Genomic DNA, 56023 nt, shown 5'->3' on the forward strand with positions numbered 1-56023 from the left:
GGTGTGGCGTCCGGCCGAGGGCACGCTGCACCAGTTCCCGGCGCCGCGCGGCTGGCTGGCGGGGTCCGGCTTCTGGTCGCGGTCGGGCGATCTCGCGCTCCCCTACGCCACCGCCGACGTGCCCTGCGGTCTCGCCCGGCTGCCCGCGCCGCAGCCCGCGGCGCCGAGGGAGGAGGCGCCGGTGGAGCCGCCCGCGCCCGCCGCGCCGCGTCCGGTGCCGTTGGCGCAGGCGCCTCTCGGCGGGCGCAAAGCCGGAGGTTAGACTCCCCCGGCGCAACTGAACGATCTTGTACGGGTACGGCTTCACGGGGAGAGTTTTCCGATGGCGGAAAGCAACGGCATAGACGCGGGTACGGACGGTCCGGAGGCGGAGGTCTCCGCGGAGCGGGCCGGGCACGGGCGGCACCGGGGCGCGGTCATCTCCGCGCCCGCCGCGCAGGACACGCAGCTTGAACCGCGCGGGCGGCACCGCGGGCCCCGCGCCGAGGAGACGCAGGCGTAGGTCAGTCCCGCTTCAGGGCCAGCACCTCCGTCGCCGCGAACGTCTCCGTCGGCGGGCGCTCCTTGTAGTGCGGGGTGAGCAGCGCGTCCAGCTCCTCGTAGGTGAACACCTCCTTGACGGTGTCGAACTTGGCCCGCACGCGCGGCCGGTCGACGATCGCGACCATGCCGCCGTGCACGACGAGGAGCTGGCCGTTGACGTTCGCGGCGGCGGGTGAGGCGAGGTAGCCGACGAGCGGGGCCACGTGCTCCGGGGCCAGCGGGTCGAGCCCGCCGTCGGGTTCGGCGAACCCAGCGAAGACGTCCTCGGTCATCCTGGTGCGGGCCCGGGGGCAGATGACGTTGGCGGTGACGCCGTACTTGGCGAGGGCCAGCGCCGTCGACGTGGTCAGTCCGACGATGCCGCCCTTCGCCGCCGCGTAGTTCGGCTGTCCCGCCGAGCCCGCGAGGAACGCCTCCGAGGACGTGTTGATGATCCGTCCGAAGACCGGGGCGCCGCTCGCCTTGGCGCGCTCGCGCCAGTGGCGGGCCGCGAAGTGGGTCGTGTTGTAGTGGCCCTTGAGGTGGACTCGTATGACGGAGTCCCACTCGTCCTCCGTCATCGAGAAGATCATGCGGTCGCGGAGGATGCCGGCGTTGTTGACCAGGATGTCCAGGCGGCCGTACGTGTCTGTCGCTGCCTGGATCAGCGTGGCCGCCTGTTGATGGTCGGCCACGTCGCCCGTGTGGGCGGTGGCTGTGCCGCCCTGCGCGCGGATCTCTTCGGCCACCTGGTGAGCGGGGCTCGCGTCCGCGCTCCCTGTGCCGTCCCGGCTGGGCTGGCCGTAGTCGTTGACGACCACGTTCGCGCCCAGGCGGGCCAGTTCCAGGGCTTCGGCACGGCCCAGGCCGCGCCCGGCGCCTGTGACTATTGCCGTGCGACCTTTGAGCGGCGTTGGCATATGCGCGGTCCTCTTTTCTTCAAGCCCCTGCGGCGATTGAGCAGCGGGGTCCGGGGCAGAGCCCCGTGGCCTCAGCGACATTGCCGGGTGCGGCGCCTTCGTGGCTGGTCGCGCAGTTCCCCGCGCCCCTGGCGGGGTTACAGCTCGATGCACGTCCTCAGGGCGGAGCCCGTGCGCATCTGGTCCAGGGCCTCGTTGATCTCTGTCAGCGGGACCCTGTGCGTGATCAGGGACTGGAGGTCTATGCGGCCCGCGCGCCACAGGGCGATGGCTCGTTCGTAGGAGCGCAGGACGTCTCCGCCTCCGTACATCGAGGGCAGGATGCGTTTCTCGTCGAAGAAGAGCTCGAACATGTTGAGCTGGAGGACGTCGTCCATCGCGCCCGCGCCGACGACGACCAGGGTGCCGCCGCGCCGGGTGGTCTCGTACGCGGTGCGGGCCGTGGCCGACTTCCCGACGACCTCGAAGACGTAGTCGAAGCCCTCGCCCTCGGTGAGGTGCTGCTTGGCGTCGGCGAGTGCGTCGGGGGCGACCGCCTCCGTCGCGCCGAAGTGCAGAGCCGCTTCGCGCCGGGACGTCACCGGGTCCACGGCGACGATCTGCGCGGCGCCCTTGAGCCGGGCGCCCTGGATCGCGGAGATGCCGACGCCGCCGCAGCCGATGACCGCGACCGACGAACCCGCCTGTACGTCGGCCGTGTTGATGGCCGCGCCGAGCCCGGTGGTGACGCCGCAGCCGATGAGCGCGGCGATGTCGAAGGGGACGTCGTCGGGGATCGGCACGGCGCAGCCCGCGTCGACCACGACCTCCTCGGCGAAGGTACCGGTGCCGGCGAAGCCGAACACGTCGCCGCCCGGGCGCTTGAAGTTGGGCGTGCCCGCGTTCATGAACCCGGCGAGGCAGAGCTGGGTCTGGCCGCGCTTGCAGGCGGGACAGGCGCCGCAGGCGGGCAGCCAGCAGACGAGGACGCGCTGGCCGGGGGCGAGGCCGGTCACTCCCTCACCCACGTCGACGATCTCGCCCGCGCCCTCGTGCCCGGGGACGAAGGGGGCGGGCTGCGGCAGGACGCCGGTCATGGCGGAGATGTCGGAGTGGCACAGGCCCGTCGCCCGTACGCGGATGCGCACCTTGCCGGGGCCGAAGCCGACCGCCTCGACGTCGTCGAGGACCTCGAGTTTGTCCTGGCCTGTCTCGTGCAGAACAGCTGCTCGCATGGGGTGCGGCTCCTTCGCGTGAGGTGCGGGTGGTCAGGAGTGGTCGATGACGGTGTCCGCGAGGACCGGGGCCTCGTCGCGCTCCGGGGCCGCCACCGCGACCCGGATCCGGCCGGGCTCCCGCCACATGCGGACGCGCAGCGTCTCGCCGGGGAAGACGACGCCGGCGAACCGGGCGGCGTAGCGGGTGACGCGGGAGACGTTGCCGTCGAGGAGGGTGTCGACGACCGCCTTGAGCGTCATGCCGTACGAGCACAGGCCGTGCAGGATCGGCCGGTCGAACCCGGCGAGCTTGGCGAACTCGGGGTCGGCGTGGAGCGGGTTCCAGTCGCCGGAGAGGCGGTAGAGGAGGGCCTGGTCCTCGCGGATCGGGCGGTCGACGGTGTGGTCGGGCTCGCGGGCGGGGTCCGGGAGGCGCTCGGAGGGGCCGCGTTCGCCGCCGAAGCCGCCCTCGCCGCGGATGAAGACCTGGGCGTCGCTGGTCCACAACGGGCCGTCCGCGTCGGTCACTTCGGTGCGCAGGACGACGACGGCGGCCTTGGTCTTGTCGTACACCGCTGCCACGCGGGCACGCGTGCGCGCGGCGCCCCGCACCGGGATCGGGCGGTGCAGCTCGACGGTCTGGCCGCCGTGCAGGACGTGGGCGAGGTTGACGTCGATGCCGGGTGCCGCGAGGCCGCCCATCATGGCCATCCCGGTGCCCGCGACGGTCGCGAAGCTCGGCAGGACCTGGAGCTTCGACTCCAGCGTGTAGCGCAGCTCGTCGGGGTCGGTGGCGGGGATGCCCGCGCCGATGCCCAGGTGGTAGAGCTGGACGTCCTTGTGGTCCCAGGTGATCTCGGCGGTACGTGGCTCGGCGGCGATGGCTTTGGCGGCGTCGATGGGCATAAGGGCGGGCGCTCCTCCCAGAGCTGCTCAAGACCTCGGTGCGGCCGTCCGCACCGTCGGCCGCACCGAGGTCGTCGCGGGCCGGTTCTAGAACCTGTTTCATTCCGTCCGGCGACCTCCTGTATAGCCGTGAGGGGGTGGGTTGGGAAGGGCGCGGCCGTTCCTTTCTGACGTGGTGTCAGGTGACATTTGTACTGCCGAGGTCCGGACATGCGCATCTGCCGGTGACCCGGCCCCCGTCCGTAGCGTCGTACCCATGACGACGAGGACAACAGAGGCAGCCGCGTCCTTCACGGGGGCCGTCAGGACGTTCGGGGACGTGCGCGCGGTCGACGGGCTCGATCTGGAGATCGGGGCCGGTGAGACGGTGGCGCTGCTCGGCCGCAACGGCGCGGGCAAGTCCACCGCCCTCTCCCTCCTTCTCGGCCTGGACGACCCGGAGGAGGGCCGCGTCGAACTCTTCGGCGCCGCGCCGCAGGACTCCGTACGCGCCGGGCGGGTCGGCGCCATGCTCCAGGAGGGCCGGGCGGTGCCCCGGGTCACCGTCGCGGAACTCGTCGGCTTCGTCGCAGGGCGGTACCCGGCGCCGATGGCCGTGGACGAGGCGCTGCGGCTCGCCGGCATCCCGGAGCTGGCGGACCGGCGCGTCGACAAGCTGTCGGGCGGCCAGACGCAGCGGGTGCGGTTCGCCGTGGCGCTCGCCGGCAACCCCTCCCTGATCGTGCTCGACGAGCCGACCGCCGCCCTCGATGTCGAGGCGCGGCACGCCTTCTGGGCGTCGATGCGGGCCTTCACGCGACGCGGGCACACGGTCCTGTTCTCCACGCACTACCTGGAGGAGGCCGACGCCAACGCCGACCGGATCGTCGTCATCGACCGCGGCCGGGTCGTCGCCGACGGCAGCGGCGAGGAGCTGCGCCGGGCGGGCGGCGGCAGCCTCGTCTCCTTCGACCTCGCGGGCCGCGGCTCGGAGGGGCTCTCCCTGCTGCCGGGCGTGCTCTCCGTGGAGATCCGCGGCGACCGGGCGCGCCTGCGCACCGACGACTCGGACGCGACCGTCATGGCGCTGGCCGGCCTGGACGCCGTACGGAACCTGGAGGTCGCCCCGGCCTCCCTCGACGACGCCTTCATGGCGCTGACCGCGGACCCCCGCGACCTGGAGCGTGTGTGATGTGGGACTACCTGCGGCTCGAAGTACGGCGCACGCTGCGCGACGGGAAGTTCGTGATCGGCACGGTCGCGATGCCCGTGATGATGTACCTCCTGTTCACCAACCTCGGCCCTCAGGCCACCGGCTGGAAGACGGCCTCGATGGTCGGCATGGCGGCCTACGGAGCGCTCGGCGCCGCCCTCAACACGGGCGCCGGGGTCGCCGAGGACAAGGCGATCGGCTGGCTGCGGCAACTGCGGATCACCCCGATGACCCCGCGCCAGGGTGTGACCGGCCGGGCCCTGACCGGCGCGGTGACCGTGCTGCCGGCGATCTCCGCGGTGCTTCTCGCGGGCGCCCTCGTCAACGGCGTACGGATGGACGCGTGGAAGTGGCCGGCCGTCGCGCTGCTGCTGTGGGCGGGCTCGCTGCCCTTCACCCTGCTGGGCCTCGGCAACGGCTACCGCCTCACCTCGCAGGCCATGGGCGGCATCAACATGCTCTGCTACCTCGGCCTCGCCGTCCTCGGCGGCCTGTGGTTCCCGGTGGAGCTGTTCCCGGACTGGCTCCAGCACGTCTCCTCCTTCACCCCGACCAACCGCTTCGCGCAGCTCGGCCGGGCGGTCGCCGACGGCCATCTCCCCTCCCTCGCCGCGCTCGCCGTGCTCCTCGGCTGGCTGCTGGCGTTCGGTTCGTACGCTGTGGTGTCGTACCGCCGGTCGGCCCGGACCGTCTGAGCGGGCGCGCGGGGAACGCTGGGAGCACGGGGAAAAGACGGAGAGTGACGCGGATGTCCTGGTGGTCCAAGGTCAACGGGCAGTTCCATGAGCTGCGCGCGACGCAGGCCGAGTGGAAGGCCGAGAACGCGCGCGTGAAGGCGAAGCGCCGGGCGCGCGGTGAACACGGCAGGCCGCCCGAGGAGCTGGGCCCGCCGCCGACCGGCTTCGCGCTCCTCCCGTGGCTGCTCCTCGGCCTCGGCGCGTTCTCCAACATCGTCCAGGGCAGGACCGGCAACCCGTGGCTCGGCGGCCTCGGCCTGCTGACCTTCAACTCCCTGTACGTGTACGTCGTCTTCCGCGCGTTCCACACGAAGACCCGCACGGCGGTCTCCACGCGGGTGGCGCTCGGCCTGATGACCGTGCTGACCTGCGCACTCGTCCTCGGCTTCGGCGGCAACTGGCTGGCGTTCTTCCCGCTGCTCGGGCTCGCGGCGGGCGCGATCCTGCGCGGGCCGCACATCGGCAGGGCCGGCCTCGCTCTGAGCGCGCTGGCCGGGGCCGTCTCCGGCGTCAAGGAGGGCTGGGACGCGCTCGGCATCGTCTACGGCACGTTCCTCTCCATGATGGTGACCGCGGCGATCCTCTCCCTGTCCGAAGCCGTACGGGAACTGCGCGCGGCCCGCGAGGAGTTGGCGCGGCGCGCCGTCGAGAAGGAACGGCTGCGCTTCTCCCGCGACCTGCACGATCTGCTCGGGCACACCCTGTCGGTGATCGTCGTGAAGTCGGAGGCGGCGCGGCGGCTCGCGCCGCGCAGCATCGACGCGGCCCTGGAGCAGGTCTCCGACATCGAGGCGGTCGGCCGCCAGGCGCTCACCGAGATCCGCGAGGCCGTCACCGGGTACCGCGAGGGCAGCCTCGCCACCGAACTGGACCGGGCGCGCTCCGCGCTGACCGCGGCCGGCATCGAGCCGGTCGTCCGCCAGTCGGGCCCGCCGCTGTCCGCGCAGACGGAGGCGCTGCTCGGCTGGGTCGTGCGCGAGGCCGTCACCAACGCGGTCCGCCACAGCTCGGCCACGCTCTGCACGATCTCGGTCGAGGGGACGGCGGAGCGGGTGCGGTTGCGGGTCGTCGACGACGGGGTGGGGGTCGGCGGGGCTGAGGTTGGCGGGGCCGGGTTCGGCGGGGCCGAGGTCGGCGGGGCCGGGTTCGGCGGGGCCGAGGTCGGCGGGGCCGGGTTCGGCGGGGCCGAGGTCGGCGGAGCCGGGATCGGCGGGACCAAGGTCGGCGGAGCCGGGATCGGCGGGGCCAAGGTCGGCGGGCCCGTGATCGGCGGGGCCGGGGGCGGCGGGGCCGGGGGCGGTGTGTCCGGGGTCCGCGGGCCCGTGATCGGCGGGCCGGAAGTCGGCGGGCCCGAAGTCGGCGGGCCCGGGATCGGCCGGGCCAGGGTCGGTGGTACCGGGATCAAAGGGCTTGGCGAGCGGCTTGCCGCGGCGGGTGGGGTCCTTGAGGCGGAGGACGGTGCGCGTGGCGGATTCGAGGTGCGGGCCGAACTGCCCACCGGTGGGGGCGAGTCGGCGCCGGGCGCCGTGCCGGCCGAGTCCGTCCGGGCCGCCGGGCGCGGTCCGGCCACGTAACCTTCCCCCGTGACAGAGATGCCGCGGGACCACCGGCCGGCCAAGAGCGTGCGGCTGCTCCTCGCCGAGGACCAGGGGATGATGCGGGGCGCTCTCGCGCTGCTGCTCGGCCTCGAACCGGACATGGAGGTCGTCGCGCAGGTCGCGGCCGGTGACCTCATCGTCGACAAAGCCCTCGAATGCCGGCCCGACGTGGCCCTGCTCGACATCGAACTGCCCGGGCGCAGCGGGCTCGACGCGGCGGCCGAGCTCCGCGAGGAGGTGCCCGATTGCCGGGTGCTGATCCTCACGACGTTCGGGCGGCCCGGGTATCTGCGGCGGGCGATGGAGGCGGGGGCCTCCGGGTTCCTGGTCAAGGACGGGCCCGTGGAGGAGCTGGCGGAGTCGATCCGCGCGGTGCTGCGGGGGGAGACCGTGGTGGATCCTGCGCTCGCGGCGGCGGCGCTCAGCGCTGGGCCGAATCCGTTGACCGCTCGGGAGGCGGATGTGCTGCGGGCGTCTGCCGACGGGGCGACCGTCTCCGACGTGGCCGGGGTGCTGCATCTCTCCGAGTCGACGGTGCGGAACTATCTGTCCTCGGCGATCGGGAAGACGGGTACCCGGAACCGGATGGAGGCGCTTCGGGAGGCGCGGCAGCAGGGCTGGGTGTAGCGCCGCGACGCTGCGCGTGCGTTGCCGAGTGCGACTCTCGTCGTGGCTGGTCGCGCCGTTCCCCGCGCCCCCGGAATGCGCACTGCGTGCGCCATTCCCCGCCCTATGGGGCTGCGGCGGAGCCGCATGCTCCAGGGGCGCGGGGAACTGCGCGACCAGCCGCGACGGCGGTGCACCCGGCAATGTCGCCTATTCGGCGACGGCGCGGTCCCGTGGCATCCACGCCACCAGCAGTACGACCGCGACCACCAAGATCCCCGCCCCGCAGAGGAACGCCCCCGCATAGCCCCGGGTCAGCGCAGAAGGATCCGCAGAACCCGCGGAGCGACTCGTCGCGACCGTGGAGAGGATCGCAAGACCCAGCGCCCCGCCCAGCGTGCGGCTCGTGTTGATGAGCCCGGAGACGAGGCCCGCGTCGCCCGGCGCCGCCCCCGACGTCGCCAGTGAGGCCAGCGGCGTCATCGCGAAACCGGCGCCGGCCATCATCACGATCCCGGGCAGCATGATCGTCAGGACGTACGTGCCGTCCGCGCTCATCGTCGACTGCCAGCCGAACCCGGCAGCCGTGACGAGGACACCCGCGACGGCGACATTCCGCGCGCCGAACCTCGGCATCAGGCGGGGCGCGATCTTCGACCCCGCGACGACCGCCAGCGAGCTGGGCACAAGGGCGAGGCCCGCCTCGATGGGCGTGTAGCCGAGGACGTTCTGGGCGTAGAGCGTCATGAAGAACCACATGGCGAAGCTGCCCATGCCGCACACGAACATCGCCGCGTTGGCGGCGGCCACGGACCGCACCCGGAACAGTCCGAGCGGCATCAACGGCAGCCTCGTACGCGCTTCGACCAGCAGGAAGGCACCGATCAGCGCGAGTCCCACGCCGAGCGGCACCAGCGTGGACGCCGCGCCCCAGCCCTCCGCCTCCGTCTGCACGATGCCGTACGCGAGGACGGCCGTGCCCGCGGTGACGAGGACGGCGCCGGGCAGGTCGAGGCGGCGTTCGCCACCGGCCTTGGACTCGCGGATCCAGCGGGCGGCGGCCGTGAGGACGACGGCGCCGAGCGGCACGTTGATGAGGAGCACCCAGCGCCAGTTCAGGCCCTCGGTGAGGACACCGCCGACGAGGCCGCCCGCCGCGCCGCCCCCCGCGCCGACGGCGGTCCACGTCGCGATGGCGCGGGCCCGCGCGGCGCCCTCGGGGACGGCGGAGGTGAGGATCGTCAGGGTGGACGGGGCGAGCACCGCCGCGCCGAGTCCCTGTACGGCGCGCGCCGCGAGGAGCTGCCAGTCGTCCTGGGCGAGGCCGCCCGCGAGCGAGGCGAGGGTGAACAGGCCGAGCCCGACCAGGAACATCCGCTTGCGCCCGAAGAGGTCGCCCGCGCGTCCGCCGAGCAGCATGAACCCGGCGAACGCGATGGAGTACGCGTTCACCACCCATTGCAGCCCGCCCGCGCTCATCCCGAGGTCGGTGCGCATGGACGGCAGGGCGACGTTGACGACGGACACGTCGAGGACGACGAGGAACTGCCCGGCACACGCCACGGCGACGACGAGCCAGGCGGGCGGGGCGGGTCTGCGGGCGGATATGTCGGCGCCGGTGTCGGCTCGCACGTCGGGGGAGGTCTGCGGCATAGGTGTCATGGTCGCAGGCGGACCGGGCCCCGTACATCCGGATTGAGGTGCAGCCCGCATGGGCCGGAGGTCATACGTCCCGGGACGTAGGCCGTAAAGGGCTTGCCGAGCCCGGCGGCCCCTGCCGCAGACTGCCCTGATGACCACACCCCCGGCCGCCACAAACCACGGCCACCCACCGACCCCGGCCGCCACAAACCACGGCCACCCCCCGACCCCCTTCTCCCACAAGCCCGTCCTCACCGGTGACCGGACCGTCCTGCGCCCCTTCACCGAGGACGACGCGGACGTCATGGCCGGGATCCTCGACGACCCGGAGCTGCTGTACTTCACGGGCGGCGACCCGGCCCCGTTCAGCCGTGCGCACCTGCGCTCCTGGTACGGGTCGCGCGCGGCACAGCCCGACCGGCTCGACCTGGCCGTCACCGACCGGGTCACCGGCGAGCTGGTCGGCGAGGTCGTGCTGAACGAGTGGGTGCCGGAGCACCGCCGCTGCACGTTCCGCACACTGATCGGCCCGCGCGGGCGCGGCCGCGGCCTCGGCACGGAGGCGGTCCGGCTCATCGTCGGCCACGGCTTCGAGGCGCTCGGCATGCACCGCATCGAACTGGCGGCCTACGCGGACAACGACAGGGCGCTGCACGTGTACGAGAAGGCCGGCTTCGTACGGGAGGGCCTGCGCCGCCACGTCGAGCTGCGGGACGGCGCCTGGCGCGACGAGGTGATCATGGCGATCCTCGCCGACGAGTGGCTTCCGGGAGGCAGCGGCTAGCGGAAGGCCGCGAGCCCCGTCAGTGCCTGGCCCAGCGCGAGCGTGTGCATCTCGCTCGTGCCCTCGTAGGTGAGGACCGATTCGAGGTTGTTGGCGTGGCGGATCACCGGATACTCGAGCGAGATGCCGTTGGCGCCGAGGATCGTGCGGGCGGTGCGGCAGATCTCGATGGCCTCGCGCACGTTGTTCAGCTTGCCGAAGCTGATCTGGGCGGGGTGGACTCCGGCGGGCGAGTCCTTGAGGGCCGAGAGGTGGAGCGCGGTCAGGGTCGCCTTGTGCAGTTCGAGCGCCATGTCGACGAGCTTCTGCTGGGTGAGCTGGAAGCCCGCGATCGGCTTGCCGAACTGCTCGCGCTGGAGCGCGTAGTCGCGGGCCGCCTGCCAGGCCGAGCGGGCGGCGCCGGTCACGCCCCAGACGATGCCGTAGCGGGCCTCGTTCAGGCAGGTCAGCGGGGCGCCGACGCCGCGTGCCCCGGGGAGCAGGGCCGAGGCGGGCAGGCGGACACCGTCCAGGACCAGCTCGCTCGTCACGGACGCGCGCAGCGACATCTTGTGCTTGATGAGCGGCGCCGAGAAGCCGGGGGTGTCGGTGGGGACGACGAAGCCGCGTACGCCGTCCTCGGTCTGCGCCCAGACGACGGCGACGGCCGCCACCGAGCCGTTCGTGATCCACATCTTGCGGCCGTCGAGCACCCAGTCCTCGCCGTCGCGGCGGGCCCGCGTCGTCATGGACGCCGGGTCGGAGCCGTGGTCGGGTTCGGTCAGGCCGAAGCAGCCGATGGCCTCCCCGGCCGCCATCCTCGGCAACCACTCCTGCTTCTGCTCCTCCGAGCCGAAGCGGTGGAGGGCGAACATGGCGAGGGAGCCCTGCACGGAGACGAAGGAGCGCAGCCCGGAGTCGGTGGCCTCCAGCTCGCGGCAGGCGACGCCGTAGGCGCGGGCCGACATCCCGGCACAGCCGTAGCCCTCCAGGTGCATGCCGAGCAGGCCCATCTCGCCGAACTCGCGGGCGAGCCCCGGCAGGTCCGGGAGTTCGCCGGACTCGAACCAGTCGGCGATGTGCGGCTCGACCTTGTCGTCGAGGAACTGGCGCACGGTGTCGCGCACGGCCCGCTCCTCGTCGGTCAGGAGGGCTTCGAGGTTCAGCGGGTCGACGGGGTCGAGAGCGGGGAACGGCATGGGGCTCGGGCTCCTCAGCGACGGTGGTGACGGTGACGACTGGCCTGACCCGTCCACCTTCCGTCAGCGGGGCGGAGTGGTCCAGGGTGAGACGGCATACCGACCGGGTGGTCAGTATCACGCTGCCCATCGGCGCGTGACGGGGTATGGGCCGCCCGGCCGATCGCCTGGCCCTGCGTTCTAGTCCCGCGGCAGACCCAGGATGCGTTCCGCCACCACGTTGAGCTGCACCTGGGTCGTCCCGCCCGCGATCGTCAGGCAGCGGGAGAGCAGGAAGCCGTGCAGGGCGCGTTCGCCGGGGCCCTCGCGCACGGCGCCCGCCGGGCCGAGCAGCTCCAGGGCGAGTTCGGCGACTTTTTGCTGGTGCGGGGTCTGGATGAGCTTCCTGACCGAGGCTCCGGCGCCGGGCTCGTCGCCCGCGATCTGCCGCAGGGTCGTGCGCAGGCCGATGGCGCCGAGGGCGTGGGCCTCCGCCGCGAGCGCGCCGATCCGCGCCCGGCAGGCGTCGTCCAGGCCGCCCGCGCGGGCGAGCAGCGCTTCCAGGCCGGTGTCGAAGGTCAGCTGGTCGGCCATGTGGACGCGTTCGTTGCCGAGGGTGTGCCGGGCGACGCGCCACCCGTCGTTGACCTCCCCCACCACGGCGTCGGCGGGGAGCAGGACGTCGTCGAAGTACACCTCGTTGAAGAGGGAGTCGCCGGTGATCTCGCGCAGCGGGCGGATGTCGATACCGGCCGTGTGCTTCATGTCGACGAGGAAGTAGGTCAGCCCCTTGTGCTTGGGGGCCGCCGGGTCGGTGCGGGCGAGCAGGATGCCGTGGTCGGCCCATTGCGCGGCGCTCGTCCACACCTTCTGGCCGTTGATCCGCCAGCGCCCGTCCTCGGCGCGTTCGGCGCGGGTGCGCAGCGAGGCGAGGTCGGAGCCCGCGCCGGGTTCGGAGAAGAGCTGGCACCACAGGACGTCGCCGCGCAGGGTGGGCGGGAGGTGGCGGTCGCGCTGCGCCTCGGTGCCGTAGGTGAGGAGGGAGGGGACGACCCAGGTCGCGATCCCGAGGTCGGACACCTTCACCCCGGCCGCGCGCAGCTCCTCCTGCACGGCGAGCTGCTGGACCGGGCCCGCGCCGAGCCCGTACGGCGGAGGCAGGTGCGGTGCCGCGTAGCCGGTGGGGGCGAGGGTGCGGCGCGCGGCGGCGGGGTCGAGGCCGCGGGCCCGTGCGACGACCGCGCGGGCCGCCTCCCGGTACACGTCGGCCTCGGCGGGCAGCGCGCAGCGCAGGGCGCGGCGGGCCCCGGACTCGGCGAGGCGGACGGCGCGCAGCCGGTGGGCGTCGCCCGTGCCGAGGAGCTGGCGGGCGACGACGGCCCGGCGCAGATACAGGTGGGCGTCGTGCTCCCAGGTGAAGCCGGTGCCGCCGAGGATCTGCACGCAGTCCTTGGCGCAGCCGTACGCGGCGTCGAGGGCGGTCGCGGCGGCGAGCGCGGCGACGAGGCCGCGGACGTCGGATGCGGGTTCGTCGTCGAGGGCCCGCGCCGCGTCCCAGACCAGGGCGCGGGCCTGCTCGACGCGGACGAGCATGTCGGCGCAGAGGTGCTTGACGCCCTGGAACTGCCCGATGGGGCGCCCGAACTGCTGCCGCACCTTGGCGTGCTCGGCGGCGGTGTGCAGGGCCCAGGCAGCGGTGCCGCAGGCGTCGGCGGCGAGGAGGACGGAGGCCAGGTCGCGGACGAGGGTGCCGTCCACCGCGAGGACCCGGTCGGCGGGGACGACGACGCCGGACGCGGTGACCTCGGCGGTGGGCCGGGTCGGGTCGGCGCTCTCGTGCTGCCGCACGGTGAGCCCGGGAGTGTCGGCGTCGACGGCGAACCAGACGACGCCGTCGCTCCGCGCACCATCCGCGCCCACGAAGCCATCGGAGCTCTCGCCGCTCCGGGCACCATCAGCGCCCGCGGAGTCCCCCGCGCACACGGCCGCCAGCAGGAGCAGATCCGCGTCGGCGCCCGTCAGCATCGGAGGCGCGGTCCCGTCGAGGCCCCAGCCCTCGGGCCCGGCGACGGCCACCATCCCGCCCGGCCCGAACGCGGCGGCGCCGATCCGCTCCCCGCGCGCCAGTTCCCCGGCGAGACCGGCCGGTCCGGGGCGCTCCGCGCGCCGCAGCACCTCGGCGGCGAGCACGTTGCCGACGTACGGTCCGGGCAGCGCGGCCCGGCCCGCCTCCTCGACCACCACCGCGAGGTCGAGCAGGGTCCCGCCCCCGCCGCCGTACGCCTCCGGCAGGTGCACGCCGAGGAGGCCCTGGGCGGCGAGCCCGTCCCAGTGGGGCGGGCGGTGGCCGGGGGCGGCCGGGGCGTCGAGCAGCTTGCGCACCTCGTCGGGCGGGACGGCGCGCGCGAGCCAGCCGCGCACGGAGTCCGCGAGCTCCCGCTGTTCCTGCGTGATGGCGATGCCCATGCCGGGCACGGTAGAACACGTTGCAGAAAAGCGAAAGGCGATACCTAACGGCAAGTCAGTTGTGCGTGACGGGGCGTCAGATGGTCCGGCGGATGAACAGTCGGGCCGCACATGTAAACAAAAGGTCAAGGTTCGCCCTCGTACGACGATCATCGGAATAGTCGCCCGAGGAAACAGGTTCGACCTACACGCACACCCCGGCCGCCCGCCCGCTGTCGGCTGTCCGCGACCCCCGCAACACTGCCTCCGGAGGCCCCCTTAATGTCCCAGCCGACGACCGCACCACGCCGAACCGGCGGAGTCGTCCCCGTCCTCGCCTTCTCCGGCATCGTCGTCGCCGTCATGCAGACGCTGCTCGTGCCGGTGATCAAGGACCTGCCCGAGCTGCTGAGCACCGCCCCCTCCAACGCCACCTGGGTCATGACCGCGACCCTCCTCGCCGGCGCCGTCTCCACCCCGATCATGGGCCGCCTCGGCGACCTCGCGGGCAAGCGCAGGATGCTGCTCTCCAGCCTCGCCGTCATGGTGGTCGGCTCGCTGATCTGCGGTTTCACCGACCAGCTCGTGGTGATGATCGCCGGCCGCGCCCTCCAGGGCTTCGCCATGGGCGCCATCCCGCTCGGCATCGGCCTGATGCGGGACATGCTGCCGCCGGAGAAGCTCGGCTCGGCCATGGCGCTGATGTCGTCCTCCATCGGCGTCGGCGGCGGCCTCGCGCTGCCGCTCGCCGCGCTCGTCGCGCAGCACGCCGACTGGCACGCGCTGTTCTTCCTCGCGGCGGGCCTCGGCGTCGTCGCGATCGTCCTGACGCTGCTCCTCGTCCCGGAGAGCCCGCTGCGCGCACAGGGGACCTTCGACATAGCGGGTGCGCTCGGCCTCTCCCTCGGCCTGGTCCTGTTCCTCCTCCCGATCACCAAGGGCAGCGACTGGGGCTGGTCCAGCGGCCTGACCCTCGGCCTGTTCGCCGCCGCGCTCGTCGTGCTCCTCGCCTGGGGCGCGATGGAGCTGCGCTTGAAGGCGCCGCTGGTCGACCTGCGCACCACGGCCCGCCGCGAGGTGCTCCTCACCAACCTGGCCTCGATCATGGTCGGCGTCGCCTTCTACGCGATCTCCCTGGTCCTCCCCCAGCTGCTCCAGCTCCCCTCCGCCACCGGGTACGGTCTCGGCCAGTCGATGGTCGTCGCGGGCCTGTGCGTGGCGCCGCTGGGCCTGACCATGATGTTCACGGCCCCGGTCTACGCCCGCCTCTCCGCGCGCTTCGGCCCGAAGGTCACCCTCATCCTCGGCATGCTGATCATCGCGATCGGCTACGGGGCCGGGCTCGGCCTCATGAGCGCCGCCTGGCAGACCATCGTCATCTCGGTCGTCGTCGGCGCGGGCATCGGCCTCGCCTACTCGTCGCTGCCCGCGCTGATCATCGGCGCCGTGGACGCGTCGGAGACGGGCGCGGCGAACGGCCTGAACACCCTCATGCGCTCCATCGGTACGTCGGTGTCCTCGGCCGTGATCGGCATGGTCCTCGCCAACACGGCGCACCACGTCGGCGGCGCGGCTGTCCCGACGATGCACGGCTTCCGGATCTCGTTCCTGATCGCCACGGGCGCGGTCGCGGTCGGCGTCCTGCTGGCCCTCTTCCTCCCCGGGCGCCGCGCGGCCGTCGTCCGCCAGGGCGGGCAGCTCCGCGCGAGCAGCGAGGAGGACGCGAACCTGGCCCGTGCCGAGCAGGCGACCCTCGCTCACTTCCGTGGGCAGGTCCTCGACCCGGCCGGCCTCCCCGTCGCCCACGCCAAGGTCACCCTGATCGACCGCCGGGGCCGCCAGGCGGGCGCGGCCCTGACCGACGCGGAGGGGCACTACGCCCTCGACGTGCCCGAGGGCGGTTCGTACGTCCTCGCGGTCACGGCCCACGGCCACGCGCCCCGCGCATCGTCGGCGACGCACCACGGCGAGAACCGGGCGGTGCGGGTGGACCTGGCGCTGGACGCAGTGGCCGAGCAGGTCTGAGCCGGGCCCGCACCGAAGACGCGCCGCGCTTTCGCGCGGCGCGTCTTGGTACATCCCCGCGCGCGGGCCTCTAGGCGCGGCGGCGGGACCTTCGTACCGCCACCACACCTGCCGCAAGCAGCGCCGCCGCCGCGCCCGTCGCGGCCAGCGCGCTCGTGCCGGTGGAGGCGAGGCTGCCGCCGGTCGTTCCGGTGGCACCGCCGGTGGTGGAGCCGGTGGAGCCGGTGGTGCCGGCCGCGACCGGGTCCGTCGTCGGGGCGGAGGACGGGGGCGCCTCGTCGCCGCCACCGCCCACGCCGCCCGCGTCACCGGCCCCGGGGTCGTCCGGACCCGGTGAACCGTCCGGCTCGCCCGGCGAAGGCGAGGGGCTCTGCTCCGAACCCGGGCCCGTGCCCGGGTCCGTGCCCGGGTCCGTGTCCGGGTCCTCGACCGTCAAGGTCACCGCATCCGTACGCGCGACCCCCGCCTCGTTCGTGAACTCGGCGCGGAAGCGCACACCGTCCTGGTCGGCCGCCGCCGTGAACGCGTACGTGGAGGCGTGCGCGCCCTCCCCCTCCACGTCCTGCCAGGTCTCGCCCTCGTCCGTGCTGGACTGCCACCGGACGCTCGGCGTCGGGCTGCCCTCCGCCTCGGCGGTCAGCTTGGCCTCGGCCCCCTCCTCCACCGCGAGGTCCGTCGGCTGCCGCGTCACCTTCGGCGACACCTGGCGGACCAGTTTCACGACGCCGGAGGCGTCCGGGTGCGGGTTGGAGACGAAGACCTCGCCGCCGCCCGGCGTCACCGCGACCGCCGAACTGCCGTACTGCGAGGTGCTGTTGCGCAGCGCGACCGGCGCCGCCGCCTCCGTCAGCGTCTTCGTGTCGTAGACGCTGAGGGAGCCGATGCCGTTGCCGTCCGAGCCGGGCGCGCCCGGTGACTCGCTGTCCTGGCGGACGAGGAACGCACGTGCGGACTCCGCGTCGAAGGCGACGCCGCCCGCGTAGTCCGTGCCGGTCAGGGTCGCGCGCCGGGTGCCGTCGGCCGCGTAGACCGCGACGGTGTCGCCGTGGCCGACCCAGACCGAGCCGTCGGCGGGGTCGACCTCGATGAAGGGCGCGGCGTTCCCCTGGAAGGCGGGGAGTTCGTAGGAGCCGGTGACGGTCAGGCCCGCCGTCTCGACGTGGCGCAGCAGGCCCGCCGAGGTGTCGAGGTACCAGACAGCACCCCGCCGCACGTCGACCGCGAACGGCCCCGTGCCACCCGGTTCCGCCGAGCGCAGCACCGTCCCCGTGGCCCGTTCGACCTCGGAGAGTTTCGTGCCCTGGGCGACGAAGGACGTGGTGTCGCGGGTGCCGGGGCCGAGGTCGGAGACCGTCGAACCGGTCAGCCAGACGCCGGACGCCTGCGGGTCACCGTCCGCAGCCCAACCGATGCCGCGCAATGGGTAGTTGAAGACGACGCCGTCCGCCGCGCCGGGCAGCGGGCCCGCCATCCGGCGCACGGCGGCGGTGGCGAGCGTGCCGGCCGAGTTCGGCGCCTGGGTCACCTTGCTGAGCATGCCGCCGGTGGCGGGGTCGAGGACGTACAGGCCACGCTCGTCGACGTCGGCGGTGGCGGCGAGGTTGTCGGCGCCGACGTACAGCTTGCCGGAGGTGGGGTGGAGGAGCAGGTCGAGGGGTTTGCCGACGCCTTTCAACTCGGCCTGTTGTACGTACAGTTCGGTGCCGGGCGGCGTGGGTTCGTCCGCCGCCACGGCGGGCGCGGCGGCGGACCCGAGCACGACAGCGGCGGCGGCCGCCACCCGCGCCGCCCGTCTTCGGCCGCGTACGGAGTCATGCATGACGCGGCCTCTACTGGAAGTCGATCGGGGCGTGGACGTCATAGGCGCGGTTCGCGGTGCCCGTGTGGTCGGCGCGGGTCACGACGGCGCATTCGACGGTCGAGCCGCAGACGTTGCCGCCGCCGAGGTCGGCCTTGACGTGGATCGTGACGCTGAAGCTGCCGTTGGCGCCGAAGGCCGTGCTGTTGGGCACGGAGCCGCCGCCCTGGCTGGAGATCCAGTACGAGGCGCCGGTGGTGCCGGACTGGTCCTGGCCGCCGAGGCACGGGGTGGGCTTGTTGGCGCCCTGGGCGCCGTCTATCGCGCACAGGCCGACATAGATGCCCTGCGCCGTGTTGTAACCGCTGCCGCTGACGGTGATGTTGGCGCCCGTCGCGGCCGCGCTGTCGGGCGCGGTGAGCGACAGGTGGTAGGTGGTGGCGCCGACGGTGACGGTGCGCGTGGCGGTCGCGGCGGAGGCGGAGCCGGCCAGGGCGGCGGTCAGCGCGGTGGCGGCGACGGCGGTCAGTCCGAGGCGGGCGGCGGTACGGAAAGCGGTCATGGCGGCGGGACCTTTCTCGTCCATTTCTCGTCCATGGAGCCGGGCGCGGAAGGGCGTGACGCGCCGCTCCGATCACCCGAACTTAGGTAAGCCTTACCTAATCTTGACCTTCTGATGGATGTCAACCACCCGTACGGCAGCATGAGCGCCATGACCCTCACGAGCCGCACCCCGCACCCCGACACCCTCGCCGCCTTCGAGAAGGCCAAGGGGTTCATGCCGCTCGGCGAAGGGCTCGCGCTGTACGCGGCGGCCGTGGAGGCGGCGGCGCTCGGGCTTCCGCTGCTCGAAGTGGGCACCTACTGCGGGCGCTCGACGCTGCTGCTCGCGGACGCGGCCCGCGCCGCCGGGGTGACGGCGCTCACCGTCGACCACCACCGCGGCAGCGAGGAGCAGCAGCCGGGCTGGGACTTCCACGACCCGGAGACCGTCGATCCGGTGGTCGGGCTCATGGACACGCTGCCCACCTTCCGGCGCACTCTGCACGCGGCGGGCCTGGAGGAGCACGTGGTCGCCCTCGTCGGCCGCTCGCCGCAGGTGGCGCGCGTGTGGGGCGGGCCGCTCGGGCTCGTCTTCATCGACGGCGGCCACACCGACGAGCACGCGGGCGCCGACTACGAGGGCTGGGCGCCGCACGTCGCGGAGGGCGGCCTGCTCGTCATCCACGACGTCTTCCCCGTCAAGCACGACGAGTGGACGGGGCAGGCCCCGTACCGCGTGTACCTGCGGGCTCTTGAGTCCGGGGCGTTCACCGAGGTCTCCGTACACGACTCGCTGCGCGTCCTGCGCCGAACGGGCGCGGGGATCTGAGCGTCCGGTTAGGCTCGCCCCGTGTCGTACGAAGGTCCGGACCCCGATGGCTTTGATGACTACTACAACAACGCCCCGAGCGACGCGGGCCGCAGACCGCGCGGGTCGCGCACGCGGCCACTGCTGATCACCGCGGCGGCCTGCGCCGTCGCGGCGGGCGCGATCTGGGTGGTCACGCAGGCCGTGGGCGGCGGCGGTGGCGGTGACGCGGCGAAGGTGCTCCCGGTACCGAGCGGGTCCGCGACGTCCGCGCCCTCGTCCGCAGGGTCGTCGGCGGGTTCGTCCGGCGAGGCCGACGCCAAGCAGCCGAACGGGTCCCCGTCCAAGACGGCGCCCTCCACCGCCTCCCCGTCCGCCCCGGCGGCGACCTCGAAGACGCCGTCCGAACCGGTGGGCGGCGGCACCGGTCCGCTCGCGGGCAAGGTCGTCGTGATCGACCCGGGTCACAATCCGGGCAACTTTCGGCACCCGGCGGATATCAATCGCCAGGTGAACGTCGGCAACGCGACCAAGGAGTGCGACACCACCGGCACCTCGACCAACGCCGGTTACACCGAGGCCGAGTTCACCCTCGACGTCTCGCGCCGCCTGCGCACGCTCCTCCAGGAGCAGGGCGCCCGCGTGAAGTTCACGCAGAACGGGGACCGGGCCTGGGGCCCCTGCGTCACCGAGCGCGCCGCGATCGGCAACCAGGCGAGGGCCGACGCCGCGATCTCCGTGCACGCGGACGGATCGGGCGCGGGCAACCGCGGCTTCCATGTGATCCTTCCCGCATCCGTGCACGCGGGCACCGCCGACACCCGCCCGATCGTCGCGTCCTCACGCGACCTCGGCGAGCGCGTCGCGGGCAAGTTCCTCCAGGTCACGGGGCAGCCCCCGTCGAACTACATCGGCGGCGGCACCGGCCTGGACACCCGCAGCGACCTGGGCGGACTCAATCTGTCGACCGTGCCGAAGGTGTTCATCGAGTGCGGCAACATGCGGGACGCGCAGGACGCGGCGCGGCTGACCTCCGCCGACTGGCGACAGAAGGCGGCGCAAGGGCTCTCTGAGGGAATCGTGAGTTTCCTGCGCGGGTAGACACCCCCGTGTGGATCTCGGCAGACACCTCTGGGACGTGGACGATAGTGTCCTCCTACGATGAGGGGCCACCCCCGCGCTTGGCGCCGCCTCCTGACGATGACGTGACGACTGACCGAAGGACCTGAAGTGAATATCCGCTCCCTCACTCGAGGCGACGGCGTGGTGATCGGAGCAGCGGTGTTGCTGTTCATCGCCTCGTTCCTCGATATCTACACGGCCGACAACGCCGGCGACTTCGACTTCCCGAACTCCTGGGAGAGCGGCCCGCTCCTGTTCAGCGTGGTCCTCGCCGGGATCATCGGCGCGGCGCTCGTCGTCGTCGGCCGTGGCAGGCCGCAGCCCCTCAAGGTGGCGGGGCTCGACCTCGGTCAGTTCGGTGTCGCCTGCACGGTGCTCGCCGCCTGGGCCGCGCTCGGCAACATCTTCGACCCGGCCGGTGGCTACAACAACCTCGGCGGCGCCGTCGGGGACGGCCCGGACCGTGGCATCGGTCTCATCCTCGCGCTGATCGCCACGCTGGTCATGGCCGCCGCCGCGGTCGCCACGCCGTTGGTCCCGGCCCTCAAGGCCGGTCTCGTCGGCGCCCCGCGCCCCCAGCAGCCGCAGCCCTACGGCGGTCAGCCGCAGGGTGGTTACGGCTACCCGGGCGCCCAGCAGCACGGCCAGCCCGGTCCGGGCCAGCCGTACGGTGCGCAGCCGGGCCAGCCGGGTCCGGGCCAGTCCGGCGGCGGACAGCCGTTCGGTGGCCAGCCGGGTCAGCCGCAGCAGGCCGCCGCTCCGGCGCCGCAGGCCGGTGGCCAGCCCGCCGGGGACTTCTCCCCGTTCTGGTTCGCCGTGCCGGTGCCGCGTCCGCTGTACGCGGAGGACGGCTCGCCGACCCCGATCGCCGAACTGGCGCCGGGCACCTGGTACTTGGCCGTCGAGCAGCGCGGCCCGGGGCTCGTGGCCCAGACGCAGGACGGGCGCCGCGGCGTCCTCCAGGACACGACCGGGATCCAGCGCGGCTGATCCCCGGAGCCCTTGCGAAAGGCCCCTCGCCCGCCTTCCGGGCGAGGGGCCTTTCGCGTACGCTCGCCCGACGGACGGCTGACTGACAACCCGTCAGGTCTTGGCGTCCGTCGACGGGAGGGGCGCACATGCGGCTCGGACTCGCACTCGGCTACTGGGGGCGCGGGCCCGACCCCGGCCACCTCGAACTTGTACGCGCCGCCGAGGCGTTGGGGTACGACTCCGTCTGGACCTCCGAGTCCTGGGGCAGTGACGCCTTCACGCCGCTGACCTGGTTCGCCGCGCACACCAGCCGGATCAGGCTGGGCACCGCAATCGCGCAGATGGCGGCCCGCTCCCCCACCACGACCGCGATGCACGCGCTGACCCTGGACCATCTGTCGGGCGGCCGGATGATGCTCGGCCTCGGCCTGTCCGGGCCGCAGGTCGTGGAGGGCTGGTACGGGCGGCCGTTCCCGCGTTCACCCCTGACCGCGACACGCGAGTACGTGGACGTCGTACGGCAGGTGCTGCGGCGCGAGGGCCCGGTCGTCGGAGACGGGCGCTTCCATCCGCTCCCCTACCCCGGCGAGGACGGGACCGGACTCGGCAAGGCCCTCAAGCCGATCACGCACCCGCTCCGCGCCGATCTGCCGCTGCTGCTCGGCGCCGAGGGGCCGAAGAACGTCGCGCAGACGACGCGGATCGCGGACGGGTGGCTCCCGCTGTACTGGTCGCCGACGCGGACCGACGCGTACGAGGCCGCTCTCGCGGATCTGCCCGAGGGGTTCATGGTGGCGCCGATGGCGCGGGCGAAGGTCTGCGACGACGTCGCCGAGGCACTGCTGCCCGTCAAGGCCATGCTCGGGTTCTACATCGGCGGCATGGGGCACGCCACCCGCAACTTCCACGCCGACCTCATGGCGCGGATGGGGTACGAGGCCGAGGCCCGGCGCGTCCAGGAACTCTTCGCCGAGGGGCGGCGGGAGGAGGCGGTGCTCGCGGTGCCGGACGCGTTCGCCGACGAGATCTCGCTCGTCGGGCCGCGCGGGCGGGTCGCCGAGCGCCTGGAGATGTGGCGCAAGGGCCCGGTGACGGACCTGCTGGTCCTGTCGCCGGACCCGGAGACGCTGCGCGTCCTGGCCGAACTCAACTCCTGAGAGTCGTCGCTAGCCCGCGTTGCGGAGTTCGGACGCCGACGGGACCTTGTCCTTGACCTCGGCGCCCGCGTCGCTGCCCGCGCCCTTCACCTTGTTGATGATGTCGTCGAAGGACGAGGCGACGGAATCGGTGCCCTCGCCCTTGCGCAGCTTGCCCGGCAGGTCCTTGAGCGCGTCGATGCCCGAGGTCAGCGGGGCGACCGCTTTGGCGAGCGTGGGGTCGCCCTCGGCGTTCTTCTTCGCGGCCTTCAGCCGGTTGTAGGTGAGCGCGCCCGCGAGGCCCGCCTTGACCAGGGCGACCTTGCGGCCGTCCGCGCCCTTCTTGAACTTGCCCGCCTTCCACGGCTTCACGATCCACTGGTAGGTGGCGCCGGCGGCGATCCCGGCGTTGGCCACGAACCGCGTCTTGGCCAGCTTCTGCTTCTGGGCCGTGGTCGACGCGCTCGGGCTGGCGGACGTGCTCGCCGCCGTGTCCTTGTCGTCGCCGCCGCAGGCGGTGGTGCCGGCCAGCAGCGCGCCGCACAGGAGCACGGCCACGATCAGGCGGCGCAGGGGAAGGGGGGAGCTGGGCACCACGGGTTACCTCCGGACCTCGGGCTGCACTGCTGGCAGCCTCACCCGGGCCCGGTCGCACCGCCACCCGGGCCAGCCCGTCCGTGGTTTTCCGGCGGGATTCGGGGACATCCGGACCTCATGTCTGTGAATCGGAGAGGCACAAGCGCAGGCCGGGTTGTCATGATCATTGCAGACATCCTGGCGGTCATTCTCGTCCTGTGGATCCTGATGTATCTGCTGGACGCGAATCGGGGCAACGACCTGGTCCAGTGGGTCCACGACGCGGCGAACTGGCTCGCCGGCTGGTCGCACGACCTGTTCACCTTCGACGCGGCGTGGGCGCGCGTCGTCGCGGGCTACGGCCTCGCGGCCGTCGTCTACCTGGCGATCGGCCACTTCGTGGCGAACCAACTACGCCGCCACTGACCGGCTCCGCAAGCGGGCTTCAGCGGGAGAGCCGGCGGCACGGAATGCGGGCGGCGATGTGGCGCGGCCCCGGAGAACGAACTGTCACGCCCCTGGGGCTGCGGCGCAGCCGCACGCCTCAGGGGCGCGGGGAACTGCGCGACCAGCCACGACGGAGCCGCAGCCGACGTCCGGGCCCGCAGGCCCCGGGGCCACAACCCGCCCCCACCCACCCGGCCCCAGCGGCAGCTAAGCGCAGCAGTCCGGATCGATCCCCGACGGCAATAGCTGCCCCCCGAACACCTGGCAGGTCGCCTCGTCACCGCCAAGGGCTGCCACCGCGAGCAGGACCGAACCTGCCGTCCACGTCGTGAGTTCCTCGGGCCAGACCGCCCGGTCCTCGAAGACGTAGCCGGTCCAGTACAGGCCCGAGCGCGGATCGCGCAGATGCTGGATGTCCTGGAGGATCGTCAGCGCGCGGTCGGACTCGCCCGTCGCCCAGAGCGCGAGGGCGAGTTCGGCACTCTCGCCGCCGGTGACCCACGGGTTCGGGACGACGCAGCGCACGCCGAGGCCGGGGACCACGAAACGGTCCCAGCCCGCTTCGATGCGCGCCTCGGCCTCGGCACCGCGCAGGGCACCGCCGAGCACCGGGTAGTACCAGTCCATGGAGTAGCGGTCCTTGTCGAGGAACCGCTCGGGGTGACGCCGGATGGCGTGGCGCAGGGCGCCGACGGCCAGCTCCCAGTCCGGCTGCGGCTCCTCGCGCTGCTCGGCGACGGCGAGCGCGCAGCGCAGGGCGTGGTGGATGGAGGAGCTGCCGGTCAGGAGCGCGTCGGTCACCGGCGCGCCGTCGGCGTCCCGCTTCCAGCCGATCTGGCCGCCGGGCTGCTGGAGCCGCAGCACGAACTCCATCGCCGCGTACACCACGGGCCACATCCGGTCGAGGAACGCGTCGTCGCCGGTGGAGAGGTAGTGGTGCCAGACGCCGACGGCCACGTACGCGACGAAGTTGGTCTCGCGGCCGTGGTCGGTGACGTCGTGCGGGGCGCCGTCGAGGTAGGCGGCGTACCAGGAGCCGTCGTCGTTCTGGTGGCGGGCGAGCCAGTCGTAGGCGCGCTCGGCGGCCTCGTGCTCCCCGGCCACGTCGAGCGCCATGGCGGCCTCGGTGTGGTCCCAGGGGTCGAGGTGGTGGCCCCGGAACCACGGTATGGCGCCGTCCGGGCGCTGGATGTCAAGGAGGCCGCGTACCGTGCGCGCCGCCTGATCCGCCGTCAGGACGCCGTCGAGTACGAGGAGTTCGGTCCGTTCCGGACTGCTCACGCAGCGGCCCCGCTGTCCTTCGGCAGGTGCGGCTTGGTGGCGTAGGCGACGAAGCTCTTGCCGACGACGGGGTTGAGGAGCTGCTCGGCGACCCGGGTCAGGGCGGGCTTCTTCATGATGTCCCAGACCAGGAGCTTGTGGTACGCCTTGACCGGCAGCGCCTTGTCGTTGTCGACGCCGAACGCGCACTTCAGCCACCAGTACGGGGAGTGCAGCGCGTGCGCGTGATGCGTGCCGTACGGCTTCAGGCCCGCCTCGCGCATCCTGCCGAGCAGTTCGTCGGCCTTGTAGATGCGGATGTGGCCGCCCTCGACCTCGTGGTAGGCGTCGGACAGCGCCCAGCAGACCTTCTCGGGCCCGTAGCGCGGCACGGTGACGGCGATGCGGCCGCCGGGCTTGAGGACGCGGACCATCTCGGCGAGCACCCCCTTGTCGTCGGGGATGTGCTCCATGACCTCGCTGATGATGACGACGTCGAACGACTCGTCGGGGAAGGGGAGCTGGAGCGCGTCGCCCTCCATCGCGGTGGCGGTGGCGCCCGCGGGGGCCTCGCCGGCCTCCTTCATGGCGGCGAACCACTTGGCGACCTCGGCGATCTCTTCCTTGTTCTGGTCGAGGGCCACGACCTGGGCCCCGCGCCGGTAGCACTCGAAGGCGTGCCGGCCCGCGCCGCAGCCGAGGTCGAGGACGCGATCACCCGCGGCGAGCGGGAAGCGGGTGAAGTCGACGGTCAGCACGTGGCCCTGCTTTCCTGAGGAGTTGACTGGTGGGGTCGTACGGGGGCGCCGGGGGCGGCGGCGGAGCGGTCGATGGCCGCGCGGTACAGCTCTGCCGTGCCCTGCGCGGCCCGCGCCCAGGTGAAGCGGGCGAGGACCCGGGCGCGGCCGGCGGCGCCGAGGCGGGCGCGGAGCGGCTCGTCGCCGAGGAGGCGGATGAGGGCGGCGGCGAGCGCGCCCGCGTCCCCGGTCGGCACCGCGAGGCAGGTCTCCCCGTCGGGCCCGGCGACCTCGGGGATGGCGCCGCCGGTGGTGGCGACGAGCGGGGTGCCGGTGGCCATGGCCTCGGCGGCGGGCAGCGAGAACCCCTCGTAGAGCGAGGGCACGCAGGCGACCTGCGCGGAGCGGACGAGGTCGACCAGCTCCTGGTCGCTGATGCCCTTGACGAAGCGGACGGCGTCCTCGAGCCCGTACCGCTCGATGGCCTGGGCGACGGGCCCGTCCTCGGCGCGCTTGCCGACGACGACGAGGTGCGCGTCGGGCTGCTCGGCGCGCACCTTGGCGAGCGCCTCGACGAGGAAGACGAGGCCCTTGAGCGGCACGTCGGCGCTGGACGTCGTCACGATCCGCCCCGGCACCTCGGGGATCGCCGGATCCGGCGAGAAGAGGTCGGTGTCGGCGCCGATGTGGACGACGCTGATGCGTTTCTGCTGCACGCCCAGGTGCTGCACGATCTCGTCGCGCGAGGTGCCGGAGACGGTGAGCACGGACGGCAGGCGGCGGGCGACGCGCTTCTGCATGCGGGTGAACGCGTACCAGCGGCGCACGGACATCCGCCGCTTCCAGTTCTCCGCGGCGTCCAGTTCGAGCTGCCGGTCGACGGTGATGGGGTGGTGGATGGTGGTGACGAGCGGGGCACCGAGCGCGTCCGGGCCGCCGAGGAGCCCGTAGCCGAGGGTCTGGTTGTCGTGCACGACGTCGAACTCGCCGCGCCGGGCGCGCAGGTGGCGGCGGGCGCGCAGCGAGAAGGTGAGCGGCTCCGGGAAGCCGCCGGTCCACATGGTGGCGACCTCGGCCGCGTCGATCCAGTCCCGGTACTCGTCGCGCTTCGGCGTGCGGAACGGGTCGGGGCTGCGGTACAGGTCGAGGCTGGGCAGCTCGGTGAGGGAGAGCCCGGCCTGGCCCCTGCCGTCGAGGACCTCGTCCAGTACGGGGTAGGGCTGGGCGCCGATCACCTCCACGCGGTGCCCGAGCCGGGCCAGCTCACGCGAGAGGTGGCGGACATACACGCCCTGGCCCCCGCAGAACGGATTGCCCTTGTACGTGAGCAGAGCGATGCGCAACGACTCCGCGGTCACTCCAGGCCACCCTTCTCCCTGCTTGCCCGTGGACACTGGACACTACGTGGGGACGCTAATCTAGAACAAGTTTCAGACTGGATCGTTCAATGTGCATCGAATCTACCGGCAGGTAGCGAGGCTGTGACCGGCGGATCGGGTGATTCACGCCACGGCCGGACCACCGGCCACGGACCGCACCACCGCACTCGGACCGCACCACCGGGCACGGACCGGACCACGGGACACGGAAGCGAACTGATGACAGCTCCGGACGGCAGAAGCTCCGCGCAGGGCGCCCCCGCGCTCACCGAGCGGCAGGAGGCGCGGCGCCGCCGCATCCTGCACGCGAGCGCCCAGCTCGCGGCCCGCGGCGGGTTCGACGCGGTGCAGATGCGCGAGGTCGCCGAGGTGTCGCAGGTCGCTCTCGGCACGCTGTACCGCTACTTCCCCAGCAAGGTCCATCTGCTCGTCGCCACCATGCAGGACCAGTTGCAGCACATGCACACCACGGTCCGCAAGCGTCCGCCGTCCTCGGACTCCCCCGCCGAGCGCGTCGCCGAGACGCTGATGCGCGCCTTCCGGGCCCTCCAGCGTGAGCCACATCTGGCCGATGCGATGGTGCGGGCGCTGACCTTCGCGGACCGCAGCGTCAGCCCGGAGGTCGACCAGGTCTCCCGGCAGACCACGGCGATCATCCTGGACGCGATGGAGCTGGACGATCCGACGTCCGCGCAGCTCTCCGCCGTCCGGGTCATCGAGCACACCTGGCACTCGGCGCTGATCACCTGGCTCTCCGGGCGGGCCTCCATCGCCCAGGTGAAGATCGACATCGAGACGGTCTGCCGCCTCATCGACCTGACGGATCCCGGCCACCACTGAGCTATTTGTGGCCGTTGACCGTTCCGCCCGCGCGTATCGGGGAACCCGCCGGTTGAATTGTGGAAGGGCTTGGGGGAGCGACGGGCGCGGACGGTTTTGAGGGGGCAGCGTGATCCGGGTACTTCTCGTGCACGACTCCTGTCTGATGCGTTCGGCGCTGGCCGAACGGCTCGGCCGGGAACCGGACCTGGAGGTGCATCACACACCTTGGCGTACGGCCGGCGTCCGGGTGGGCGCGGTCGCGCCGCAGATATGCGTGGCGGACCTGGACTGCGACGCGTCGTACGGAACACCGCCGCTGGCGGAGTTACGGAGCGCCCTCGTGGTGCTCGCCAGCAAGAGCAGGCCTGGACCCCTGCGCCGGGCCATGGAGGCCCAGGCGCTCGGCTACGTGGACAAGGACGGACCCGTGGAACAGCTCCTCACCGGAATCCGGCAGGCCGCGCAGGGACAGCGGTTCGTGGACGACTCACTGGGCTTCGGCTTTCTGAGAGCGGCTCAGAACCCCTTAACCAGACGGGAGTTAGGGGTGTTGTCCCTCGCGGCTGAGGGGGCTCCGGTCGCCGAGATCGCGCGCCGCCTGCATCTGTCCAACGGCACGGTGCGCAACTACATGGCCGCCATCACCCGCAAGATCGGCGCCCGCAACCGGATCGACGCCATCCGGATATCCCAGGGCGAAGGCTGGCTCTGACGCCTGCGCCGGCGCTCCCCAGGCGCCGGCCAGATCGCGGTAGAGCGGCGAACGCAGCAGCAGTTCCTCATGGTCCCCGCCGACGGTGCGGGGGCCGTCCATCACCAGGATGCGGTCGGCCCGGTGGGCGGAGCTGATCCGGTGGGCGACCACCACCAGGGTCCCGCCGGGCCGGGCCGCGAACGCCCGCTCGGCGCGCTCCTCCGCCGCCGGGTCGAGATGACAGGTCGCCTCGTCGAGCAGGGCGAGCGGGGCCGGTGACAGATAGGCGCGGGTCAGCGCGACGAGCTGGCGCTCCCCCGCGGAGAGCGCCGCCGGGTCGAGAGGGGCGTCGAGCCCGCCGAGCCGTGCGAGCAGCGCGTCGAGCCCGACGGCGGCCGAGGCGGCGGCGAGTTCGGCGTCCGGCACCGGGTCGGGACGCAGGTAGCCGAGGTTCTCGCGCAGGGTGCCGCCGAAGACGTACGCCTCCTGCGGGATGAGGACGCGCTCGGCGGCGGCCCGCGGGGACCTGGCGGGCAGCCCGCACACCCGGACCTCCCCGGCCCCGGGGACGAGCAGCCCGGCGGCGAGCCCGGCGAGCGTCGACTTCCCGATGCCGCTGGGGCCGACGACGGCGAGGTGGCCGCCGCGCGGGACGGTGAGGTCGAGGCGGTCGACGACCGGCGCGGCCCCGGGACCGTAGGCGAAGGTCAGCCCGGACACGCGCAGGGCGGGCGCGGCCGGATCGCCGGTCACGTGACTCAACTCCCGTACGGGTAGCGTCTTCTGCGTCGTCAGGGCGGGCGCGGCCGGATCACCGCTGCCGTACATCGACTCCCGCACAGGCTCTGCCTCTTGCCCGGTCTCGGCGGTCAGTCTGCGCAGCACCACGGCCAGGCGTGAGCCGCCCGCGCCGAGCCCGTGGACGAGGCTCTGCAGGGCCGGTGCGAGGGACTGCCCGACGTAGGCGAGGGCGCCGACGAGCGCGCCCGGTGTGACGCCCCGGTCGAGCGTCCACGGCGCCGTCACGAGGAGCAGCAGAAGGGGCAGCTGGGCGCCGATGCCGAGGGCGAGCACGCGGGGCACGGCCCACCAGGCGAGGGTGCGGGCGGCCCGGTACTCGCGGTCGACGAGAGTGCCCGCGCCCTGGGCCGTCGGCCCCTCGGCGCCCGCGGCGGTGACGTCCCTGAGTCCGGCGCAGACGACGGCGAGCCGCGCGGAGACGCTCTCGTCGGCGATCAGATACCGCTCCTGCCCGCGCGCGAGCGGCCGCAGCGTGCCGAGGAACAGGGCGACGCCCGCGACGAGCGGCGGCGCGACGACGAGCAGCAGGAGGGGCGAGAGCGAGAACAGGCCGAAGAGCGCGCCCGCCGCGGTGAACACGAACGACCGGGAGACCATGATCAGCCCGGCGAAGGTGTCCCGGGCGATCTCCACCTGCTGCGTGAGCCGCGAGACGGCCGCCCCGTCCCCGCCGCGCACACCCCGCTCGACGACCCGGCGCACGAGCAGGTCCCTGAGCGGCTCGACGAGCCCGGCCACGGCCCCGTAGACCTTGGCGGTGCCGAGGGCCCCCGCTGCGACGCCGAGTACGGCGACCCCGAGCCACAGCAGCCCGGTGTCCTGGCGCCCTGCGAGGAACCCGTCGTCGAGCGCGCGGGCGAGCGCGAGGCCGAGCAGGAAGGTCTGCCCGGTCTCCAGGACGGACCAGAGCGCGAGCCGCGCCACCGTGGAGCGGCGCTGGAGCAGGAAGCGCAGGCCGCGGCGGTACGTTCCCGGGCGCGGGGCGGTCGCGGTCATGCCGCTCCCTCCGCCTGCGCGCCCGCGAAGACGGCCCGGTAGTCGGGGTCCTGCCACAGCCGGGTGTGCGGGCCGAGCGCGCGGACCCGGCCGCCGTCGAGCCAGGCGACGGTGGTGGCGCGGGCGGCGGTCGTCGCGCGGTGGGCGACGACGAGGCGGGTGGTGCCGGGCGCGTGCCGAAGCAGCGCGGCGGCGATCTCCCGTTCGGTGATCATGTCGAGGCTGGAGAGCGCGTCGTCGAGGACGAGCAGCCGCCCGCCGTGCGCGAACGCCCTGGCCAGACCGAGGCGTTGGGCCTCGCCACCGGACAGCGGCGCGTCGGCGCAGGCGGTGGCGTACCCGTCGGGCAGGCGGCGCACGAAGGCGTCGGCGTGGGCGGCCTCGGCGGCGCGGACGATCCGCCCGTCGTCCCCGGTACGGGGCTCGGGTCCGAGGGCGATCGTGTCGGCGAGGGTGTCGCCGAGCAGGGTGGGCCGCTCGAAGGCGTAGCCGACGGCGGCGCGCAGCTCGGCGCGGCTCAGTGCGGTGAGGGGCACCCCGTCGAGGAGGACGGTGCCCTCGTCGGGGTCGGCGAGGCGGCCCGCGAGGGCGGCGAGCGTGGATTTGCCGGCGCCGGACGCGCCGACCACGGCGAGGGTCTCCCCCGCCGGGACGGTGAGGTCGAGCCGGTCGAGGACGGTCCGGCCGTCGCGGCGCGCGGTGACGGAGCGCAGTTCGAGCCGCCCGCCGCCCTCGCCCAGGGGCGTGTTTCCGTACGCGGGCGCGGGCTGGTCCAGGACGTCGCCGAGGCGCTGTCCGGCGGCGCGGGTGCGGACCAGGGCGGCGATGTCGCCGACCAGCATGCCGACGCCGGTGGCGAGGGCGGCGTACCGGGAGGCGGCGAGCAGCTCCCCGACGGAGAGCCGGTCGTGAAGGAGGAGCAGCCCGGCGGTGGCGACGACGGCGATCTGGAGCAGCGGCGCGAGCGCGACGGCCCCCGCGCTGGCCCGCCCCTGCACGTGCCACAACCGCAAGCCCTGGTACCGGAGTTCGGGCAAGGGCTCAAGGACGCGGTCGGTCTCCCGCGCCGCCGTGTGCGCGGCGGCGATGGTGCGAGCGCCGCCGATCGCCTCCGTCAGCCGGGTCGCGATGTCGCCTTGAGCGTTCTGGTAGGCGGTGACGCAGTCGGAGGAGGCGCGGGCGAAGGCGCGCAGCAGCAGGGCGAGCGCGGGCGCCCCGGCGAGGAACGCGGCGACGAGCCAGGGGTCGGTGAGGCCGAGGGCGACGAGCGCGCCGACGGGGGTGATCACGGTGGCGGCGAGCGCGGCCACGGTCGCGGGCGCGGGTCCGGCCTGCGCGGTGGAGCCGACGAGCCGGGCGACGAGGTCACCGGCCGGGAAGCGGGCGGTGGCGCGGGGCCCGACGGCGAGGACGTGGCCGACGAGGCGGTGGCGCAGCCAGGCGGTGGTGCGGGCGTTGGTGGTGCCGGTGAGGACGTCCTCGCAGGCGCCGAGCAGCATGAGCCCACCGAGCAGGACGCCGCAGATCAGCAGCCAGTGGTGGGCACTGGCGTCCTTCGCGGGCGCGGCGTGCGCGGCGAACAGGGCGTCCAGGGTGCGCCCGAGGACGTACGGCAGGAGCAGGCCCGCGCCCGAGGAGACGACGGTCAGCAGGCACAGGGCCAGGCACCGCCCCGCGCTGTACCGGGTGGCGGAGCGCAGGAGCGCGTCGCCGGACGCCTTCATGGGGCCTCGCATCCGTGAGCGGGGGCAGGGAAGAAGACGGGGCCGCCCACCAGGGGCGACCCCGCCGTCATCAGTACGAAGAGATCTTCATCTCGGCGGACGAACCGTCACAGACAAAGGATGGTGCTGTTGGAGCTGTGCTTGTCGCAGAGCAGCAGGCTGGCGTTGCTGCCCGCGTCGCCGCCGCCACCGCCGGTGGTCTCGTCGGCTTCGAGGCTCTGCAGGTCGAGGAGTGCCATGGTCTTCCCTTTCGTCAACTTCATCTCATGGGGACGGGGTGGTGCTGTGCGGTTGTGTCACGACTCCGGACGGTGCCGGAGCCGGCTTCAGGGCCGCCGAAGGGGCGGGAGGAACGGCAGGTGGACGCCGCGTTCCGGGTCCAGGGCCGCGCCGAGCGCGAGCAGGCACCCTGCCGTGCCGCTGGCGAGGTCCATGGAGAGGCGCATCATCTGGTGCCCGGGGAAGGCGAGTTCGCCCTTGTACGGCATCGACAGCCAGCCGAGGGCGTCGATCTGCGCGGCGAGCCGCGCGTCCGTGGCGCCGGGCGCCGTGGTGCGGGCGAGGTGCAGGATCATTCCGGCGCGGCCTTCGAGGAGGCCGGGCTGGACGTAGAAGCGGGAGGTCGCGGCGGTCAGGATCGACGCGCGGACCTGCTCGATGTTCCGGCCGCCGAGCTCCGCGTCCGGGACGGCCCGCAGATAGTCGTCGAGGACCATGCCGACCCCGGCGCTGCCGTCGCCCAGGTAGGGCATGGTGCGCCAGCCCTCGTCGACATGGAGCCCGCCGTCGGAGGACGTACGGCACCGTTCGAGGTCCAACTCCAATGCAGTACCGGCGAGTTCGAGGTACTCCGGGTCACCGGTGTGCTCGTGCAGCCGCAGCAGGAACAGTGCGGGCCCGCTGAGCCCGCGCATCAGCCCGGCCCGCCGCTTGGAGTCGGGGGTGCGGTCCGTGTCGCGTACGTGGATGATCCGGTCGGCGACGATCCGGGCGGCCTCCTGGGCGCGGTCGGCGAGGGCGCTCTCGCCGGTGGCGCGGGCGAGGTGGTCCAGGACGAGGCCGACGCCGGCGAGTCCGCCGTGCAGCCCGGTGGAGAGCCGCTGCCACTTCTCGCCGAGCAGACGGTCGAGGAGGACGAGGGCGCGCTGCCGGTGCCCCGTGCGCTCCATGGCGTAGGCGATCCCGGCGATGCCGTCGTAGAGGCCGAGGGCGGTGCCGGGCGGCACGGGGTCCGTGTGGTCGAGGAGCCATTGCTCGCCCTGCTCGTAGCGGGCGGCGCCGGCCTGGTCGAGGGCGAGGAGGACACCGGCCGCGCCGTGGGCGAGGCCGAGGCCGCCGCCGGTGGCGAACTGGGCGACGTCGCCGGGGAAGAGGCGGTCGTCGCGGTCCGGGGTGGCGGAGGCGAGGATCGCGGCGGCCATGGAGTCGCGGGCGGCGGGCCAGTCGCCGGGCTCGACGCGCGGGGCGGCGCCGGTCGCTCCCCTCCCCGTGACCGGCGGCGCGTCCGCGCTCCCGCGGGTGATCTCGGCGACGGCCTCGTCGAGGAACTCCCTGGGAACGGTGGGGAACTCGGCGGCGATGATGTCGGCCAGGTGCGCGGCTTTGGCGCGGTCCACCACGAACAGGGACGTGACCGGCAGGAAGAGCGCGATCCGCAGGCAGGCGAGGGCGTAGCGGTCGATGTCGGTGCCGGTGCGGTCGAGCGGCGCCCAGAAGCCGGGGTGGGCCAGCATCTGGCCGCCGTCCTCCTCGGCGCGGGTGGCGGCCTCGAAGTCGATGAGGGTGACCGACTGCTCGTCCGGGTCGACCATGATGTTGAACAGGTGCAGGTCGTTGAAGACGATGCCGCGCTCGTGGACGGCGGCGACGGCCTTCTCGACGGCGGCGTTGATCCGCAGCACCCAGTCCGCGTAGGCGGCGATCGCGTCCGGGTCGGGGTCGGAGCAGAGCAGCGGGTGCCGTTCGGCGAAGAACGCGTTGAGCGCGCGCCCCTCGACGTAGTCCATGACGAGGAAGCGGTGGTCGCCGATGAGGAACCAGTCCCGCACCTCGGGCGCGACGCCGAGCCCGGAGAGCCGTTCCAGGGCGGCCTTCTCCCGTTCCAGGCGGGTGATGGCGTCGGCCCCGTCGGCGGCGAGGCCGGCGTGCGGACGGCCCTCCTTCAGGACGACCTTGCGGCCGTCGCGGGTGTCGACGCCGCGGTAGACGCCGCCTCCGTTGGAGAAGTGCAGGGCCTTCTCGAAGCGGTACGGAAGATCGGCGACGGTCTGCGCGTTGCGGGCGTCGAAGTGAGGTTTGAGGAAGGAAGGCAGGGGCACCCAGTCGGGGACGTGGAACGCGGGTTCCCTGTTGTCGGGCACGAGACGGCCTTCGCCGTCCTCGATGGCCGTGACAAGTGTCCCGCGCTCATTGACCACCATGCGGCGGGCGAAGGCGCCGTAGCGTACGTAAAGCGGACCCTCGCCCCAGCGCAAGTCGGTGAGAATGTAGGGCCCGTCGAAGCCGCGGAGGAGTTCGTCCAGTTCCTCAAGTATTCGGTGGCATTGGTGGTCGTCGGCCGGATAGACGGTGACGAATTTCCCGCTTGTGTCGCGGCTCGCGTATTTGGCGTTGCGCAAGTGCAACAGATGCGGCGCCGGCACGAATTTGAACGGAATGGAGCGCGGTACGCAGTAGTCCCAGACGATCGAGGCGATCTTCTCGGCGTCGTCCCGGGTGGCGGTCGCGTGGATCTTCCAGCCCTGCTTCGGCCCCTGGCGGGGCGTGCCGTCGGCGTCGAGCGGAGTGAGGTTCAGCCACTCCCCGTTGGTGTCCGAGCGCCATCCGTCGGGCACCGCCCTGCGGGCGGTCTCGAACTCGGGGAGGGTGCGCGCTTTCCCGTCGCCGGCGAGCCGCTCCGGCGTCTCGTAGAAATGCGGGTCGGCAAGGGCGTAGACCTCGTACCGCTTGTCCATGGCGTGGTCCGCCCTCCTCGGCTTCGCGTCGTCGTCCCGTTGTCCGGACGGCAACGAGATTCGCATGCGGCCAAGGAAGGCGGACAGTCACAGCTGTCATGAGAAAGACATGCGGAACGCACGAGGCAAGTAATGTTCGCCTCGTTCGAAATCTATCGTACGCATATTCGACAGACGCGTGCCGTTGACATTCCCACGCGCCGCGCCCATTCCCGGTTCATTCCTCGGGCGGGAACACCGGCTCCCCGCCGTCGGCGAGGGAGATCATGATCGCCTCGACGGGGCACCCCTCCGCCGCCGCGAGGACGTTCTCGTTGGCGTCGGTCTCGGACTCCTCGGGGTGGGACTGGCGCGCCGTGTCGAGGCGGAAGGCGCCGGGCGCGTGGTGCACACACATGCCCGAGCCGATGCAGACGCCCCGGTCGACCTCCACATGCCAGCGGTCACCCATGCTCAGCCCTCCTCGGGTGCGTACCCGGCGGGCAGGTGGATCATCTTGTGCTCCAGGTAGGCGCCGAACCCCTCGGGCCCGAACTCCCGGCCCAGGCCGCTGTTCTTGTAGCCGCCGAAGGGTCCGAGCATGTCGAGGCTGAAGGTGTTCACGTTGTACGTGCCGGTGCGCACCTGCCGCGCGATGTCGAGGCCGCGCCCGACGTCGGCGGTCCACACGCTGCCGCTGAGCCCGTAGTCGGAGTCGTTGGCGATCTTCACGGCCTCGGCCTCGTCCCCGTAGGGCAGGAGGCAGATGACCGGCCCGAAGATCTCCTCGCGGGCGATGCGCATGCCGTTGTGGACGTCGCCGAAGAGGGTCGGCTCGACGTACCAGCCGCGTTCGAGCCCGGCGGTGGTGGGCGCGCCCCCGCCCGTCAGGACCTTGGCGCCCTCCTCCTGCCCGAGGCGGATGTAGTCGAGGCTGCGCCGCTGCTGGCGCTGGGCGACGAGGGGCCCGACCTGGGTGGCGGGGTCGAGCGGGTCACCGACGACGAGGGCGGCGGCGGCCGCGGTGAACGCCTCGGCGAACTCGTCGTAACGCGAGCGCGGCAGCAGGATGCGGGTCTGGGCGACGCACGCCTGCCCGTTGTTCATCCAGGCGGCGGGCGCAACCCCGGCGACGGTGGCCTCGACCTCGGCGTCGGGCAGCACGACGGCGGCGGACTTGCCGCCCAACTCCAGGGTGACCCGCGTGAGATGGCGCGAGGCGACCTCCATGACCCGCTTCCCGGCTGCGACCGACCCGGTGAACGAGATCTTGTCGATCCCCGGATGCCCGACGAGGTACTCGCTCACCTCACGGTCGGCGGGAAGGATGGAGAGAACGCCTTCCGGCAGCCCGGCCTCGCGGGCGATCTCGCCGAGGATGTAGGCGTCGAGCGGCGACTCGGGCGACGGTTTCAGGACGACCGCGCAGCCGGCGAGGAGGGCGGGCGCGAGCTTGGCGGCGGCCACGAACTGCGGCACGTTCCACGGCACGACGGCGGCGACGACCCCGACCGGCTCCCGCCGCACGAGCAGCTTCCCGAGGGCGCCGTCACGGGTCTCCTCGTAGGTGAAGGCGCGCGCGACGGTGATCGCGGAGTCCCACACCATCATCGCGCCGAGCGCCTGCGCGAGGACGGACCACGCATAGGGAGACCCGTTCTCCTGCGAGATGACCTTGGCGATCTCCTCGTGCCGTACGGCTATGGCGTCCTTGATCCGGGTCACCACGGCGACCCGCTCGTCGAGGCTCATACGCGGCCAGGGGCCCTCGTCGAAGGCGCGGCGGGCGGCGGCGACGGCCCGGTCCACGTCGGCGGGCGCGGCGTGCGGCACGCGCCCGAAGACCTCGCCGGTGTGCGGGGAGACGACCTCGATGACGTCCTTGCCGAGGGGGTCGGTCAACTCCCCGCCGATGAACAGCTGGCTGTGTTCCACGAGCTCGGTCATGAAGACCACCGCTTCCGCTTCGGTGAAGTTCCGTACGCGCTTTTCTGACGATGCATCAGAACTGATACCAGTTCCAGTTGGACGGCGGAAGCAGTGAAACAAGTTCTACAAATTCGTTTACAGTGGCGGCAGTTCGACGCGGCGACGAGCAGGCTTGGCGGCGGAGAGGCGGCCCCATGGCAGGGACGGCACAGGCGGCGCGCGTGACCGACCACGGCGGAGGCGTGCACAGCATCCGCGTGCCGATCCCCGACAACCCCCTCGGCTTCACCCTCGTCCACCTCCTGGACACCGACGCGGGCCCGGTCCTCGTCGACACCGGCTGGGACGACCCGGCGTCCTGGACCGCGCTGACCGAGGGCCTGTCCGCGTGCGGCACCACGGTCACCGACCTCACCGGCGTCCTCATCACCCACCACCACCCCGACCACCACGGCCTCTCCGCGAAGGTCCGCGAGGCGTCCGGCGCGTGGATCGCCATGCACGAGGCGGACGCGGCCGTCGTCCGCCGCACCCGCGAGAACCCGCCCGCGCGCTGGTACGCGTACATGGCCGCCAAACTCCTCGCCGCCGGAGCGCCCGAGGAGCACGTCGCGCTGCTGCTCACCGCCGCCGACACGGGCCGCCCACGCCGCCTCCCCGGCCTCGACGCGGCCCTGCCCGACCGCACGATCACCCCCGGCGACCTCCTTGACCTGCCCGGCCGCCGCCTCCGCGCGATCTGGACGCCGGGCCACACCCCCGGCCACGTCTGCCTGCACCTGGAGGAGGCCCACCCCTCGGGCCTCGCGGGCAACGGCCGCCTCTTCTCCGGCGACCACGTCCTGCCCGGCATCAGCCCGCACATCGGCCTGTACGAGGACCCGTCCGTCGAGGAGGGCTCCAGCGACCCGCTCGGCGACTACCTCGACTCCCTGGAACGCGTCGGGCGCCTGGCCCCGGCCGAGGTGCTCCCGGCCCACCAGCACCCCTTCACCGACGCGCCCGCGCGCGTACGGGAGCTGCTCGACCACCACGAGGCGCGCCTCACCGACCTGCACGGGCTGCTGTCCGCGCCGCTCACCCCCTGGCAGCTCGCCGAGCGCATGGAGTGGAACCGGCCCTGGGCCGACATCCCGTACGGCTCCCGCACCATCGCCGTGTCCGAGGCGGAGGCACACCTGCGCCGCCTGGTGAAACTGGGACGCGTGGAGACAGTCGCCGGAAGCGATCCGGTGACGTACGTGGCGGCCGTCCAATGACATGCGCGGGGGCGCTCCCGTGACCTGCCCGAGCCTCCCGCGACGGTCGACGGATCTTTGCCGCGCGTAGATGGAAGGGCCCTGCCCGCAGGCGTAGGGTCTGGCCTTCAAGGGCTCATGTGAGCTGGAACGACAAGGGGGCGGCCGCCGATGGCGCCGGACGAGGCTGTGGTCGGCTGTACGGGGAAGCTCGTCGTCGGCACCCGGGGTGCCGACGGTCCGGGCGAGGTTCTGGTACGGGTCAGGGGCGGCACGGAGACGTTCATCGCGTACTCCGGGGAGCCGCTGATCCGCGACACGACGGTGCTGGTCGTCGAGTCCCTCGGACACCGCAGGGTGACCGTCATGGCCTGGAGCGATCCACTCCTCGAACCGCCGCTCGGCGGCGACGGCGACGCCCGCTAAGGAGACATCAGGGATGTTCGGATATCGCGTTCCCGCACCCGACGAGGCGATGCTGATCTCGGGCGGCAGGCGGGGACTTGGGGGAGCGCCGTTCCGCGTCGTCACCGGGCACGGAAAGTTCGTCCTGCCCGTCTTCCGCAAGACCCGCTTCCTCTCCCTCGCCATGAGCGAGGCGGAGGTCCAGGAGAAGTGCGTGACCCGGCAGGGCATCGCCCTCACCGTGCGCGCCGTCATCGCGTTCAAGGTCGGCAACGACCACGAGTCGATCGTCAACGCCGGCCAGCGCTTCCTCTCCGACCAGGAGCAGATGTCCGTCCTCACCGGGCGGATCTTCGCCGGGCACCTGCGCTCCATCATCGGCTCGATGACGGTGGAGGAGATCGTCACCGAGCGGCAGAAACTGGCGACGGAGGTCCTGGACACGTCCAAGGCCGAGATGGCGAAGATCGGCCTGCACGTCGACTCGCTGCAGATCCAGTCCATCGACGACGGCAGCACCGGCTACATCGAGGCGATGTCGCGCCCGCACAAGGCCAACATCCAGCGCGCCGCGCAGATCGCCCAGGCGCAGGCCACGCAGGCATCCGCAGAGGCGGAGCAGGCGGCGGCCCGCAAGCAGGCCGAGTACGCGCGGCAGACCGCGATCGTGCAGGCCGAGTACAGCGCCGAGGTCGACCGGGCCAAGGCGCAGGCCGACCAGGCGGGTCCGCTGGCGCTCGCCCGGGCGCAGCAGGAGGTTCTTGCGGCCCAGACCGAGCTGGCGCTCAAGCAGGCCGAGCTGCGGGAGAAGCAGCTCGTCGCGGAGATCGTGAAGCCGGCGCAGGCGGATGCGGAGCGGATCCGTGTGCTTGCCCTGGCCGAGGCCGAGCGGATGAAGATCCAGGCGGAGGCTGCCGCCAGCTATGACCGGGTGGCGCTGGACCGGATGCTCATCGATCAGTTGCCGCAGATCGTGAAGGAGGCGTCCGCGGGGCTTGCCGGGGCCAACGTGAACGTGCTGAACGGGGCGGACGGGCTCGGGGAGATCGCGGCCGGGCTGGTCGGGCAGGGGCTGACGATCCTCGACTCGGTCCGGAAGAACCTGAGCGGTCAGGACGGATCGGCTGCGCCGGGCACCGGGATCGAGCGGTATCTGGGGGCGCCCCGGGGGGACGACGACGGGCCGGTCGACGTGAGGTAGGGCTGCCGCCGGTTCGCCGTAGGGGGTTCGCCTTGGTCGGCGGGCGCGGGTCTCGTCGTGGCTGGTCGCGCAGTTCCCCGCGCCCCTGAAGCATGCGGCTCCGCCGCAGCCCCATGGGCCCCTGAGATGGCGCACGCAGTGCGCATCTCAGGGGCGCGGGGAACTGCGCGACCAGCCACAGCGGGCCCGCGGACTCGCTTCGGCCCCGAGGGGCACGGCGCTGACGAGGGCACGCCAGCCTCACCCGGGGGTGCTGGAGCGGGGCCGGTACAGTGGCTGGGTCGTCATATGCGCGTCCTAGGGGAAGCCGGTGCGAGTCCGGCGCTGATCCCGCAGCCGTACAGCCGGAATGCCTGGGGCGCGTCGTGATCGGCTCAGGACCGTCGAGGCATACGGGCCCGGAGCCGCCCGGTGCCCGTGTGTGCCGTGCCGCCCGGTCCCCCCGCAGGGAGAGGCACCCGCCCCACCATGAACATTCGCCGCAGCGCCGCGCTCGTCGCCGCGACCGTCGTGATCGGCGCCGTGAGCGCGCAGGCCGCGTTCGCAGACGGCGCTGCCAGTGCCTCCCCCTCGCCGAAGGTCGTCGTCCCGTCGGGCCTGTACGGAAAGTCCGACCCGACGTACGACGGCGTATGGCGCCAGTCCCTCGCCCTCGTCGCACAGGACACCGTCGGGGTGAAGCCCGCCGGGAAGGCCGTCGCCTGGCTCGCGGGGCAGCAGTGCGCGAACGGCGGCTGGGCCGCCTTCCGCGCGGACACCGGCACGGCGTGCGACGCCAAGACGATGCTGGACAGCAACAGCACGGCCGCCGCCGTACAGGCGCTGGCCGCGGTCGGCGGCCGGGACGGCGAGGTCACCAAGGGCGTCGACTGGCTGAAGAAGAACCAGAACGACGACGGCGGCTGGGGGTACAACCCCGGCGGGGCCAGCGACGCCAACTCCACCTCCGTCGTCATCGGCGCGCTCGCCGCAGCCGGCCACAAGCCCGCCGACGTGAAGTCCGGCACCGGCAAGTCCGGCTCCGACGCCCTCGCCTCCCTCGCCCTCCCCTGTTCCGAGGGCAAGAACGCGGGCGGCGCCCTCGCCTACCAGCCCGACAAGAAGGGCAAGCTCACGGCGAACGCCGACGCCACCGCCGCCGGCGTCCTGGGCGCCCTCGGCACCGGCTTCGCGCCCGGCAAGGGCAAGGCCCCGGACGCGTACACGTGCGAGGACGGCAAGACGCCCGAGTCCATCGCGCGGAACGGCGCCGTGTACCTCCAGAACCAGCTCTCGACCCACCTCTACCTGAAGTCGCAGCTCGCCGGGGCCGAGGACCAGCCCGACTACGGCAACACCGCGGACGCGGTCGCCGCGGTCGCCGCCGCCGAGGGCGTCAAGTACACGAAGGACCCGTACGCCTGGCTGGAGAAGAACGCCAAGGCCTGGGCGGCCACGTCGGGCCCGGCCGCGTACGCCCAGTTGATCTTCGCCGCGCACGCCACGGGCAACGACCCGCGCGACTTCGCGGGCACGAACCTGGTCAGCGCCCTGAACAAGACGGGCCCCGCGCCCGCCTCCGCGAAGGCCGCCGAGGAGCACAAGGACGAGGACGACAAGAGCGACGGCTTCGGCACCTGGTGGATCGTCGGCGTGATGTTCGTCGCCGCCGTGGGCGCGGGCTTCCTGCTCAGCGGCCGCAAGAAGCAGCAGCTGTGAGGCGTACGAGGAGGACGGCCGGCCTCGTCCTGGGTCTGCTGGTCGCGCTCCTGGGGCTGACCGCTGTCCCCGCGCAGGCGGCCGGCTACCGCTATTGGTCGTTCTGGGAGCGCGACAGCAAGGCGGAGACGTGGACGTACGCGTCCATGGGCCCGTCCGGCACCAAGCCCTCGGACGGCGAGGTGCAGGGCTTCCGCTTCTCCGTCAGCGCGGACTCCAAGGACGCCACGCAGCCGCGCGGCACCGCCGACTTCAAGACCATCTGCGCGAACACCCCGGCCGCGGCCGACACCAAGCGCATAGCCCTGGTCATCGACTTCGGCACGGCGCGGGACGCTCCCGGCGACGAGACGCCGCCGAAGGAGCGCACGGCCTGCGCGCGGGTGGCCGAGGACGCGACGTCGGCCGACGCCCTCGCCTCGGTCGCCAAGCCGCTGCGCTACGACAGCAACGCGCTGCTGTGCGCCATCTCGGGCTACCCGAGGAGCGGCTGCGGCGAGCAGGTGAAGGACACGGACGACACCTCCGCCGCACAGTCCGCGAGCCCTTCCAGGTCGTCCCACTCCGGACCGTCCGTGGGTGTCATCGCCGGGGTCGCCGTCGTCGCCGCGCTGGGCGTGGGCGCGATCTGGCAGGCCAAGCGCCGCCGCGGCTGACGCGATGACCGGCCGTACGCTGCGGGCCCCCCGGGCCCACCGTTCCAATGCCGTGCACCCGGGCGCCTGGTGGATCTGGGCGCTGGGCCTGGGCACGGCGGCGTCCCGCACGACGAACCCGCTGCTCCTGGCGCTGCTGATCGGGGTCGCGGGCTACGTGGTGGCGGCGCGCCGCACGGAGGCCCCCTGGGCACACTCGTACGGCGCGTTCGTGAAGCTGGGCCTGGCGGTGATCATCATCCGCCTGCTCTTCGCGACGTTCCTGGGCTCCCCCATCCCGGGCACGCACCTCTTGTTCACGCTCCCGGAGATCCCTCTGCCCGACTGGGCACAAGGCGTACGCATCGGGGGCAAGGTCACCCTTGAAGGGCTCACCTTCGCGCTGTACGACGGCCTGAAACTGGCGACGCTCCTCATCTGCGTAGGAGCGGCGAACGCCCTGGCCTCCCCCTCCCGCCTCCTGAAGTCGCTCCCCGGCGCGCTCTACGAGGCGGGCGTAGCGGTGGTCGTAGCCATGACGTTCGCCCCGAACCTGATCGCGGACGTACGCCGCCTGCGCGCGGCCCGCCGTCTGCGCGGCCGCCCGGACAGCGGCCTGCGGGGCCTGCTCCAGGTCGGCCTCCCGGTCCTGGAGGGCGCGCTCGAACGCTCGGTGTCCCTGGCGGCGGCGATGGACGCGCGCGGCTACGGCCGTACGGCGAAGGTCCCCCCGGCCATCCGCCGGGCGACGGCGGCACTCACCCTGGGCGGCCTGACAGGCGTCTGCGCGGGAACGTACGGCCTCCTCGCCGCATCCGGCGCGAACTACGGCCTCCCGGTCCTCCTGATCGGCACGGCCTCGGCGCTGGGGGGTCTGTGGCTGGGCGGCCGCCGCTCGGTCCGCACCCGGTACCGCCCGGACGTCTGGGGACTACGGGCCTGGCTGATCGCGGCATCGGGAGCGGCGACGGCCACGCTGATGATCTGGACGTCGACGACGGACCCGTCAGCACTAGAGCCCCAGATCGTCCCCCTCACCCCACCCACCCTCCCCCTCTGGCCGGCGGCGGGCATCCTCCTGGCGCTGCTGCCCGCGTTCGTGGCCCCGCTCCCCGAACCTTCCTCGACCGACCGTCTGCCGGAGGCCCCCCGGTGATCCATTTCGAGAACGTCTCCGTCCGCTACGACGACGCCACTCACCCCACCCTCAAGGGCATCGACCTCACGGTCCCCGAGGGCGAACTGATGTTGCTGGCGGGCCCGTCCGGTGTAGGCAAGTCCACACTTCTCGGGGCGGTCAGCGGACTGGTCCCGCACTTCACGGGCGGCACGCTCACCGGCAGGGTCACCGTCGCCGGCCGCGACACCCGCACGCACAAGCCCCGCGAAATGGCGGACGTGGTCGGCACGGTGGGCCAGGACCCGCTGGCGCACTTCGTCACGGACACGGTCGAGGACGAGCTGGCGTACGGCATGGAGTCCCTGGGCCTCACGCCCCCCACCATGCGCCGCAGGGTCGAGGAAACCCTGGACCTCCTGGGCCTGGCACCCTTGCGCGACCGCCCCATCGCCACCCTCTCGGGCGGCCAGCAGCAGCGCGTGGCGATCGGCTCGGTCCTGGCGACGCACCCCCAGGTCCTGGTCCTGGACGAACCGACGTCGGCGCTCGACCCGGCGGCGGCGGAAGAGGTCCTGGCGGTGCTTCAGCGCCTGGTCCACGACCTGGGCACGACGATCCTCATGGCGGAACACCGCCTGGAACGGGTGGTCCAGTACGCGGACCAGGTGGCCCTGCTCCCGGCCCCCGGAGAACCCCTCCTGGTCGGGGACCCGGCGACGGTGATGGCGGCTTCCCCCGTCTACCCGCCAGTGGTGGGCCTGGGCCGACTGGCGGGGTGGGACCCCCTGCCCCTGACAGTTCGGGACGCTCGACGCGCGGCCACGGACCTGCGGTCCCGTCTTGCCACGTCATCTCCGTCGCCCGACCACCCGTCCGATGTGGCTGGTCGCGCAGTTCCCCGCGCCCCTGGCGGGACTGATCTCGCGCGCGTTCGGAAGCTGGGGGTCCGCCGAGGCCGCGTAGAAGCACTGCGCCAGGTGAACCTGGACGTATCGAGCGGCGAGATCATCGCACTCATGGGGCGCAACGGTGCCGGGAAGTCGACTCTCCTCTCCACCTTGGTCGGGATGGTCAAGCCCACCACCGGAACCGCGGAAGTGAACGGCACCGCACCCCACCGGCTCACCCCCCGCGAACTGATCCGCAACGTGGGGCTGGTCCCCCAGGAACCCCGGGACCTGCTCTGCGCGGACACGGTGGAGGCCGAATGCACGGCGGCGGACAAGGACGCCTCAGCACAGCCCGGCACCTGCCGCACTCTCCTGGCAGAACTTCTCCCGGGAATCGGGAACGAGGCACACCCCCGAGACCTCTCGGAGGGCCAACGCCTGACACTGGCCCTGGCAATAGTCCTGACGGCGGCTCCACCCCTCCTCCTCCTGGACGAACCGACCCGAGGCCTGGACTACGCGGCGAAGGCCCGCCTGGTCAGGATCCTCCGCAAGCTCGCCTCCCAGGGCCACGCCATCGTCATGGCGACGCACGACGTGGAGCTGGCGGCGGAGCTGACGCACCGGGTGGCGATTCTGGCGGACGGCGAAATAGTGGCGGACGGCCCGGCCCCGGAGACGGTCACGTCCTCCCCCTCCTTCGCACCCCAGGTGGCGAAGATCCTGGCCCCGCAACCCTGGCTGACGGTCAGCCAGGTCAGGGAGGCGTTGTCGTGACGGACGAAGGACCGGAGGCGAGGCCGCGTACGAAGCAGGAGGGGACGCGTCGGGGTGCCCCCGCAGGACTCCGCCGGAACCCAGCACCGGACGACCCGCCTATGGCGTCAGGTGGCGCTGAGACCGATCCGGCCGAGGAGGCGCCCCGGCGCGGCCCCGCCCCCCGTCGCAAGCGACGGCGCGACAACCCCGCCGCCCTCGACCGCCAGGCCAACCCGGTCCGCCTCGGCCCCCGCTCCATCGCCGCCCTCCTGATGGTCAGCGCGGTGGGCGTCATCGCGATCGGCTGGCCGCTGATCACCGGCCCCGGCTCCCAGCTGACCGCCCACGCACAAGACGCCCCATGGCTCTTCGCGGGCCTGCTCGTCCTCCTCGTAGCCGTAGTGGCCGCGACGATCTCAGAATCCGGCATGGGCCCCAAAGCGGTGGCCATGCTCGGCGTACTGGCCGCCGCGGGAGCCGCCCTGCGCCCGATCGGCGCGGGCACGGCGGGCATCGAGCCGATGTTCTTCCTGATGGTGCTGAGCGGCCGGGTCCTGGGCCCGGGTTTCGGCTTCGTCCTGGGCTCCCTCAGCATGTTCGCGTCCGCGCTGCTCACCGGCGGCGTAGGCCCCTGGATGCCGTTCCAGATGCTGTCGATGGGCTGGTTCACGATGGGCGCGGGCCTGCTCCCGGCCCCGCACACACTGCGCGGCCGCGCCGAACGCGTGCTGCTCGCCGCCTACGGCTTCCTGGCCGCGTTCGCGTACGGCACGCTCATGAACCTGGCCGGATGGCCGTTCATGAACGCGCTGGCCTCCTCGGTCGCGTACCAGCCGGACGCGGCGCTCCACGACAACCTGGCCCGTTTCCTCGCGTACTGCGCGGCGACGTCCCTCGGCTGGGACCTGGGCAGGGCCGCGCTGACCGTGGTCCTGACACTGACGGTGGGCGGCGCGGTCCTGAAGGCGCTGCGCAGGGCGACGCGCAGGGCGGCGTTCGAGGCGCCGGTGACCTTCACACCCGGCGACCAGCCTCAGAGCCGCTGAATGATGGTCCCGGTGGCGAGCGCCCCACCCGCGCACATGCAGATCAGCGCGAACTCCTTGTCCCGCCGCTCCAGCTCATGCAGGGCGGTGGTGATGAGCCGAGCCCCGCTGGCCCCCACGGGATGCCCAAGGGCGATGGCCCCACCATTGACGTTGACCTTCTCAAGATCCTGCTCGAAGACCTGAGCCCAGCTGAGCACAACAGAGGCGAACGCCTCATTGATCTCCACAAGATCAATGTCTTTCAACGACATCCCGGCCTTCCCCAGAACGGCCCGGGTGGCATCCACAGGCCCATCGAGATGGAAGTGCGGATCGGCCCCCACAAGCGCCTGAGCCACGATGCGGGCCCGGGGCCTCAGCTTCAGAGCCCGGGCCATCCGCTTGCTGGCCCACAGGATCGCGGCGGCCCCGTCGGAGATCTGGGACGAGTTCCCGGCGGTGTGCACAGCGGTAGGCATGACAGGCTTCAGCGCACCGAGCCCCTCCATGGACGTATCGCGTAACCCTTCATCACGATCGACGAGCCGCCACATCCCCTGCCCGCCGGCCTGCTCCTCCTCGGTGGTGGGCACCTGCACGGCAAACGTCTCGCGCTTGAACCGCTCCTCACTCCAGGCGACACCGGCCCGCTCCTGCGAGATGAGCCCGAGCGAGTCGACGTTCTCCCGACTGAGCCCGCGCTTGCGCGCGATGCGCTCGGCGGCCTCGAACTGATTGGGAAGATCGACGTTCCACTCATCGGGAAACGGCTTCCCGGGCCCGTGCTTGGACCCGGACCCGAGAGGCACGCGGGACATGGCCTCGACACCACACGAGATCCCGACGTCGATGACCCCGGCGGCGATCATGTTGGCGGCCATGTGGGAGGCCTGCTGCGAGGACCCGCACTGACAGTCGACGGTGGTGGCGGCGGTCTCGTAGGGCAGCCCCATGGTGAGCCAGGCGGTGCGCGCGGGGTTCATGGACTGCTCGCCCGCGTGGGTGACGGTGCCGCCGACGATCTGCTCGACGCAGTCGGCGGGGATGCCGGTGCGCCCGAGGAGTTCGCGGTAGGTCTCCCCGAGCAGATAGGCGGGGTGGAGATTGGCCAGCGCGCCCCCGCGCTTGCCGATCGGCGTACGTACGGCTTCGACGATGACGGGCTCGGCTGCCATGACGGTCGTCCTTCCACGCTTCCCGGACCAGCAGGACCAGAACTGGTCCACGCTCCGCGCGGACGGCACACCCGAAACTAGAACGCGTACCAGTTCCGCAAGCAGTCTCGATGCGATTACCCCGGGTACGCAAGGGGCGTGCAAGCACCGCCCACGGAACCGACACACCCGCGACCCTTGCCACTTCTAGAACGCGTTACTACCTTTCGAGCCATACCTGACGCACTGTCAGAACACTCGGGAGGGACCATGCCGTGCCCCGCGCTGCCCGACGGTTTCGACTTCACCGACCCCGACCTGCTCCGGGCCCGCGTCCCGTACCCGGAGTTCGCCGAGCTCCGCCGGGCCGAACCGGTGCACTGGATCGCACAGGAGCCGGGGATCTCGGGTTTCGACGACGCGGGGTACTGGGCGGTCACCCGGCACGCGGACGTCAAGCACGTCTCGACGCACCCGGAGCTGTTCTCCTCCTGGACCAACACGGCCGTGATCCGCTTCAACGCCTCGATCCACCGGGACCAGATCGAGGCCCAACGCATGATCATGCTGAACATGGACCCGCCGGAGCACACGCGGGTGCGCCAGATAGTGCAGCGCGGTTTCACGCCGAGGACGATCCGCTCGCTGGAGCAGGCATTACGCACCCGGGCGACCGACATCGTCACCTCGGCACGCGCCCAGGCGGACGAGACAGGCACGTTCGACTTCGTGACGAACGTGGCGGTGGAACTCCCCCTGCAAGCGATAGCGGAGCTGATAGGCATCGCACAGAACGACAGAGCCCGGATCTTCGAGTGGTCGAACAAGATGGTGGCGTACGACGACCCGGAGTACGCGATCACGGAGGAGATCGGCGCCGAGGCGGCGATGGAGATAGTCGGCTACGCGATGAACCTGGCGGCGGAGCGCAAGCGGTGCCCGGCGAAGGACATCGTCAGCCAGCTGGTGGCGGCGGAGGACGAGGGAAACCTGTCCTCGGACGAGTTCGGCTTCTTCGTCATCCTCCTGGCAGTGGCCGGCAACGAGACGACCCGCAACGCGATCACCCACGGAATGCACGCGTTCCTGACCCACCCCGACCAGTGGGAGCTCTACAAACAACACCGCCCGTCGACCACAGCGGAGGAGATAGTCCGCTGGGCGACCCCGGTGGTCTCTTTCCAGCGCACGGCGACACAGGCCACAGAACTCGGCGGCCAGAAGATCGCGGCGGGCGACCGCGTGGGCCTCTTCTACTCGTCGGCCAACCACGACCCGGAGGTCTTCGAGAACCCGGACGTCTTCGACATCACCCGCGACCCCAACCCCCACCTGGGCTTCGGCGGCGGCGGCCCGCACTTCTGCCTGGGCAAGTCCCTGGCGATCCTGGAGATCGACCTGATCTTCCACGCGATCGCCGACGCGCTGCCGGACCTGCGCCTGGCGGGCGACCCGCGCAGACTGCGCGCGGCGTGGCTGAACGGCGTGAAAGAACTGAAAGTAGCCATGACCGGCTGAAAGAACGAAAAACAGCCATGCCGGGCTGAACATTTCCGTTGCCATACGCGTCTTCGTCCGTGGAACATGCCCACGCCAGCTACAAGCGACGAAACGGAAACGGACGCCTACCCGTGGCCACGGTCGACCTGCCCCTCGGCGGTGCCCCCGCGCGCCGACGCCTCACTCTTGCCGCGCACCACCGTGTCGCGCTGCTCGCCACCGCGCCGACGCTCCCCCTGTACGTGGTGTGGGCGCTGTTCCTGGCGACGGGAGGCGGAGATCTGGCGGCCCAGCAGGCCTGGGCGAGGTTCGCGGCCGACCATGGCGCGTCGGCGTACAACCTGTTCTGGTACGGCGGGATGCACACCGCCAACTACTCGCTGATCTCGCCGTATCTGATGGCGGGGCTCGGGGTGCGCCCGGTGACGGTGGTGTCGGGCCTGGCGGCGGCGTGGCTCGGGGCGGTGTACGTGGCACGGTCGGGAATCAGCCGTCCGCTGGCCCCGGCGGTGCTGCTGTCGCTGGCGCTGTGGTGCAACGTGGCGTCGGGCCGGACGACGTTCGCGCTGGGCGTCGCGTTCGGCCTGGCCGCCTGCGTGGCGCTGGGCCACGGGACCGGCAGAACCGGCAGGACCGGCAGGACCGGCCCTTGGCGCCTGGCGACGGCGGTGATCAGCGGCGCGCTGGCCACGATGGCGTCCCCGGTGGCGGGCCTGTTCCTGGCGGTGGCCGGCGCGGGCCATCTGGGCGCGCGGGACTGGCGCAGGGCGGCGTCCCTGCTCGTACCGCCCGTGGCGGTGGTGGGCACGACGACGCTGCTGTTCCCGTTCAAGGGCGAGCAGCTGATGCCGCTGGACCGGATCTGGCCCCCGGTGCTGTTCTCCCTCGCGCTCCTCGTCGCGGGCCCGAGGCGCTGGCGGGTGGCGCGCTGGGCGGCGGCGACGTACGCGGCCGGCACGGTGCTCACGTACCTGATCCCCTCCCCCATCGGCACGAACGTGGAGCGGCTCGCGGAGCTGGTGGCGCCGGCGGTGCTCCTGGCGGCGCTGCGCACTCCGAACCTGATCCGCTGGAAGGCGGGCGTCCTGGTCGCGGGGCTCGTGCTGTCCTCGGCGTGGGTGGTGAAGAAGACGGCCGACGACCTGGAGGTGTCGACGAAGGTGCCGACGTGGGCGTCGGAGACGCGCGGGGTCGTGACGGAGCTGCGGCGGCTCGGCGCGGACCGGACGCGGGTCGAGGTGATACCGGCCCGCAACCACCGGGAGGCGACGCGCCTCGCCCCGTACGTGAACATGGCGCGCGGCTGGAACCGGCAGCTGGACATCGAGCGCGGGCGGTTGTTCTACGACGGCACGTTCTCGGCGGCGACGTACCGGGCGTGGCTTGACCGGTGGGCGGTCGGCTTCGTCGTGCTGCCGGAGGGCAAGCCGGACGGGTACGCCGAGCAGGAGGCGGCGTTCGTCCGGGGCGGCGCCCCGTATCTGGAGCCGGTGTGGCGGGACGCGCACTGGCGGGTGTTCCGGGTGCGGAACGCGGTGCCGCTGGTGTCCGCGCCCGCGTCCGTGGTCAGTTCGGACGGGGCGCGGGTCACGGTCCGTTTCCGGGAGGCGGGCACGGCGACGCTGCGCGTCGCGTACTCGCCCTGGCTCAAGTCCGAGGGCGGCTGCCTGAAGGTGCGCAAGCAGGAGCGGGGCGAGTTCACGGAGCTGACGGCGACGGCGCCCGGCACGTACCGGATCGGTTCGAACTGGGAGTCGTCGCCGTCGCCGAGCGGGTCAGGCGGTGGGTGTGGCGCACGGTGAGGCGGAGTCCGACGGGGACGGCTCCGGGCTCTCCGGCGTGCCGGTCGGGGTGGGGTCCGCGCTCGGGGAGGCGGTGTCGGACGGGCAGGGGGTCGGACTCCCCGGGTCGGTCGGCTCGGCGGTGGTCGGCTCGTCCGTCGGCTCCCCGGTCCGGCGGGTCGGTCGGGTGGGCGGGTGGCGGTGTCCGAGGGGCCGGGGGTGGGCCGCGGGCTGTCGGACGGCTTGGGGCTGGTGGACGGCCGGGGACTCTTCGAGGGCTGGGGCCCGATGACGATGCCGCCCCCCTTGTGACCTGAGCCGCCGCCACCGTCGCCGTCGTCCTCGTGCCCCACGGGCTCGGTGGCCGGGGTCCTGGACCCGGCGCCCGGGGTGTCCGGCACGACGCCCCGCCCGTCGGGCACGGAGTGCACGCCGTCGCGGTAGAACTCCAGCCAGTACAGGACGAGCTTGAGGTAGTCCCGGGAGTAGTTGTAGCTGAGGACGGCCCGCTCCAGACCGGCCGCGGTACCGAGGTCGCGGTCGCCCGCGCACAGGTAGCGCCCCGCTCCGAGAGCGGCGTCGAAGATGTTGTTGGGGTCGGAGCGGCCGTCGCCGTTGCCGTCGGCGCCCCAGCGGCGCCAGGTGCCGGGCAGGAACTGCATCGGCCCGACGGCCCGGTCGTAGACGGCGTCGCCGTCCCAGGCGCCGTTCTCGGTGTCGCGGATGAGGGCGAAGCCGTCGCCGTTCAGGGCGGGCCCGGTGATGCGGTGGCGGGTGGTGCCGTGCGCGTCGACGTCGCCGCCGCGCGCCTGCCCGGACTCGACCTTGCCGATCGCCGCGAGCAGCTGCCACGGCAGGCGGCAGCCGGGATCGGTGCGGGCGACGGCGGACTCGGCGCGGCGGTAGGCGGCGAGGACGGTGGCGGGGATGCCGGACTGGGCGCGCAACTGCTGCACCGGGTAGGCCATGTTCGGCACCGGCGGGCTCTCCAGGGGCGGCAGTTCGGTGTGGTAGGAGCCGTCGCCCTGGGACGGGACGGTCGGCAGTGTCCCGGCGGCGGCGCTGCCGACCGGCTCCCCGTCGAGGGCGGTCGTCCCCGCCTTCTCCCCCTGTAACTCCCGTACGAGGTCGGGGGCCTGGGAGGCGGTGAGGAGCGCGGTCGCGGCGACGGCCACGGCGGTGCCGCGCAGGCGGCGGCGCATTCGTTGGCGCGGGGTTCGCAGACGCGGGGTTCGCATGGGGCCCTTTCTGTCCGTTCGGGTCCGCCGGCGGTCAGCCGCCGCCGAAGGTGTCGATCGCGGAGACGAGCCAGCGGCCGTCCCGGCGGACGAGGTCGACGGCGAGCATCGCGCCCGCGTAGTTGGCGGCGTCCTCCGCCTTCGCGGCGGTGCTGGTGCTGCTCTGGTCGGCGAAGACCAGGACGCGGGCGCGGTCGCCGTCGATGCGCTCGACGGCGCTGTCGGTGACGGTGGTGGTGACGACCGTCTTCTGTTTCGCCGCTTGGGCGAGTACGGGGGCGAGGAGCGTCCGGTGCTGGGCGACGGCCTTGCCGGTGAGGTAGGTGGCGGCGGCCTTCCGCTCGGCCCGGGGGTTGGCGTGGTCGTAGGAGAAGAGGGCGCTCACCGCTTTGGCGGCCTGGCCCTTGACCTCGCTGGTGCGGGCGGCGTCGGTGAGCGCGGTGTTGCTCGTCGCGGCGGAGTCGCGCAGGCTCCGCGCCTCGGCGTGGGCCCAGCCGGCGAAGGCACCGAGGAGGAGGGTGAGGAGACAGAGGACGGCGGGGAGAACCCGGCGGGGGCGGTCGGCGGGAGCCCGGTCCCCGGGTACGTCCGGCTCGGCGGTCCGGTCCTCGGGTGCGTCCGGTTCGGCGGCCGGAACGGGCCGGGGCCGGACCCGGGTCCTCGGCTCGGGCGGCTCCTGCTCAACAGGGCTGTTCGCGATCGGAGTTGAGGCGGGTCTCGCCGCGAGCCGGCGCTGGCGGTTGAGGTGGTGGCGGGTCGTCGTCGACATCCCTCGGTCCTTTCCGGTCAGTCGGTGGTCGCGGTGGAGCCGACCGGGGCCTGGCCGAGGGCGCTGAGCTTCCAGTGGCCGTCGGTGCGCGTGAGTTCGCCGAGCATGCGGCTATCCTTGTCGGTGGCCTTCTGGCCCGAGGCCCGTACGGTGACGCGGAGCGCGACCATGACGCGGGCGCGGCCCGCGCGTTCGTCGAGCTCGGTGACGGCGCCGGACAGCACCTTCGCGGTGCTGACGGTCTTGGCGCTCCGTACCTGCTTGGTGAACGCGGCCCGGCCCTTGACCAGTTGGCTGTGCAGGTCACCGGTGGTGGAGGTCTCCCAGAGGTCGAGCCCCGGCTCCAGCTTGCCGTGGTCGAGGGTGTTGAGGTTCTGGACGGCCTGCTCACCGGCCTCCAGGGCGTCGTCGCGGGCGGCGGCGTACCTCGCGGTGTCGTCGTGGGCGGCCCCGTACCAGGACCAGCCGGCCCACGCGGCGATGCCGGCCGCGAGGAGGGCGAGGGCCAGCGCGGCGACGGTCAGCGGCTGGGTGAGCCGGTGCATGGACGCCCCTTTCGTTCGGTGCGGAGGGTGGTTCGGGGGTGCTTCATCGGGCCTTGAGGTCGGTGATCCGCCAGACGTCGTCGTGGAGCCGGGCGGTGACGGACAGCTGCGCGGCGGACGTGGCCGGCTTCGCGCTGCCGCGCCGGGCGGTCTGGTCGAGGAAGACGAGCAGGTGCGCGGTGTCGCCCTGGAGGCTGACGGTGCCGACCCGCACGGTCCGGGTGGTGAGGGAGACGTGCTGCCCGCGCGCGTTGGCCCGGACCTGCTTGAAGAGTGCGGCGTACTGGCGTGCGGCCTGCCCGGACAGCACGGTGCGGGCCGACCGCTCGGTGGCGTCGGTGGAGTCCGCGGAGTACGAGAACACCTTGGCGAGAGCACTGCTCACGTCCCCGTTGACCCGGGTGGTGGCCTCGACGTCCGTCAGAGCGGAGTTCCGCGCGGCGGCCGTGTCCCGGAGTTCATGGCCCTGGTGGAACAGCGCGCCCCCGGCGAGGGCCACGAGGACGGCACCGGCGGCGACACCGAGGGCGACCCGCCGCTGCCGCCAGGACCGGGACGGGCCCGCACCCTCGCCGACATCCGCATCCGCGTCCGTGTCCTGCGCCGCGTCCGTGTCCTGCGCCGCGTCCGTGTCCTGGGCCGGGGCCGTGTCCGGAACCGTGTCCACGTCCGGGGCCGTGCCCGGCGCCGCGCCCTCGGGCGCTTCGCGCGCCGGGTCGGTCGTGGTCTCCGCCTCACTGGTCACCGGACACCTCCGCCACCGGTACGGCGCTGAGCGCCTTCACTGTCCAGGTGTCCCCGGAGGATCTCGTCAGGGTGGCCTCCAGGCGCTTGCGGTCGGTCGTCGGGGACTCGGCGTTCTCCGGGGTCGTCTCGACGCGGACCGTCGCGATGAGCTTGGCGGTGCCCGCGCGGTCGTCGAGCGCGGTGAGCGCCGCGTCCGTGACGACGCCGCGCGTCGACGCCCCGACGGCCGGGGACTCCCGGCCGAGCTCGGCGCGCAGGGGGCCGGACGTGACCGACTTCCAGGTGGCGACGCCGGCCTTGGCGCGGGCCGCCGTCGACGCGTCCAGGGTGGTCAGCGTCGCGACGGCCGCGCGCCCGTCGGCGAGCGCGGCGTCCCGCGCCCGCCCGTACGCCAGGTCGTCGTCGCCGCGCGCCTGCGCGTAGGTCCAGGCGCCCGCCCCGCCGACGGCGAGCGCCGCGGCGAGCCCCACCCCCGCGAGGGCCCGCCGCATCACGAGCCGCTCCCGGAGGAGGACCCGAGACCCAGGAGGTCGCCCATGCCGGCCGAGGACGACGCCGCCCCCGACTCCGCCACCGACGGCAGCGACAGCGCCCCGGGCCGGGCCGGTTGCGGCACCGCGTGGCTGCCGGGCGCGTGCGCGGAGCCCCGTACGTTGACGCCGCTCGACGCGGGCGCCGTACAGCGGGCGCCCGTGTTGAGGGCGGGCGCCGGGCTCAGATCCGTACCGAGGCGGTAGCGCGTACCGGAGTAACCGGCCGTGCAGGGCAGGGGCTTGAAGAAGGTGACGGCCATGCCGAGGTTGATCTTCTTTCCGTCGATGGCCGTGGCGCCCGCGGCGACGGCCTGCGGCAGTTTGACGAGGAGTTCCTCGGTGCCGCGCTGCCGGGTGACGGCGACCTCGGAGGTGGTGAGGAGGTTGGCGAGGACGACGCCGAGTTCGGGGTTCATGTCGCGCAGGACGCCGCTGAGCTGGGTGGCGGCGTCGGGCGCGGCCATGATGAGGCGGCGCAGGTCGGTGTCGGAGGACTTGAGCGTCGCCGCGAGGTCCTTGGCGCCGGACGCGAAGTCCTTGATGGCCGCGCTCTCCTCGGCCTGGGTGCGCAGGACGATCTGCCCGTCGTTGATGAGCCGGGTGGTCTCGGGCAGGGCCCGGTCGGCGGCCTGGACGAACTGGGTGCCGTTGTCCATGAGGATCTGGAGGTCCTCACCGCGCCCCTCGAAGGCCTTGCCGAACTCGTCGACCACCGTGCGCAGCGAGTCGAGCGGCACGGAGGTGGTGAGGTCGTCGACGCTCGCGAGGACGTCCGTGACGGGCCGCGGCACGCTCGCCGCGGTCACATCGATGTGGGCGCCGTCGTCGAGGTAGGGCCCTTCGTCGCGGTCGGGCCGCAGGTCGATGTACTGCTCGCCGACGGCCGACAGGCTGGCGACGACGGCCTTGGCGTCGTCGGGGATGCGCGGCGCGGAGTTCTTGATGCGCAGGGACGCCTCGACCCCGTCCGGGGTGAGGTCGATGTCTCCCACGCGGCCGACGGAGACCCCGCGATACGTGACATCCGAGTGCGTGAACAAGCCGCCCGTACGCGGGAGTTGCACCTTCACGGTGTAGTAGTCCGCCGCGCCCACGAACCGCCCGAGGTCCGCGTACCGGATACCGAGGAAGGCGAGGACGACGACGGCGATGACGAGGAACGCGAGGTTCTTGAGCCGGACGGCGAGCGTGATCACCGCGCACCCCCGCTCGACGGCAGGGGCAGCGGCGAGGAGGACTTCTTCAAGGTCTGCTCTCCGCCACCCTCCTGGCCCTCCTCCGGGGTCGGCGTCGGCGTCGGCGAGGGCGTCCCGGTCGCTTCGGTCAGCGGCGGGATCAGCGTCGTCCCCTTCTCGGCCGTGAGGTCGAGGTAGGTGTTGAGGTAGTCGCCCTTGACGCCGCGCAGCACCTCGTCGGTGAACGGGTAGGTGAGCAGCGTCTGGAGCGAGTCGGGCAGGTCCTTGCCGGAGTCGGCGAGCGCCTTGACGGTCGGGGCGATGGCCTTGAGGTCGGCGACCATGTCGGCCTGCCCGGTGTCGATGGTCTCGACGGCGACGCCCTTGAGCCGGTCGAGCGAGCGCAGCATCGTCATGAGCGAGCCGCGCTGCTTCTCCAGCGTCTTGAGGCCGGGCGAGAGGTCGGTGAGCACGGTCCCGACGTCCTCCTTGCGGTGCGCGAGCGTGGCCGACAGGCGGTTGACGCCGTCGAGTGCGGCGGTGATGTCGCCGCGGTGGTCGTCGAGGTCGGTGACGAGGGTGTTGACGCGGCGCAGGGTGGAGCGGACCTGGCTCTCGCGTCCGCCGAGGGCGGAGTTGAGTTCGGTGGTGATGGTCTTGAGCTGGTTGACGCCGCCGCCGTTGAGGAGCAGGGAGAGGGCGCCGAAGACCTCTTCGACCTCGGAGTTGCGGCCGGTGCGCGAGACCGGGATGCGGTCCCCGGCGGCCAGCGTGCCGGTGCCGTCCTTCGGCGCGACGAGCTGGACGTACTTCTCGCCGAGGAGGCTGGACTGTTCGAGCCGGGCGCTGGTCCCGGCGGGCAGCCGTACGTCGCCGTTGACCTTCATGGTCACGCGGGCGGTCCACGCGGAACCGCCGGCGAGCTGGATGTCGGTGACACGCCCGACCGCGACGTCGTTGACCTTCACCGCGGACTGCGGGACGAGGCTGAGCACGTCCTTCATGTCGGCGGTGATCGTGTACGGGTGGGCGCCGAGGTCGGCGCCGCCGGGCAGCGGCAGGTCCTCGACGCCGCCGAACGACGGGGTCGGCACGGTGATGGCGCCGATGGTCCACAGGAAGGCCGTGGTGACGGTGACGGCCGCCGCGGCTGCCGCGCCGACGCGGATTCCGGCGCGCATCACCGCTCACCGCCGACCGC

The 56023-nt window shown here is 72.8% G+C and carries 49 protein-coding genes and 3 pseudogenes (1 of these 52 only partly in view); 25 read left to right on the forward strand and 27 right to left on the reverse strand.

Translation table 11 applies throughout. From position 1 onward, the window contains the following. Together N5I75_RS10135 and N5I75_RS10140 are read left to right on the forward strand one after the other, a co-directional pair. Positions 1-262, forward strand: a pseudogene (locus N5I75_RS10135) (hypothetical protein); the annotation flags it as partial. Positions 263-322: 60 nt separating this feature from the next. After that, complete coding sequence (locus tag N5I75_RS10140; RefSeq protein WP_476676369.1) at positions 323-502, forward strand: hypothetical protein; 180 nt, start codon at positions 323-325, stop codon at positions 500-502. Position 503: 1 nt separating this feature from the next. Here the strand turns inward: N5I75_RS10140 and N5I75_RS10145 are convergent, their stop codons facing one another. From N5I75_RS10145 to N5I75_RS10155, 3 genes are all read right to left on the reverse strand, one after another. Beyond that, the gene (locus N5I75_RS10145; protein ID WP_476676370.1) at positions 504-1442 is read right to left on the reverse strand and encodes a 3-oxoacyl-ACP reductase; all 939 of its coding nucleotides are present in this window, start codon (positions 1440-1442) and stop codon (positions 504-506) included. A 137-nt stretch (positions 1443-1579) separates the two neighbouring features. Next, positions 1580-2656, reverse strand: a complete 1077-nt coding sequence (locus N5I75_RS10150; protein WP_476676371.1) for a Zn-dependent alcohol dehydrogenase — start codon at positions 2654-2656, stop codon at positions 1580-1582. A 33-nt stretch (positions 2657-2689) separates the two neighbouring features. Next, on the reverse strand, positions 2690-3544 hold the full coding sequence (locus N5I75_RS10155) for a MaoC family dehydratase (protein ID WP_476676372.1): 855 nt from the start codon (positions 3542-3544) through the stop codon (positions 2690-2692). Between the two features lie 256 nt (positions 3545-3800). Here N5I75_RS10155 and N5I75_RS10160 point away from each other — a divergent pair, with 256 nt between their 5' ends. Genes N5I75_RS10160 through N5I75_RS10175 form a run of 4 tightly spaced genes read left to right on the forward strand, consistent with a single transcriptional unit; the run spans position 3801 to position 7698 of the window. Continuing rightward, a complete protein-coding gene (locus N5I75_RS10160) occupies positions 3801-4715 on the forward strand; it encodes an ABC transporter ATP-binding protein (protein ID WP_476676373.1) in 915 nt (304 codons plus the stop codon). Next, a complete protein-coding gene (locus N5I75_RS10165; protein ID WP_476676374.1) occupies positions 4715-5431 on the forward strand; it encodes an ABC transporter permease in 717 nt (238 codons plus the stop codon). Before N5I75_RS10160 ends, N5I75_RS10165 begins: the two co-directional genes overlap by 1 nt. A gap of 53 nt (positions 5432-5484) precedes the next feature. After that, complete coding sequence (locus tag N5I75_RS10170; RefSeq protein WP_476676375.1) at positions 5485-7047, forward strand: histidine kinase; 1563 nt, start codon at positions 5485-5487, stop codon at positions 7045-7047. 18 nt (positions 7048-7065) lie between these two features. Then, on the forward strand, positions 7066-7698 hold the full coding sequence (locus tag N5I75_RS10175) for a response regulator (protein ID WP_476677012.1): 633 nt from the start codon (positions 7066-7068) through the stop codon (positions 7696-7698). Between the two features lie 189 nt (positions 7699-7887). On the opposite strand, the gene N5I75_RS10180 is transcribed toward N5I75_RS10175, so the two are convergent. Continuing rightward, positions 7888-9339, reverse strand: coding sequence for a DHA2 family efflux MFS transporter permease subunit (locus tag N5I75_RS10180; protein WP_476676376.1), 1452 nt, complete (start codon positions 9337-9339; stop codon positions 7888-7890). 130 nt (positions 9340-9469) lie between these two features. Here N5I75_RS10180 and N5I75_RS10185 point away from each other — a divergent pair, with 130 nt between their 5' ends. Beyond that, positions 9470-10102, forward strand: coding sequence for a GNAT family N-acetyltransferase (locus tag N5I75_RS10185; RefSeq protein WP_476676377.1), 633 nt, complete (start codon positions 9470-9472; stop codon positions 10100-10102). On the opposite strand, the gene N5I75_RS10190 is transcribed toward N5I75_RS10185, so the two are convergent. Then, complete coding sequence (locus N5I75_RS10190) at positions 10099-11280, reverse strand: acyl-CoA dehydrogenase family protein (RefSeq protein WP_476676378.1); 1182 nt, start codon at positions 11278-11280, stop codon at positions 10099-10101. The genes N5I75_RS10185 and N5I75_RS10190 overlap by 4 nt on opposite strands. A gap of 180 nt (positions 11281-11460) precedes the next feature. Further along, positions 11461-13725 carry an acyl-CoA dehydrogenase gene (locus N5I75_RS10195; protein ID WP_476676379.1) on the reverse strand — a complete coding sequence of 755 codons (2265 nt, stop codon included), beginning with the start codon at positions 13723-13725 and terminating at the stop codon, positions 11461-11463. 261 nt (positions 13726-13986) lie between these two features. Between N5I75_RS10195 and N5I75_RS10200 the strand changes: the two genes are divergently transcribed. Continuing rightward, positions 13987-15729, forward strand: coding sequence for an MFS transporter (locus tag N5I75_RS10200; protein ID WP_476676380.1), 1743 nt, complete (start codon positions 13987-13989; stop codon positions 15727-15729). A 70-nt stretch (positions 15730-15799) separates the two neighbouring features. Here N5I75_RS10200 and N5I75_RS10205 read toward each other — a convergent pair whose 3' ends face one another. After that, a complete protein-coding gene (locus tag N5I75_RS10205) occupies positions 15800-17548 on the reverse strand; it encodes a hypothetical protein (RefSeq protein ID WP_476676381.1) in 1749 nt (582 codons plus the stop codon). A 10-nt stretch (positions 17549-17558) separates the two neighbouring features. After that, positions 17559-18089 carry a hypothetical protein gene (locus N5I75_RS10210; protein WP_476676382.1) on the reverse strand — a complete coding sequence of 177 codons (531 nt, stop codon included), beginning with the start codon at positions 18087-18089 and terminating at the stop codon, positions 17559-17561. A gap of 141 nt (positions 18090-18230) precedes the next feature. Here N5I75_RS10210 and N5I75_RS10215 point away from each other — a divergent pair, with 141 nt between their 5' ends. The 4 genes from N5I75_RS10215 (at position 18231) to N5I75_RS10230 (ending at position 22129) form a co-directional block, all read left to right on the forward strand. Further along, positions 18231-18899, forward strand: a complete 669-nt coding sequence (locus N5I75_RS10215) for a class I SAM-dependent methyltransferase (protein ID WP_476677013.1) — start codon at positions 18231-18233, stop codon at positions 18897-18899. Between the two features lie 21 nt (positions 18900-18920). Continuing rightward, a complete protein-coding gene (locus N5I75_RS10220; protein WP_476676383.1) occupies positions 18921-19979 on the forward strand; it encodes an N-acetylmuramoyl-L-alanine amidase in 1059 nt (352 codons plus the stop codon). Between the two features lie 129 nt (positions 19980-20108). Further along, complete coding sequence (locus tag N5I75_RS10225; protein ID WP_476676384.1) at positions 20109-20990, forward strand: hypothetical protein; 882 nt, start codon at positions 20109-20111, stop codon at positions 20988-20990. A gap of 128 nt (positions 20991-21118) precedes the next feature. Continuing rightward, positions 21119-22129 carry an LLM class F420-dependent oxidoreductase gene (locus tag N5I75_RS10230; RefSeq protein ID WP_476676385.1) on the forward strand — a complete coding sequence of 337 codons (1011 nt, stop codon included), beginning with the start codon at positions 21119-21121 and terminating at the stop codon, positions 22127-22129. A 9-nt stretch (positions 22130-22138) separates the two neighbouring features. On the opposite strand, the gene N5I75_RS10235 is transcribed toward N5I75_RS10230, so the two are convergent. Continuing rightward, entirely contained in the window at positions 22139-22702 is a 564-nt protein-coding gene (locus N5I75_RS10235; protein WP_476676386.1) for a hypothetical protein, read from the reverse strand. A 120-nt stretch (positions 22703-22822) separates the two neighbouring features. Between N5I75_RS10235 and N5I75_RS10240 the strand changes: the two genes are divergently transcribed. Next, entirely contained in the window at positions 22823-23110 is a 288-nt protein-coding gene (locus N5I75_RS10240) for a hypothetical protein (RefSeq protein ID WP_476676387.1), read from the forward strand. Between the two features lie 228 nt (positions 23111-23338). Here N5I75_RS10240 and N5I75_RS10245 read toward each other — a convergent pair whose 3' ends face one another. From N5I75_RS10245 to N5I75_RS10255, 3 genes are read right to left on the reverse strand one after another with little or no spacing between them, the layout of a single operon-like run. Next, the gene (locus tag N5I75_RS10245; protein ID WP_476676388.1) at positions 23339-24412 is read right to left on the reverse strand and encodes a prenyltransferase/squalene oxidase repeat-containing protein; all 1074 of its coding nucleotides are present in this window, start codon (positions 24410-24412) and stop codon (positions 23339-23341) included. Then, positions 24409-25149, reverse strand: coding sequence for a class I SAM-dependent methyltransferase (locus tag N5I75_RS10250; protein ID WP_476676389.1), 741 nt, complete (start codon positions 25147-25149; stop codon positions 24409-24411). Before N5I75_RS10250 ends, N5I75_RS10245 begins: the two co-directional genes overlap by 4 nt. Next, positions 25143-26486 carry a glycosyltransferase family 4 protein gene (locus tag N5I75_RS10255; protein WP_476676390.1) on the reverse strand — a complete coding sequence of 448 codons (1344 nt, stop codon included), beginning with the start codon at positions 26484-26486 and terminating at the stop codon, positions 25143-25145. The genes N5I75_RS10250 and N5I75_RS10255 overlap by 7 nt, the downstream gene beginning before the upstream one ends. A gap of 240 nt (positions 26487-26726) precedes the next feature. Here N5I75_RS10255 and N5I75_RS10260 point away from each other — a divergent pair, with 240 nt between their 5' ends. Beyond that, positions 26727-27347: a TetR family transcriptional regulator gene (locus tag N5I75_RS10260; protein WP_476676391.1), complete on the forward strand. Its 621-nt coding sequence runs from the start codon at positions 26727-26729 to the stop codon at positions 27345-27347. 367 nt (positions 27348-27714) lie between these two features. Continuing rightward, a pseudogene (locus N5I75_RS10265) lies at positions 27715-27957 on the forward strand (response regulator transcription factor); the annotation flags it as partial. Here N5I75_RS10265 and N5I75_RS10270 read toward each other — a convergent pair. The 6 genes from N5I75_RS10270 to N5I75_RS10295 form a co-directional block, all read right to left on the reverse strand. Then, complete coding sequence (locus N5I75_RS10270; protein ID WP_476676392.1) at positions 27871-29820, reverse strand: ATP-binding cassette domain-containing protein; 1950 nt, start codon at positions 29818-29820, stop codon at positions 27871-27873. The pseudogene N5I75_RS10265 and the gene N5I75_RS10270 sit on opposite strands and share 87 nt — an antisense overlap. Further along, the gene (locus N5I75_RS10275; RefSeq protein WP_476676393.1) at positions 29817-31544 is read right to left on the reverse strand and encodes an ABC transporter ATP-binding protein; all 1728 of its coding nucleotides are present in this window, start codon (positions 31542-31544) and stop codon (positions 29817-29819) included. The genes N5I75_RS10270 and N5I75_RS10275 overlap by 4 nt, the downstream gene beginning before the upstream one ends. Before the next feature lie 107 nt (positions 31545-31651). After that, positions 31652-31783, reverse strand: coding sequence for a SapB/AmfS family lanthipeptide (locus tag N5I75_RS10280; protein ID WP_476676394.1), 132 nt, complete (start codon positions 31781-31783; stop codon positions 31652-31654). An 87-nt stretch (positions 31784-31870) separates the two neighbouring features. Further along, positions 31871-34498, reverse strand: coding sequence for a class III lanthionine synthetase LanKC (gene lanKC, locus N5I75_RS10285; protein ID WP_476677015.1), 2628 nt, complete (start codon positions 34496-34498; stop codon positions 31871-31873). Positions 34499-34715: 217 nt separating this feature from the next. Continuing rightward, entirely contained in the window at positions 34716-34949 is a 234-nt protein-coding gene (locus N5I75_RS10290; protein ID WP_476676395.1) for a ferredoxin, read from the reverse strand. A gap of 2 nt (positions 34950-34951) precedes the next feature. Next, on the reverse strand, positions 34952-36424 hold the full coding sequence (locus N5I75_RS10295; RefSeq protein ID WP_476676396.1) for an aldehyde dehydrogenase: 1473 nt from the start codon (positions 36422-36424) through the stop codon (positions 34952-34954). 176 nt (positions 36425-36600) lie between these two features. Between N5I75_RS10295 and N5I75_RS10300 the strand changes: the two genes are divergently transcribed. The 8 genes from N5I75_RS10300 to N5I75_RS10335 all read left to right on the forward strand — a co-directional run bounded on the left by N5I75_RS10300 (position 36601) and on the right by N5I75_RS10335 (position 45398). After that, positions 36601-37665, forward strand: coding sequence for an MBL fold metallo-hydrolase (locus tag N5I75_RS10300; protein WP_476676397.1), 1065 nt, complete (start codon positions 36601-36603; stop codon positions 37663-37665). A gap of 150 nt (positions 37666-37815) precedes the next feature. Beyond that, entirely contained in the window at positions 37816-38070 is a 255-nt protein-coding gene (locus N5I75_RS10305; protein WP_476676398.1) for a hypothetical protein, read from the forward strand. A 13-nt stretch (positions 38071-38083) separates the two neighbouring features. Further along, complete coding sequence (locus N5I75_RS10310; RefSeq protein WP_476676399.1) at positions 38084-39250, forward strand: flotillin family protein; 1167 nt, start codon at positions 38084-38086, stop codon at positions 39248-39250. A gap of 468 nt (positions 39251-39718) precedes the next feature. Then, positions 39719-40948, forward strand: a complete 1230-nt coding sequence (locus N5I75_RS10315) for a prenyltransferase/squalene oxidase repeat-containing protein (protein WP_476676400.1) — start codon at positions 39719-39721, stop codon at positions 40946-40948. Further along, a complete protein-coding gene (locus N5I75_RS10320) occupies positions 40945-41604 on the forward strand; it encodes an SCO2322 family protein (protein ID WP_476676401.1) in 660 nt (219 codons plus the stop codon). Before N5I75_RS10315 ends, N5I75_RS10320 begins: the two co-directional genes overlap by 4 nt. Before the next feature lie 4 nt (positions 41605-41608). Beyond that, positions 41609-42739 (forward strand): energy-coupling factor transporter transmembrane component T, encoded by a 1131-nt coding sequence (locus N5I75_RS10325; protein ID WP_476676402.1) that lies wholly within the window; start codon positions 41609-41611, stop codon positions 42737-42739. Next, on the forward strand, positions 42736-44370 hold the full coding sequence (locus N5I75_RS10330) for an ABC transporter ATP-binding protein (RefSeq protein ID WP_476676403.1): 1635 nt from the start codon (positions 42736-42738) through the stop codon (positions 44368-44370). Before N5I75_RS10325 ends, N5I75_RS10330 begins: the two co-directional genes overlap by 4 nt. 101 nt (positions 44371-44471) lie before the next feature. Then, the gene (locus tag N5I75_RS10335) at positions 44472-45398 is read left to right on the forward strand and encodes an ECF transporter S component (protein WP_476676404.1); all 927 of its coding nucleotides are present in this window, start codon (positions 44472-44474) and stop codon (positions 45396-45398) included. Here the strand turns inward: N5I75_RS10335 and N5I75_RS10340 are convergent. Beyond that, the gene (locus N5I75_RS10340; protein WP_476676405.1) at positions 45386-46555 is read right to left on the reverse strand and encodes a steroid 3-ketoacyl-CoA thiolase; all 1170 of its coding nucleotides are present in this window, start codon (positions 46553-46555) and stop codon (positions 45386-45388) included. The two genes, N5I75_RS10335 and N5I75_RS10340, sit on opposite strands and share 13 nt — an antisense overlap. A gap of 249 nt (positions 46556-46804) precedes the next feature. Here N5I75_RS10340 and N5I75_RS10345 point away from each other — a divergent pair, with 249 nt between their 5' ends. Continuing rightward, entirely contained in the window at positions 46805-48052 is a 1248-nt protein-coding gene (locus tag N5I75_RS10345; protein WP_476676406.1) for a cytochrome P450, read from the forward strand. Between the two features lie 113 nt (positions 48053-48165). Next, positions 48166-49836 carry a hypothetical protein gene (locus N5I75_RS10350; protein WP_476676407.1) on the forward strand — a complete coding sequence of 557 codons (1671 nt, stop codon included), beginning with the start codon at positions 48166-48168 and terminating at the stop codon, positions 49834-49836. 587 nt (positions 49837-50423) lie between these two features. Here N5I75_RS10350 and N5I75_RS10355 read toward each other — a convergent pair. The 8 genes and pseudogenes from N5I75_RS10355 to N5I75_RS10390 form a co-directional block, all read right to left on the reverse strand. Next, positions 50424-51053: pseudogene (locus N5I75_RS10355) on the reverse strand (lysozyme family protein); the annotation flags it as partial. A 34-nt stretch (positions 51054-51087) separates the two neighbouring features. Beyond that, a complete protein-coding gene (locus tag N5I75_RS10360; protein WP_476676408.1) occupies positions 51088-51822 on the reverse strand; it encodes a hypothetical protein in 735 nt (244 codons plus the stop codon). Between the two features lie 17 nt (positions 51823-51839). Next, positions 51840-52367 (reverse strand): nuclear transport factor 2 family protein, encoded by a 528-nt coding sequence (locus N5I75_RS10365; RefSeq protein ID WP_476676409.1) that lies wholly within the window; start codon positions 52365-52367, stop codon positions 51840-51842. Between the two features lie 43 nt (positions 52368-52410). Then, complete coding sequence (locus tag N5I75_RS10370) at positions 52411-53112, reverse strand: hypothetical protein (protein WP_476676410.1); 702 nt, start codon at positions 53110-53112, stop codon at positions 52411-52413. Next, the gene (locus tag N5I75_RS10375) at positions 53102-53605 is read right to left on the reverse strand and encodes a hypothetical protein (protein ID WP_476676411.1); all 504 of its coding nucleotides are present in this window, start codon (positions 53603-53605) and stop codon (positions 53102-53104) included. Before N5I75_RS10375 ends, N5I75_RS10370 begins: the two co-directional genes overlap by 11 nt. Next, positions 53605-54843: an MCE family protein gene (locus N5I75_RS10380; RefSeq protein ID WP_476676412.1), complete on the reverse strand. Its 1239-nt coding sequence runs from the start codon at positions 54841-54843 to the stop codon at positions 53605-53607. The genes N5I75_RS10375 and N5I75_RS10380 overlap by 1 nt, the downstream gene beginning before the upstream one ends. Next, positions 54840-56003, reverse strand: coding sequence for an MCE family protein (locus tag N5I75_RS10385; RefSeq protein ID WP_476676413.1), 1164 nt, complete (start codon positions 56001-56003; stop codon positions 54840-54842). Before N5I75_RS10385 ends, N5I75_RS10380 begins: the two co-directional genes overlap by 4 nt. Then, positions 56003-56023, reverse strand: partial view of an MCE family protein gene (locus N5I75_RS10390; protein ID WP_476676414.1) — the final stretch only. It continues 990 nt past the right edge of the window; 21 of the gene's 1011 nt are visible here — the last part of the coding sequence; the start codon falls outside the window, past its right edge — the gene reads right to left on this strand; it ends in the stop codon at positions 56003-56005. The genes N5I75_RS10385 and N5I75_RS10390 overlap by 1 nt, the downstream gene beginning before the upstream one ends.

This window comes from Streptomyces sp. R818, from assembly GCF_056172735.1.

What these genes read in the sequence shown, in the direction of transcription:
- N5I75_RS10140 (WP_476676369.1), top strand. Translation starts at nt 323, where the DNA reads ATGGCGGAAAGCAACGGCATAGACGCGGGTACGGACGGTCCGGAGGCG.
- N5I75_RS10145 (WP_476676370.1), bottom strand. Translation starts at nt 1,442, where the DNA reads ATGCCAACGCCGCTCAAAGGTCGCACGGCAATAGTCACAGGCGCCGGG.
- N5I75_RS10150 (WP_476676371.1), bottom strand. Translation starts at nt 2,656, where the DNA reads ATGCGAGCAGCTGTTCTGCACGAGACAGGCCAGGACAAACTCGAGGTC.
- N5I75_RS10155 (WP_476676372.1), bottom strand. Translation starts at nt 3,544, where the DNA reads ATGCCCATCGACGCCGCCAAAGCCATCGCCGCCGAGCCACGTACCGCC.
- N5I75_RS10160 (WP_476676373.1), top strand. Translation starts at nt 3,801, where the DNA reads ATGACGACGAGGACAACAGAGGCAGCCGCGTCCTTCACGGGGGCCGTC.
- N5I75_RS10165 (WP_476676374.1), top strand. Translation starts at nt 4,715, where the DNA reads ATGTGGGACTACCTGCGGCTCGAAGTACGGCGCACGCTGCGCGACGGG.
- N5I75_RS10170 (WP_476676375.1), top strand. Translation starts at nt 5,485, where the DNA reads ATGTCCTGGTGGTCCAAGGTCAACGGGCAGTTCCATGAGCTGCGCGCG.
- N5I75_RS10175 (WP_476677012.1), top strand. Translation starts at nt 7,066, where the DNA reads ATGCCGCGGGACCACCGGCCGGCCAAGAGCGTGCGGCTGCTCCTCGCC.
- N5I75_RS10180 (WP_476676376.1), bottom strand. Translation starts at nt 9,339, where the DNA reads ATGACACCTATGCCGCAGACCTCCCCCGACGTGCGAGCCGACACCGGC.
- N5I75_RS10185 (WP_476676377.1), top strand. Translation starts at nt 9,470, where the DNA reads ATGACCACACCCCCGGCCGCCACAAACCACGGCCACCCACCGACCCCG.
- N5I75_RS10190 (WP_476676378.1), bottom strand. Translation starts at nt 11,280, where the DNA reads ATGCCGTTCCCCGCTCTCGACCCCGTCGACCCGCTGAACCTCGAAGCC.
- N5I75_RS10195 (WP_476676379.1), bottom strand. Translation starts at nt 13,725, where the DNA reads ATGGGCATCGCCATCACGCAGGAACAGCGGGAGCTCGCGGACTCCGTG.
- N5I75_RS10200 (WP_476676380.1), top strand. Translation starts at nt 13,987, where the DNA reads ATGTCCCAGCCGACGACCGCACCACGCCGAACCGGCGGAGTCGTCCCC.
- N5I75_RS10205 (WP_476676381.1), bottom strand. Translation starts at nt 17,548, where the DNA reads ATGCATGACTCCGTACGCGGCCGAAGACGGGCGGCGCGGGTGGCGGCC.
- N5I75_RS10210 (WP_476676382.1), bottom strand. Translation starts at nt 18,089, where the DNA reads ATGACCGCTTTCCGTACCGCCGCCCGCCTCGGACTGACCGCCGTCGCC.
- N5I75_RS10215 (WP_476677013.1), top strand. Translation starts at nt 18,231, where the DNA reads ATGAGCGCCATGACCCTCACGAGCCGCACCCCGCACCCCGACACCCTC.
- N5I75_RS10230 (WP_476676385.1), top strand. Translation starts at nt 21,119, where the DNA reads ATGCGGCTCGGACTCGCACTCGGCTACTGGGGGCGCGGGCCCGACCCC.
- N5I75_RS10240 (WP_476676387.1), top strand. Translation starts at nt 22,823, where the DNA reads ATGTCTGTGAATCGGAGAGGCACAAGCGCAGGCCGGGTTGTCATGATC.
- N5I75_RS10260 (WP_476676391.1), top strand. Translation starts at nt 26,727, where the DNA reads ATGACAGCTCCGGACGGCAGAAGCTCCGCGCAGGGCGCCCCCGCGCTC.
- N5I75_RS10270 (WP_476676392.1), bottom strand. Translation starts at nt 29,820, where the DNA reads ATGACCGCGACCGCCCCGCGCCCGGGAACGTACCGCCGCGGCCTGCGC.
- N5I75_RS10275 (WP_476676393.1), bottom strand. Translation starts at nt 31,544, where the DNA reads ATGAAGGCGTCCGGCGACGCGCTCCTGCGCTCCGCCACCCGGTACAGC.
- N5I75_RS10280 (WP_476676394.1), bottom strand. Translation starts at nt 31,783, where the DNA reads ATGGCACTCCTCGACCTGCAGAGCCTCGAAGCCGACGAGACCACCGGC.
- lanKC (WP_476677015.1), bottom strand. Translation starts at nt 34,498, where the DNA reads ATGGACAAGCGGTACGAGGTCTACGCCCTTGCCGACCCGCATTTCTAC.
- N5I75_RS10290 (WP_476676395.1), bottom strand. Translation starts at nt 34,949, where the DNA reads ATGGGTGACCGCTGGCATGTGGAGGTCGACCGGGGCGTCTGCATCGGC.
- N5I75_RS10295 (WP_476676396.1), bottom strand. Translation starts at nt 36,424, where the DNA reads ATGACCGAGCTCGTGGAACACAGCCAGCTGTTCATCGGCGGGGAGTTG.
- N5I75_RS10300 (WP_476676397.1), top strand. Translation starts at nt 36,601, where the DNA reads ATGGCAGGGACGGCACAGGCGGCGCGCGTGACCGACCACGGCGGAGGC.
- N5I75_RS10305 (WP_476676398.1), top strand. Translation starts at nt 37,816, where the DNA reads ATGGCGCCGGACGAGGCTGTGGTCGGCTGTACGGGGAAGCTCGTCGTC.
- N5I75_RS10310 (WP_476676399.1), top strand. Translation starts at nt 38,084, where the DNA reads ATGTTCGGATATCGCGTTCCCGCACCCGACGAGGCGATGCTGATCTCG.
- N5I75_RS10315 (WP_476676400.1), top strand. Translation starts at nt 39,719, where the DNA reads ATGAACATTCGCCGCAGCGCCGCGCTCGTCGCCGCGACCGTCGTGATC.
- N5I75_RS10325 (WP_476676402.1), top strand. Translation starts at nt 41,609, where the DNA reads ATGACCGGCCGTACGCTGCGGGCCCCCCGGGCCCACCGTTCCAATGCC.
- N5I75_RS10335 (WP_476676404.1), top strand. Translation starts at nt 44,472, where the DNA reads ATGGCGTCAGGTGGCGCTGAGACCGATCCGGCCGAGGAGGCGCCCCGG.
- N5I75_RS10340 (WP_476676405.1), bottom strand. Translation starts at nt 46,555, where the DNA reads ATGGCAGCCGAGCCCGTCATCGTCGAAGCCGTACGTACGCCGATCGGC.
- N5I75_RS10345 (WP_476676406.1), top strand. Translation starts at nt 46,805, where the DNA reads ATGCCGTGCCCCGCGCTGCCCGACGGTTTCGACTTCACCGACCCCGAC.
- N5I75_RS10360 (WP_476676408.1), bottom strand. Translation starts at nt 51,822, where the DNA reads ATGTCGACGACGACCCGCCACCACCTCAACCGCCAGCGCCGGCTCGCG.
- N5I75_RS10365 (WP_476676409.1), bottom strand. Translation starts at nt 52,367, where the DNA reads ATGCACCGGCTCACCCAGCCGCTGACCGTCGCCGCGCTGGCCCTCGCC.
- N5I75_RS10375 (WP_476676411.1), bottom strand. Translation starts at nt 53,605, where the DNA reads ATGCGGCGGGCCCTCGCGGGGGTGGGGCTCGCCGCGGCGCTCGCCGTC.
- N5I75_RS10385 (WP_476676413.1), bottom strand. Translation starts at nt 56,003, where the DNA reads ATGCGCGCCGGAATCCGCGTCGGCGCGGCAGCCGCGGCGGCCGTCACC.